Genomic DNA, 57,671 nt, shown 5'->3' on the forward strand with positions numbered 1-57,671 from the left:
CGGCTCCGGCGCGCTCATCCGAAGGGGTGCGCCTCCCGTGCCCCCGGCCCGGTACCCCGCAGGTCACCTCCCCGGGGGCACGGCGCGGTGGACGGCGAACAGCGCGGCGTCGTCCTCCAGCCTCCCCCCGGTGAAGGCCGCCAGGTCCCGCAGCACCCAGTCGACGAGGGTGTCGGGCGAAGGCGCGCCGGACTGCCGTGTGCGCCAGGCGCCGAGCCGGTCCGCAAGCGGGTAGAAGTCCCCCGCGGGCTCCCGCGCCTCGATGACACCGTCGGTGTAGAGCAGCAGCGTGTCACCCTCTGCGAACAGGTGTTCCTGCGGGCTTCCCGCCTCCGGTTGCAGCACGCCGAGGCCGAGTGGCGGGGAGGGGCGTGCCGCCTGGAGCGAGGTGACCGTTCCCGAGCGCAGCAGCAGCGGCGGCGGGTGCCCGCAGGAGAGGAGAGTGAGGCGTCGGCCCTCGTCGGACACGTCGATGAGCAGCGCGGTGGCGAAGTTCTCCGCTGCTTCCGGCATCCCTTGCGCCCCCTCTCCCGGCTCCGCGGCGGCCTTCATGACGGCGTTCCGCCGCAGCGCACCGTCGAGATGGGCGGCGAGGCCGAGGAGGTCGAGCCCGGCGTGCGCGGCGGAGCGGAACGCTCCCAGCATCAGCGCCGAGTCGTCCAGGGCCTCCATCCCCTTGCCCCGGACGTCCCCGATGAGCAGACGGGTGGTGCGACCGAATCGCACGGCGCCGTAGAAGTCGCCGCCCACACGTGACTCGTCCACGGCCGCCCGGTAGGCCGAGGCCAGCCGGAGGGGGCCCAGTCCGGGCGGCGGCGGGCGCAGCAGCACCTGCTGGACCGCGTCGGAGACCGAGCGCACCTGGGAGAGCTCGGCGTTGCGCCGCTCGCGCAGCCGGCAGTACAGCACGAGTACGGCGGAGACGGCGACCAGGGCCGCGATCTGCGCCAGGTGGTTGGAGGTGCCGACGCCGTCCCGCAGAGCCGCGAGAAGGACCTGCGCGCCCACTGCCAGGGCCCCGACCACCGCAGTGAGCCGCGGCCCGGCGAAGGAGGAGGTCACTGCGGGCGCCGCCACCAGGAGGGGGCCCAGGTGGACGGTGTCGGGCGCGAGCAGGTCGACCAGCACGATGCACACGACCAGGAGGACGGGGAGGAGGACGAGGCGCCCCGCAAACGGCAGACGGTTCCCCATCAGCGGAGGCTGGTCCCGGTTGTGCATGCTCCCATCGGTACACCTCTAGCGCCCGCGGTGCATCCGTGGCTCCACCTGGTGGGCGCAGCGGTGGGGCGCGGCCCCGCCGCCGCTGCCTCCGGGGGGCGGTGCGGGAGCCGGCGCTCAGGGCAGTGGCCCGTCCGGTGGGGCGGCCGGCCGCTCCCAGGGCGCCGGCAGCCCGCCCCGTATCCACACGGTGAGCTCACTGCGGTCCACGCAGCGGATCCCGGACTCGGCGGCGTAGTCGAGTGCCGGTTCGGTGAACTCACTGGTCGTCACCAGGAACGCCGCGTCCGCGCCGTGAATGGTCCAGCAGGTGCCGCCGAACCGCTGGAGGTCCTGGGAGCCGACCTTGTGCGGCGGGGCGTAGCGCTTGCACTGGAGGACCAGGCGGCGTCCGTCGGGTGCGGTGGCCAGCACGTCCGCGCCGAGGTCGCCGGCGCCGCCGACCACCTGCACGTCACGGCAGCCGTCCCGGGTGCACAGCTCGGCCACCGTCTCCTCGAACCCGTCCGCGTCCAGCGCCAGGAGGTGGTCGGCGCTGAGGAGGCGGGCCGGACCGCCCTCGTCCGCCGGGGCCGTGGTCGTGGGGGCGGGCGGGGGGCAGCCGGCCGGGGCGGGAGGGGCCGCGGCGGCCTCGGCGTCCGCCCGGGCCATGCCCGCCCGGGCGGCCCGCCACAGGGCCCGGGGCCTGGGCATGGCCCGGACGAGGGCCCAGCCCAGCGCCAGCGCGAGGAGGCCCGCGAGGGCGCCCGGTGCGGGGTGCCGGGCCGCCCACTCCGCTGTGCGCCGCAGGGCCAGGTAGAGCCCGCAGAGCAGGCAGGTGAGGAGGCCGAGCGCGACGAGGGCGGGCCGCAGGGTGCCACCGCGCGGCCCGGCCGGCGGGACGGGTGTCACCACAGGGGCCGGCCCGATGGGCTCGGTGGGGTCGATCGGTCCTGTCGGAGCGGACATGGCTCCTCCCCTCACTGCCGTCCGGGTCCTGGTGATCCACTTCTGCCCCGGCCGGCGGCATTCATGATCATCGTGGCCGGACCGGGAACCACCTCCCGGGGACGTGCCGGGGCAACGGCGGCTTGCGGAAGGGCGGACCCGCGTCAGGCGGGCGGCCGGTGCGTCACCGCTGCCGTCGGGTACCGGGGCCGCGCGGAGCGCCGAACCAGCGGGAGAGGGCGGCCCGCAGGCCCTCGGCGTCCTCGTCCCGGCCGGCCCAGCTGACGTGCCCGTCCGGGCGGACCAGCAGCGCCTCACCCGCCTCGGCCGCTGCCCCGCCCTCGCGACGGTCCACCCGGTCCGTCCAGCCCTCGACCGCGGTGGCGACCGCTGAGGTGCCGGCGGCCAGCAGAGCTCCACGGCCGGACGGCAGCCGCAGGCCGGGCAGCCGTGCTCCCAGCAGCGGGTGGTCCGGGGCGCCGGGCATCGGGTAGCGGATGTCCGTCCCGGCGATCATGGCGGCGACCTGCCGGTTGGCCTCCGGGGCGGTGAGCAGCTCGGCGAGCAGCTCGCGCACCGCCACCGCATCCGGGTCGGGAAGCGTCAGCGCCACCTGGGCCCGGGTGTTGGCCAGCACGCGGGCGCCGACCGGATGGCGCTCGGCGTGATAGGTGGCCAACAACCCCTCCGGCGCCCGTCCGCCGGCCACTGCGGCGAGTTTCCAGCCCAGGTTGAAGGCGTCCTGCATACCGAGGTTGAGCCCCTGCCCGCCGGCGGGCGCGTGGACGTGGGCGGCGTCGCCGGCCAGCAGCACCCGCCCCTCGGCATAGCGTTCGGCCTGCCGGCTGGTGTCGGTGAAGCGGGACGCCCAGCGCACGGCGCGCAGTTCACGCGGCGGGCCCGGGAGCCGGGCCAGTGCCGCGCGCACCTCGTCCCCGGAGACCGGGACGTCCCGGGCGACGCCCTGCTGCTCGGGCCCGCCCAGAATCAGCCGGTGCACGCCGTCGCCGAGCGGGAGCAGGAAGGCCAGGCCCGCCGGGTCGGGGGTGAGGTCCGGCAGCCGCCAGGACTCGGCGGGCACCTCGGCCCCGGCAGCCGGGTCGGCGAGTTCGACGTCGGCGACGGCCATGCCGATCCGCCCGTCCCGCCCCGGGAAGGGCACCCCCAGGACGCGCCGCACGGTGCTGTGACCGCCGTCCGCGCCCACCAGGTAGCCGGCCCGGACGGTGCGCTCGGCACCGTCCGGGCCGAGGAGGGTCGCGGTGACGCCGTCCCGGTCCTGCCGGAACGAGGTGACCTCCCGGCCGCGCAGCACCGGGACGCCGAACCCGGCCAGCCGGTCCTCCAGGAACTCCTCGACGCGGGCCTGCGGTATGCCCACCTGGTGGGGGAACGCGGTGTCCAGGGCCCCGTAGTGGAGGGGCAGTCCGGCGAAGTGGCCGGCGGGAAGGAGGGCCAGGGACCGGCCCGCCACCGGCTCCAGCCAGCCGCGGCAGTCCAGTACCTCGGCGGTGCGCGGTTGCAGGTTGAGGGCCTTGGACTGGCCCGTGCGGTGGGGCAGCCGCTCGACGACGGCCGTCCCCACCCCGGCCAGGCCCAGTTCGTTGGCGAGCAGCAGGCCGGTCGGGCCCGCCCCCGCGATCAGTACCTCGACCTCGGCGGCCACGGCTGCCACTACAGCTTCAGGCCGTGACGGGTGATGTAGGTGTTGTGGAAGGCGAACAGGCCTCCGAGCACCACCAGCCAGAGCACGGCACTGGTCAGCGGGAAGGCGTCCACCGGGATCGTGTACGCCAGTACCACCCGCAGGACCGCGTCCAGCAGGAAGCCCGCCCCCCACACCGCCGTGATGAACCGCAGGTGGTGCCGGAACGCCGGATCGGCGTCCCACTGCGCCTCCCAGGCGACCAGCCCGGCCTCGCCGACCTTCGCGATGACGACGCCCCGCGAGGCGGTCATCATGAACGGACGCCGGGTGAGCAGTGTGCCCAGCACCCAGAGCCCGATCGCCGCGGTCATCCAGCTGTCCCGGACCATCAGCACCCGGGGGCTTCCGCTGACCAGGGACAGCAGGGTGGCGGCCACCACCAGGCTCAGCGTGAAGAGGGCCATCGCCTCCACACGTCGCCGGCGCACGATGCCGTAGCCGATCCACGGCAGCAGCAGCACACCGCCGGCGACCATCGAGAGCCACTGGCCGGCGCCGAGTGCGCGGAGCCCGTAGTAGGACCCGAGGGGCAGGACGAGTTCGAAGAAGAGCTGCGCGAGGAGCCGTCGGCGCAGCGCCTTGGTGCGCCGGAGCCGGTCGGCCGCGGCGACCTCGCCGGAGTCGGTGGTGCCGCCGGGGTCGGTCCCCGGTGCCTGGTGAGTCGACATGCTGCGTTCCCCCGTGTCTGTTGTGGTCATGTCGTGCTTCTGGTGGCGCGGTCGAAGAGGTCCGCCAGCTCCCGGCCGGCGGCGCGGACGTCGAGGCCGGGGTCGTGGGAGGCGCGGCGCACCACGTCGTCGATGGCGGCCCTGATCGCCCGCATCATCACCCACGGGTCGAAGTCGCCGAACTCGCCCGCACGTTGGGCCTTGCGCAGTTGCTCCACCTGGGTGGCGAGGTTCGCCTCCGTCACGTCGAGGAAGGCGACCATGCCGGGGTCACCGCCGCGGAGGTTGCCGAGGACCTCGACGATCGCCGCGAGGTGCTTCGGGTAATCGGCGAACAGGTCCAGGTTGCCCTCGATGGAGGCACGCAGGCGGGCCGCGTAGCTCTGGTGGGCCTCGATGCGGGGACGGACGTACCCGTCAGCGATCCGCAGCACCTCGGTGACGACCTCGCGCATCAGGTCGCCGCGTCCGTCGAAGTGGTAGGAGATCATCCCGGTGCTGCTCAGCCCCGCGTGCTCCGCGATCTTCGCGAAGGAGGCCCGGTGGTACCCGACCTCGGCGATGACCTCGATCGCCGAGGCGACGATCTGGGCGCGACGCCCCTTCTCCGTGAAGGAGGCACTCCGCCCCCTTTGCTTGGCCGAGCTGGATTTTGCTTGCATGAGCAAGAAGGTAGCGGTGTTTGCTCAACCGAGCAAGAGCCGGGAGAAGCCACCTCCCGCACGTGCCCACCCCTGCACACCGCCGGTGGGCGGCAGACGGCAGACGGCGCGTCAGTCCGGGAACGCCGGGTCTCGTGCGCCGGATGGCCCCTCCCCACACGAGCGGCCGGCCTTCCATGTGTTCCCGTCCCATGGGCGCTGCGCGGGCGCGCGGCGACGATGGGCCCTCCGTCCCGACCCTGGAGGCCCTCAGTGCGCAAGCCGAGAACCGGTCCGTTGCTGCTCGGCATCACCGTGGCGCTGGTCGTCGCCGTGCCCCGGACACCCGCGGCGGCGGTCCCCGACGGAGGCTGCGGAGGCCGGGAGAGCGTGCGCGTCCCGGGGGCACGGTTCCAACAGGAGGCGTGCCTGGCCGACCTGACGACGGCCGGGACGGCCGGCACCGGGTACACCGACACCGCCGACCAGGCCGGGCTGACCGCAACGGGCACCCGGAACCCGACCGGCGTTCCCGGTAGCCAGATCGACGGGTACTTCCCCGACGACTCCCGCACGAACACCACCCACGGCTGGGACCACGACGCCCAGTTCGTCATCCGGCTGCCCGACCACTGGAACGGCGGCCTGGTGGTGGCCGCCTCCCCCGGGAACCGCAAGCAGTACTCCCTGGACGCCGCCGTCTCCGACCGTGTCCTCGCCGACGGATACGCCTACGCGGCAACCGACAAGGGCAACACCGGGCCCGACTTCTACCGGGACGGACACCGGCCGGGCGACGCCGTCGCGGAGTGGAACACGCGCACCACCCAGCTCACCCGCGCCGCCAGAGCCGTGGTGGCGCGCCGCTACGGCCGGGCTCCGCGCCGCACCTACATGACGGGTGTCTCCAACTCGGGCTACCTGACGCGCTGGCAGCTGGAGAACCATCCGGAGCTGTACGACGGGGGCGTCGACTGGGAGGGCACCCTGTGGACGGCGAACGGTCCCAACCTGCTCACCTCGCTGCCGACCGCCGTGGCCTACGGCGAGGGGCGGGCCGACGCAACGGACCTCTACGCAGTGGGATTCGCCCGGGGTTCGGAGTTCCTGTGGCCCTATCACGAGAAGGCGTACTGGGGACTCACGCAGAAGGCCTACCGCGCCGAGTTCGACCCGGCCTACGACCCCAAGTGCCCCGGCCGCACGGCGGGTACGACGACCGAGGAGATCCTGGCACCCTGCCCCTCGGACGCCGCGTACGACTACCCCTCCCGCCCGGCCGCCGTCCACCGGGCCGTCTCCCGCGTGGCACTGACCGGCCGGATCGGCAGGCCGCTCCTCACTTTGCAGGGCGACCTCGACGCGCTGTTGCCGATCGCGACCGACGCCGACGTGTACGCCCGCATGGTCGACGCGCAGGGGCGCGGCCGGCTGCACCGCACGTACACCGTCCAGGACGGCACCCACACCGACGGCCTCTACGACAGCCACCCGGACCGACTCCGTCCGATCCTGCCCTGCTACCGGGACGCGTTCACCACTCTCACGCGGTGGGTGGAAGAGGGCTCCTGGCCGCCCGCCGACCACGTCGTCGCCCGCCCCGCCCACGGTGACCTCGTCAACTCCTGCTCCCTCCGGACCTCGCCGGGCCCGAGCGCCCCGCCCTCGGCCTGAACGGCTCCCCCGGGCCGCCCCCGAGGAGCCAACGGCCGGGGGCACGGACAGCACCGCGTGACCGGGCACACACGGTCCGCCGTTTTCGCCAGGCATGAACGACGACGAACTGGGCAGGTCAGCAGGAAAGGCGCGACTCGGCGTCACGGCACGCCGTGGTCGAGCGAGCGGCGCAGGTGCGGCAGCCCGCCCTGCCGGGTTCGCGGCGCCTTGACAACCTGGCAGGGCCCGGCCGATGCGTCGCGCCCCGAAGAGAGGATCTGGTGTGCTGCTGCCCGCAGAGAAGAGACTGAGGACCGCCCTGGCACGGTTCGCCGAGGTCCGCTTCGCCCACGACCTCCACCCGACGGAGCAGACGGCCCACGCTCTCGCGGAAGCCTCCCACGACCTGTGCGTCATGACCGGCACACCCACCGTCGACCGCGCCCTCGCCGTCGCCGACGACCTGCTGCGGACGTACTGCGCCGACCGGCAGGAGAGCACCCGGCCCGGCGAGCCGCTCGCCGCGTAGACACTCCCCGGCCGCGCGGTGGACGGGACCTGTGTCCTGCCGGGCCCCCTGGCTTGTGACACCGCGCCCCACCGCCCACCGGCGCCTGCCACGCAGGCCGTCCGCCGACGACGCCGGACGCCGCTCCTGCCTGTTCCGTCACCTCCGGGGCCCTCACCCGCCCGCCCGCGGCCCGTCCTCGCCGTCCCTCGCAAGGGGCCCGTGAGCCACATGACGGCCGCCGCCGGCCGAGGGAGGACGAGCGGTCGGCCGACGGGTGCCCGGGCGGGATCGGGAGCGCGTGACGGCACGGGCGGCGGCACGGGGCGTAGCCGGCGCAGGGGGTGGCCGCTGCCGGCGGCGGTGGACTCACTGGGCACCGGCAGGTGTCTCCCGCTGTCGATGCCGGACTTCCTCCGGGTCACCGGGCTGGGCCTGTCGGCGATCGGCGTGCTCGTCAGTGTCGCCACCACACCGACCCTGCCGGGTGCCGACGGCCGTCGGCCGGCTGGTCGACCGGGTCGGGCCCCGGCTGGTGGTCACCGGCGGCCAAGGTCCTCGGCAGCGCGGTGGGGTTCCTTGCCGCCGCGCCGGTGGTCGCCCTGGCGGTACCGACCACCTCGCACGCCCCGCCGCCGGACGAGGGGCCGTCCGGCCGTCGGGCGTCACTCCGGGACCGGGCCCCACCCGGCATCGATCGTCATCTGCACGGCCTTCGCCCTGTGCAGCCGGCTCCTCGCCTTGCCGCCGCCCGTCTGCGTGAAGCCGTCGCGGGCAGCGCCCGGTGAACAGGTCGCGAACCGACGACTCCCGGTGAGGGTCCCTGACCCCGCCTCAGGGCAGCCTCCCCACCGCATACTCCGGATTATTTTTTCCGCGGTGTTGACGAAAATCAGCGGGCCTTCGCATGCTGTACGGCATGCCCACCCGGGACGCGGCTCCGGAACGTGCGGCCAGGGCACGGGGAGCTCCTTGATCCCGCCCCGGGCCCGCACCCGGGGCCGGCGTCCACCGACCTGCCCGGGCGGTCGCCGCCGTCGCGCCCACCGGGCCGCCGGCACGACGCGCGTGCGCCGCAGCTTCCCCGCTCCACCACCGCCGGTCCTGGCGCGCAGGGCGCCGGTGTCCTGGTCGACGACGAAGGACGTGAGCAGTGAACCCTTTTGAGCACAGCGCGGAGAACCGCTCGCCACTGGGCCGGCGGTCCTTGCTGGCGGGTGTCGCCGGCTCCCTGGGGGTGGCGGCGGCTCTCCCCGCCACCACCGCGCAGGCCGCGCAGGCGGCGACCGCCCGGCGCGGAAGGTACCCCTCGAACCACCCCGGCCTGGAACCCTACGGCCTTGCGGACGTCCGGGCGGACCTGTGGCCGCGTGCGGACAACTCCTTCGTACTGCCCCTGGAGTTGCGACCGCGTGACCGGGCACGCGGCCGGGTCTGGATGCGGGACACCTACGTCAACTGCTTCGAGGTCGAAGGCCGTCCGCTGTACGTGGCCACCGGGACGACCCGGGTGCCGGAGCTGGAAGCGGCGGCCCCGTGGAACGACGGCATCTTCGTGTGGGTGGCCCGGTCGCTGCGGGGCCCGTGGAAACTGGCCGACACCACCGGCATCCGGCCCGGCGCCGAGCGGGGCAAGGTGTGGTCCCCCGAGTTCGCCGGCGAGAACAGGCCCGGGCGCACCGTCGTCGCCCCCTGGCAGGAGTACTGGCACGACGAGGAGTTCGGCAAGCGCGGCCAGGTCTGGGCTCCGGAAGTGCACTACTTCCGCGGCACCTGGTACATCGTCGCGTGCATGGGCGACCACTCCCGGAAGGTCGGCTCGTTCATGCTGGTCAGCGAGGGCGGGGTGGAGGGCCCGTACCGACTCGTCCGGGGCAGCCTCGACAAACCCTTCGGCGACCCGGTCGCCGGGGGCCCGGACTTCGTCGAGCCCGGTGCCTACCACCACATCGACGGCGGCCTCTACAGCGAGGGGGACGACGCCTGGCTGGTGCTGCACAACGACCTGTACGCGAAGTTCCGGGACGACATGGAGGACCTCACCACCACCACGAACCTGCCGAGGTTCCGGCAGACGCCCTACTCGCCCGAGCCGTACCTCGAAGGCGCCTACGTGTTCCGGTACGGCGGCAGGTACTACCTGGTCCAGGCCGCCTGGGACCGCACGTCGATCGCGTCGGACGGCAGCCCGCGGAACGCCTACGACCCGCCGGGCGAGGGCCGGGTGCAATACCAGTACGACGCGGTCTGCGCCGTCTCGGACTCCTTCGAGGGGCCGTACTCCGAGCGGTGGACCGCGGGGGTCGGTGCCGGCCACAACAACTTCTTCGTGGACCACCTCGGCCGGCTGTGGGCCACGTTCTTCCGCAACCCGAACTTCGGCTACTGGTCCGCCCCGTCGCGTCTCGCGGACTCCGCGGTGCCCGGGGTCGTGCGGCTGGAGTGGACCGGGCCGGAAGGCAACCGCCTCTACGTGCAGCGCCGGGGCCGGGGGGCGCGCACGGAGTGAAGAGGACCTCACACACCTGCTCCGGGAGCGGTTCGGCGTCCCGGTAGCGCTCGACGACAACACCCGGCTGGCCGCTCCCGCCGAGGCGGTGCGCTGGGCGGCATCGCCCTCGTCCTGCGGGAGCCTCCTGCTCTCCCGTCACCACCTCCCCGGACCGACGCCCGCCCCACCCGCCGGGTTGACCAGCACGCCCCCAGGACGCCTTGCTCCCCGCCCGTGGACCGGACATGATCTCCGTGACCCGTCGAACAACGATGCCGGTCCCGAACCCAAGTCCCCGTCACCGCCGACAGGGCCCACCGGCACGGTGTACCGCCCCGCGCGGGCCGTGCAGCCACCCGATCCGCCAGACAGCCCCGGAGAGGCACACCGAAGTCCCGACCAGGAACTGCGCCGGCTCCCCGGCCTGTTCCTCCCGGACGCGGTTCCGCGCGTCACCTCTCCCCCGCCCCCGTCGAAGGAGCCCCCGTGCCCGAGCAGCCCGTACTCGTCCTGGACCCCACCGGCTCCGACCACCACGCCGAGCACGAGGCCCTGCGCGCCCGCGGGCCCGCCACCCTGGTGGACATCCTCGGCGTGACCGCCTGGTCCGTCACCGAGCCCAACCTCCTCAAACAGCTCCTCACCAGCCCGCAGGTCTCCAAGGACGGCAGCGCCCACTGGCCCGCGTACGCCCAGACGGTCACCACCTGGCCGCTCGCCCTGTGGATCGCGGCGAGCAGCATGTTCACCGCCTACGGGGGTGACCACCGCAGGCTGCGCCGCCTGGTCACGCCCGCGTTCAGCGCCCGGCGCATCGAGGCCATGCGCCCCGCCGTCGAAGCGGTCGTCACCGGCATCCTCGACGGCCTCGACGCCCGGCCCGCCGGGGAGAGCGTCGACCTGCGCGAACAGCTCGCCTACCCCCTGCCGATCACGGTCATCGGTCAGCTCATGGGTGTGCCGGAAAGCCGGCGTGAGGGCTTCCGTGCCCAGGTCGACGGCATCTTCGACACGACCCTCACAGCCGAGCAGGCCGCCGCGAACACCACCGCCGTCTACCAGGACCTCGACGAGCTGATCGCCGCCAAGCGCGCCGAGCCGGGGGAGGATCTGACCTCCGCGCTCATCGCCGCCCGCGACGAGGAAGGCGACGGCAGCGGACTCAGCGACGAGGAGCTCCGCGACACGCTGCTGCTGATGATCAGCGCCGGGTACGAGACGACCGTCAACGTGATCGACCAGGCCATCGCCGCCCTGCTGACCGACCCCGAGCAGCTCGCCCACCTCCGTGCCGGCCGTGCCGACTGGAGTGACGTGGTGGAGGAGACGCTGCGGCACGAGCCCGCGGTCAAACACCTGCCGCTGCGCTACGCCCTTGAGGACATCCCCCTGCCCGACGGGCAGACCATCGCCAAGGGCGAGGCGATTCTCGCCTCCTACGCCGCGGCCAACCGCCACCCCGACTGGCACGGCCCGACCACCGACCGCTTCGACCTGACCCGGCCGACCAAGGAGCACCTCGCCTTCGGTCACGGCGTGCACTTCTGCCTCGGCGCCGCACTGGCCCGCCTGGAGGTCGCCACCGCCCTGCGCCTGCTCTTCGAGCGGTTCCCCGAGATGGAACTCGCCGTGCCCGCCGAGGAGTTGGCGCCGTTCGCCTCGCTGATCAGCAACGGACACCAGGCCCTGCCCGTGCACCTGCGACCGGTCGCCCGCTGACTCCACCGGACGGTACGGAGCACGAGGGAGGGGGCCGCTCCTCACCGGCCGCGCCGGGGCCGGTGAGGAGCGGTGGGACCGGGCGGGCATGAGGGCGCCCAGGGCGCCCGGCCCCGCGGACGCGTACGTGCCGGACGCCCGCACGTGCGGCCCGGTCCGCCCCGCTTCGCCCGCGGCCGGGTGCCGCAGCCGTTCCCGAACGGCCGCCGGGCGACCGCTCCTTGTCATCCCGTCGCGATGCCGTCCGAGGCAGCAGCCGTCTCAGGTGCTGAAACAGTGACCGCGCAGAACTTGAGCCGAGGGCGTCGGCTCCCGCACAATGCCATGCATGACCGCTGCCGCCGACTTCCTCGTGGGGCGCCTGCACGTCGACCTGTGTCGCCAGTCCAGCGCGACCTGTCGCCACTGACGCCTGCCGGCCCCTCGGCGCCGTAGGGCCCTGAGCCCCGGCCGCCGCGCCGTCGCACCCCACGCCGCAGCCTTCTTCCCCCCCCCGTGTCCCCGCGTGCCCCGACGCGTACCTGAACGCGCCTGTCGGGCCGCTGCGCCGTGCCCGTACGCCCTCTGCGGACGGGCACGTCCGGCACGCCGCCCTCCGCATCCCCCGGAGCCCTCATGTCTGCCCGTCTCACCTTCCACTGGTTCCTTCCCACGACCGGCGACAGCCGGCACATCGTCGGCGGCGGCCACGGTTCCACGCCCGGCACCGCAGGCGGGGACCGACCGGCCTCCGTCGAGTACCTCGGCCAGATCGCCCGCACCGCGGAACAGCTCGGCTTCGTCGGGGCGCTCACCCCCACGGGCGCCTGGTGCGAGGACGCCTGGCTGACCACGGCGATGCTCACCCAGGTCACCGAACGACTGAAGTTCCTGGTCGCCTTCCGCCCCGGTCAGATCAGCCCGACGCTCTCGGCGCAGATGGCCGCCACCTACCAGCGCCAGTCACACGGACGGTTGCTGCTCAACGTCGTCACGGGCGGCGAGTCCGCCGAGCAGCGGGCGTACGGCGACTTCCTCGACAAGGCCCAGCGGTACGCCCGGACCGGGGAGTTCCTGGACATCGTGCGGCGTCTGTGGGCCGGCGAGACGGTGGACCACGACGGCGACCATCTGCGGGTGGCGGGGGCCAGGTTGAACCGTCTCCCGGAGCCCGCGCCGCGGATCTACTTCGGTGGCTCCTCCCCCGCGGCCGGCGAGGTGGCGGCGCGGTACACCGACGTGTACCTGACGTGGGGCGAGCCACCGCAGCAGGTGAAGCAGAAGATCGACTGGGTGCGTTCACTGGCCGCCGCGCAGGGCCGCGAGGTGCGGTTCGGCATCCGTCTGCACACCATCTCCCGGGACACCTCCGCGCAGGCGTGGGCCGAGGCGGAGCGGCTGCTCGCCGCCATGGACCCGGAACGCATCAAGGCCGTGCAGCAGGGGCTGGCGACCAGCGAGTCCGAGGGGCAACGGCGGATGCGCGAGCTGCACCACAGCGGGAAGACCGACAACCTGGAGATCTATCCGCACCTGTGGGCAGGTGTCGGGCTGGTCCGCGGTGGTGCCGGGACCGCGCTGGTGGGCAGCCACTCGGAGGTCGCCGACCTGATCGAGGAGTACCACCGGCTCGGCATCGAGGAGTTCGTCCTCTCGGGGGTGCCGCACCTGGAGGAGGCGTACTGGTTCGGCGAGGGGGTGCTGCCGGTGCTGGAGAAGCGCGGGCTGTGGCAGCACCCGGCTGCCCCCGCCACCGCCGAGGCCGGCATCGTGCCGTTCGCCGCCCGATGAGCGCGGCGCCCGTGCCCTTGCAGGCACCGCACGAGGCGCCCGAGCCCGTCCCGGGTGCTCCGGACCCGGGACGCCTGAGGACGGTGGTACTCGCCAGTCTGCTCGGCACCACCGTGGAGTGGTACGACTTCTTCCTCTACAGCACGGCCGCCGGGCTGGTCTTCGACAGGCTGTTCTTCCCCACGGCCGACGGCACGGTCGGCACGATGCTGGCGTTCGCGACGTTCGCCGTGGGCTTCCTGGCCCGCCCCGTGGGCGGCCTGCTCTTCGGGCACGTCGGAGACCGGATCGGCCGGAAACGCACCCTGGCCTTCACGATGGGGCTGATGGGCGTCTCCACCGCCCTCATCGGACTGCTGCCCACCTACCAGCAGGTCGGCCTCCTCTCCCCCGCGCTGCTCCTGGTGCTGCGGATCACGCAGGGGGTGGCCCTGGGCGGAGAGTGGGCCGGGGCGGTGCTGCTGGCCGTGGAGTACGGGCCACCGGGCCGCAAGGGCCGGTTCGGCAGCTACCCTCAGATCGGACTGGCCCTCGGACTGGCCCTGGGCACCGGGGTGTTCGCGTTGCTGAACGACGCGCTCGGCGCTGCGGCCTTCCTCGCGTACGGATGGCGGATCGCGTTTCTCGTCAGTCTGCTGCTCGTCGTGGTCGGGCTGGCCGTCCGCCTGAGGATCGAGGAGACCCCGGCCTTCCGAGCCGCACGCCGCCTCCGGGAACTGGCCCGTTCCGCACCGCTGGTGGAACTGGTCAGGGAGCCGGCCACCCGCCGCCACCTCGTCCTCGGAATGCTCGCGCGGTGGGGGGAGGGAGCAGCCTTCAACACCTGGGGGGTGTTCGCCCTCACCTACGCGACCGGGACGTTGCGGCTGGACCGCACTGCGGTACTGCTGGCGGTCACGGCTGCGGCGCTCGTGATGGCCGTACTGATACCGGTGGCCGGGGCCGCGGTCGACCGCAGCGGGGCCGGCAGGGTCTACCGCACGGGCATGGCTGCCTTCACGGTCTCCGTCTTCCCCGCGTTCTGGCTCTTCGGTGCCGGTGGGGCCTGGGTGTTCGCGGCGGCGCTCGTGGTGACCCTGGGGATCGTGCACTCCTGGTTCTACGGCGCTCAGGGCACCCTGTTCGCCGGACTGTTCGCCACACCGGTCCGGTACACCGGCATGTCGTTCGTCTACCAGGTGTCGGGCATCTTCGCCTCCGGCATCACCCCGTTGGTCATGACCGCTCTCCTGGCCCTGGGTTCGGGCAGTCCGTGGTGGGCCTGCGGCTACCTCGCGCTGACCGGTCTGGTGAGCGTCTGGGCGACCGGCCGGCTCCGCGAGGAGGACCAGCACCTGCCCACCGGCCGCAGCTCCCCGCCACCGCCCGCGCCGGGCCCCTCGTCCGACCTGGTGGGAAGCGGCGTCCGGGCCGTCCACGACCAGAGTCGCGTCCGGCCTCGCGGAGGCGCCGCTTCCCCGAGGCCGGCGCCGGTCTCCCGCCGGACCGCGGACCGGCCGTCCTAGGCAGTGCCTAGGCAGTGCTTCACAGTGGCGTCGTTCGTCCGAAGGGCGGGCCCGGCGGTGTCCGGTGCGTGCGGTCGCAAGGCGGAGGGGGGAGAGCGCAGCGGGCTGCGCCGAGGACCGACAACGCGGCGAACGTGCGTGCCAGGCGCCGCCGGACGGGCGGGACTTTGAAGCACTGCCTAGGCTTGGCGTATGGATCTTGCCGAGGAAATTCTCTCCCGCCCGTACGACGTGTACGCGCGCCTGCGCGAGGACGCTCCCGCCCACCGTGTCACCGGCACCGACGGGCAACCGGCGTGGCTCGTCACCCGCTACGAGGACGTCCGGGCCGCGTTGGCCGACCCGCGGCTGTCCCTGGACAAGGCGCACGCGAGGGAGGGCAACTACCGTGGCCTGGGGCTCCCTCCGGCCCTGGACGCGAACCTCCTGAACATGGACCCACCGGACCACACCCGGCTGCGGCGCCTGGTGGGCAAGGCCTTCACGACCCGGCGGGTGGAGGAGTTGCGCGGGCCGATCAGGGCCACCGCAGACCAGCTCCTCCGCGACCTCGGCGAGGCGGGGACGACGGATCTGGTCAGCGCCTACGCCGCGCCGCTGCCCATCTCCGTGATCTGCGAACTGCTGGGCGTCCCGAGCAGCCACCGCCGTGACTTCCGCGCCTGGACGGACACCCTGATCTCCCCCGACCCGAGCCGCCCCGCCGCGGCGAAGGAGGCTGTCGGGTCCCTGCTGGGCTTCCTGGCGGACCTCCTGGCCCACAAACGGCGCCGGCCGGCGCACGACCTGCTCTCCGACCTCATCCAGGTGCGCGACGCCGAGGACGACCGGCTCAGCGAGGACGAGCTGATGTCCCTGGCCTTCCTCATCCTGTTCGCCGGCTACGAGAACACCGTTCAGCTGATCGGGAACGCGGTCTGGGCACTGCTGCACCACCCCGAGCAGCTGGCGGCGCTGCGGCGTGAGCCGGCACGTGTGCCCGCCGCCGTCGAGGAGCTGGCGCGCTACGAGGGCCCGGCGCTGCTGGCGATCCGCAGGTTCCCCCGCCAGGAGGTGGCGATCGGCGGGGTCCGGATTCCGGCCGGAGAGACCGTCCTGCTCTCCCTGTCCGCCGCCAACCGTGACCCGGCACGCTTCCCCGACCCGGAGCGGCTGGACATCGACCGGGACGCCGCCGGTCACCTGGCGCTCGGCCACGGCATCCACTACTGCCTGGGCGCACCACTGGCGAGGGCGGAGACCGAGATCGCCCTGACCGCACTGCTCGAACGGTTCGCCCACCTCGAACTCGCCGACTCCGAGGTGCGGTGGCGTGCTTCGATGCGCGCCCGGGGCCTCGCCGCGCTGGAAGTGCGCTACGGGCGGACTGCCCCTGCCTGCTGACGCGCGCGTCACCGGGGGGAAGCCCCGGCGTGGCCGTCAGCTCTCGCCGCTGGCCCTCCCCGGGCGCCGGCGTTGCCGCAGGCCACCGATCATGGGCAGGGTCAGGCCGGAGAAGAGGAACAGCACCGCCAGCCCGCTCAGCAGCGGGCTGACCACCTCCTCCGTGGAGAGCGGCCAGGGAGAGTGCAGGGCGTAGAGGACGATGTACGAGCCCTTGGAGAAGGCGTAGGCCACGCCCAGGGCCGCGGCGACGGAGGACAGGGTGAACCCGGCTGCGCTCCAGGGGCGGGTACCCCGGTTGCGGCGCGCGGTCCTGCCGCACATGAAGGCGAGCTCACCGCAGGTGACCAGTACGTAGGAGAGGTAGAGGAGCAGGTAGCCGGCGACCCTGGGGTCCTCGGCGTAGGCGGTGGTGAACTCGATGCCGGGGCCGTTCGTCGCGAGGAACAGGGGGATCATGATGGCGAGTTCCACTGCGGCGGCAAGTGCCCGCTGGATCAGCGCGGCGCGCAGGTACTCGGGCCGGTAGGCCAGGTCGACCATGGTGATCTGCAGCGCCGCGCACCAGAGTATGGCGCAGGTGTGGGCCACCAGCTTGCCCGCGTTCGCCACTCCCGTGGCCTGCGCCACCGCCTCGGCGACCACGGGCACCGCACACAGGACGCCCAGGGTGCAGACACCGAAGGCGACGGCGATGGACCAGGTCGACACCCTGGGGTTGCCCACCGCTCTGCGCGTGCACGCAGCGGTGACCAGCAAGCCGGCCACGCTGCACGTTCCGAAGACCATTCCGTCCACGCTCATCTAGAGCCCTTCCAGTGAATCGGCCGCGTACTCCGCGGTCTCGTCCCTGCTCCGCCGCCGTCGCCGCCTGCCGGGGGCCGCGGCGGTCTCACCCTCCGGTGCGGCCGGCAGCCCGAGGGCGGCTCGCCGCCCCTCGAGGGCGGTGATCACCTCGTCCAGCTCGCTGCGGGGCAACCCGGCCAGGAGAACCAGGACGCGTCGCGCCAGAGGGTCCTCGAACGCCTCCAGCGCCGCCAGGTCCTCGTAGCTCTCGTGCGGCAGCAGGTAGGCGGGCGGGACGCCTCCCAACGCCTCGCACAGAGCGACGACGGTGCCCACCGTCGGGTTGTCCTGGGATCCGTTGGCCAGTTTGGCGATGGCGGCGTGCGAGACGGACGCGTGCTCGCCCGCGAGCGCCTCGACCGAGGCGGACAGCGACCGCGAGGTGTGCGCCCTGCCGTTCTCGTCGCGCCGGCCGGCCATGAGGGCCTTGAGCTTCTCCCCCAGCGGTGTGCGGCGGCTGCTCACTCCCGGTGGCCGATCATGGCTCCGCTGCCCCCCGGCCCCCGACCGCACACGACTGCTTCCTGACCTCTCCAGCCCGTCCTGCCTCTCCGTGTGTACTTTAGTTGACACGTTGAGGTGTACCAGGCAGGATCACCCGCGAGGCGCGGAACCGTGTGTGGTGACGTCGGCACGGACCGTGTCTCGCGCGCCCCACCGCACGACGGACCCCTCGGGGCCACCCGACCGCGGTGACGCGCAGCGACAGGAACAGCAACAGGATACTGGGCAGCGGACACCGCACCTCAGGTGTCGCCGCGCAGCCGGCCCGTGCTGTTCGCCGATGTCGCATCAGGGGAGCCGAGTCGGGCGTCAATTCTCGTCGCCGGGCCGACGGCTTCGTGCGCACGCTGTCCGCCGGGGCGGGCGGCCGGCACACGCAGAAGCTCCCCCGCGTCCGCCACGGGGGAGTGGACGCGGGGGCTTGCCCCCTCCCGCACCTCGCGCGCCGGAGGTCCAACACGCCGCAAACCGGCTGATGTCGTACGCCTTCGCGCTGAGCTGATGCGGAAGTGACACCGCTTGTGCAAGACTGGTCCTGGGCCCGTCGCGCATCCCCCGTCGCGACGGGCCCTTTGTCATGCCCGGCCTCCGATTCCCTGCCATGGCGGCCGCTCACGCGTCGGGCGCCGCAGGCCGGCGGCCTTGCCCGCGAGGGGCCCGGCAGGGCGTCAGCCCATGGCGTTCTTGAGGTTGGCGTACCAGCTCGCGGGTCCCCCGCCGTCCACGCCGACGGCGTTGAAGTACTCCCAGCCGGCCACCCCGGCGAAGTCCGGGTGTGCGGAGACCAGTTGCCGCACCGTGCCGGCGAGGGTCCCCGGCTCGACGTATCCGCCGCAGGTGCCGGGGTTGGTCACTGCTCCCGTCACCACCCGGGAGGCGGAGAAGCCGTTGCCGAGGATGGCGTCGTAGCCGGAAGTGCCGCCGAGGTCGCCCCACCCGCAGTAGAACTGCGCGTTGTACCAGCTGACGCTCCCACCGACCTCCTGCTCCAGCTGCCGGTAGCTGAAGCCGCCGGAGAAGGCCGACCCGCCGGAGAGGTCACTGGCCACGGGGGCCATGGTGATGGTGAAGCCCGCTCCGAAGTCGGCACGCAACTGGTTGATGAGGTGTTCGGTGTCGGCGAGGGAGAAGGTCTCCTCGATGTCGAGGTCCACGCCGTCGAAGTGGTGCTCCCTGAGCGTGTCGCGGAGCGGCCCGTAGTACCTGTCGAAGTCGTTGTGGAGGTTGGCGTAGGAGCCCCGCCCCGCGCCTCCCAGCATCGCCTCGACCCGCGTGCCGGAAGACTGGAGCGCGGCAAGGTCGCTCCACATCTGGTCGAACTTCGGGTCGGAGGGCGGGTCGTCGTTGAGATGGACGCTGCCGTCGCCGTTGAGGTGGAGGGCGGCGACGTCGATGTCGGTGGCCGTGCCCGCGAGCGGCTTCGGCGAGACGTAGCCTCCCCCACTGTACTGGGTCTGGTAGTAGGCGACGACGTGGTGTGCCGCGGTCGTCGCGGGCGCGGCGCCGGCCGCCCCCGCCGGTCCGAACAGGCAGGCAAGTGCCGCCGCCGTGGTGGTGGCGAGCAGGGCGAGGGTGCGTCGTGTTCTGAGGTGCATGGGCACTCCGGGTGGGGGGAAGGGCCGTGCCGACCGTGGCCTGCGCAGGGCTGGCGCGGGCACCGGTCTGCCGGCGTACGGGTGCGGGCCCGAAGGCGGGCCCGGGCATCACTGGCGTGCATCCTTGGCGGGACGGCAGGCGACGTCAATACCTCACGCCCCGCAGGTGACAACGATGTCCTGAAGGGGCTCCACCGGCCCGCCCCGGCCTCGTCCAGCGGGCGCCGCCCGGGCTCTTCCCGTAGTCCGCCGCGGTCACGCCCAGCAAGCAGGCGCGGGTGGCACCCGACGCCCTCTTCCGGCCCAACGCCCGTCCACGGCACAGCGGCCGGGACGGACCGGCCCGGGTGGTGAGCGGAGGAGACTTCACGCCCGAGAGGCACCGTCCGCCTCGGAACACCCCCCAACCGGTATGGGTTGGGCCACGGATCTCCCATGGACTGTCCCCGTCGGCAAAGCACTGGTACAGACCAGCCTGGCCATCTTGTTGACGTGAACCCGGCAACTCTAGGTTGTGGCCGCTCCGGCCGCGCACCATGCGGCCCGGGGTGCACCACGATCCCGCACGGTCTCAGTTTCATCCCCTTTCCGGAGGAACACCTTGCGCAGATCCCTCTCCCTGACGGCTGTGGCCGCACTCGCCACCGCCGCATTCGCCGTCTCCGCACCCTCGGGCACGGCGGCGAACGCCCCCACCAAGGGCGCCGGGCACTCGGGTGTGACCTACGCCCGCTCCTGTGCCGAGCCGGTCAAGAAGGACTACATGGCCTGCAACGCCCTGCACGTCACCTCGGGCACCCCGCTCTCGGCGAACGCCGAGCGCGACCTCGGCCTGGCCGCCGCTCCGTCCGGCTACGGGCCGTCCTCGCTTCAGGCGGCCTACAACCTCCCGTCCGGCTCGGCCGGTTCGGGCCGCACGGTCGCCATCGTCGACGCCTACGACGACCCGAAGGCCGAGTCCGACCTGGCGACCTACCGCGCGCAGTACGGCCTGCCGGCGTGCACCACCGCCAACGGATGCTTCAAGAAGGTGGGCCAGTCCGGCACCTCCTCGCTGCCCAGCGCCGACGGCGGGTGGGCCGAGGAGATATCGCTCGACCTCGACATGGTCAGCGCCGCCTGCCCCAACTGCAAGATCCTGCTGGTCGAAGCCAACTCGCCCACCATGGCCAACCTCGGCAAGTCGGTGAACACGGCCGTCTCGCTCGGCGCGAAGTACGTCTCCAACAGCTACGGCGGCGGGGAGTCCTCCTCGGACACCTCCTACGACAGCAGCTACTTCAACCACCCCGGCGTCGCCATCACCGTCAGCTCCGGTGACGCGGGGTACGGCGTCGAGTACCCGGCGGCCTCCAAGTACGTCACCGCCGTCGGCGGCACCTCGCTGAGGACCTCCTCCACCACCCGCGGCTGGACCGACACCGTGTGGAGCGGCGCGGGTTCGGGCTGCTCGGCGTACGACGCCAAGCCCAGCTGGCAGAAGGACACCGGCTGCTCGCGGCGGACCGTCGCGGACGTCTCCTCGGTGGCCGACCCCAACACCGGCGTCGCCGTCTACGACTCCTACAGCCCCGGCACCGGCTGGATGGTCTTCGGCGGCACCAGCGCCTCGGCCCCCTTCATCGCCTCGGTGTACGCACTCGCCGGCACCCCGTCCTCCGGCTCCACCCCGGCGTCCTTCCCGTACGCGCACACCTCCTCGCTCAACGACGTTACCAGCGGCTCCAACGGCAGCTGCTCCCCGTCCTACCTCTGCAAGGCCGCCTCCGGCTACGACGGCCCGACCGGTCTGGGCACCCCGAACGGGACGGCGGCCTTCGCCGGCTGACCTGACCGCTCTTAGGGGTCCTTGCGATATGAGCGTCCGATGAGGTCGCGTGGTCTGGTGCCGTGCATCGCAAGGCGCCGGAGAGTCCTCGTAGCGGAGCTACCAGGGCTTTTCGGCAACGCCGCGAGGTGCGGTGCCAGACCACGCGGCCCGGGCAGGCATATGGCAAGGACCCCTTACGCAGGCCGCCCTGCGGCGGTGTGCACGGACCGGTGGCGGGTGCCTCCCGCCACCGGTCCCTCGCGTTCCTGTCCCACGCACCGGGCGGAAACGGGCCCCAACCCGCGCGTCGGTGCTCGGTTTTGGGCGACCGGTCACCGTCCGGCACCTCCGTGCTGCACGCTGCGGACGACGTGCTCGCCGCGCGGCTGCCGGACCGCACCGTCCGGCAGCGGTGCCGCAGCCGTGGTGGCCCCTCAGTCACTGCCATCCGTGTCCGAGTGCGATGCGGCGGCCGGCGGCAGGAGTTCGCCGAGCACGTCGTCGAGCATCCGGGCGTCCCTCGCGGCACGTCCCAGCGCCACTCCGTCCCACGGGGCCAGACGGCGCAGCGAGGAGTAGGTCCCCGGTACGACGGCCCCGCCGTAGATCATGCGGGTGCCGGGGTGTGCGGATGCCGCCCGGTGCAGGGTGTCCAGCACGGTGGCGGCATGGCCGGGGTCGGCGCCCCGGCCGGCTCCGATGGCCCAAGCGGGCTCGTAGAGAACGACGGCCGGGCTGCCGGTGGGCACGGGGTGCAGCGCGGTCGTGGTCTGCTGGTGGATGTGGGCCGCGGTCTCCTCGGGGCCGAGGTGCCGGTCCTCACCGACGCAGATGACGGGTACCAGGCCGGCGAGGGCGACGGCCCGGGCCTTGCGCCCGACGAGTCGGTCGTCCTCGGCGAACAGACGGCGCCGTTCGGCGTGTCCGACCATGACGTGGGTGCAGCCGCTCTCGGCCAGCAGGTCGGCCGAGACTTCTCCGGTGACCGCCCCCGAGTCGAACCAGGCGTTCTGCGCCCCGACGCTGATCCCGGTCCCCTCCAGCAGACGGCTGCCGAGGTCGAGGAGCGGGTGGGGCAGGCAGACGCAGAAGCGCAGCCGGCCCAGGGCGTCGGCCCGGGGCAGGATCACGTCGTTGATCCACTCCTCGGTCTGCCGCCGGCCCAGGTTCATCTTGGTGCTGGTCAGTGAGACGGGTGTCGTCATGCGCGTTTACCTGCCTGTTCCGGCTACTCGAGGTTGGTGTGGCGGGCGAGCATCTCCTGCGGATCGACCTGGTACTCCAGCTGGTACACGAGGACCACCGAGTCGAGGAACAGCAGGGCGCCCTGCTCGAAGAGCGTGCCGACGAACTGGCGGGAGCCGCCGGGCTCGTGGTCCTGGCTGTACTCGGCCAGGTGGACCACCAGGTCGGCCCTGCGGGACAGCCGGGAGCCGGCGTTCGCCGTCACCGCGACCGTCCTGGCGCCGTGCCGGGCGGCGTTCTCCGCCATCAGGACCGCTGTGGGGGTCTCACCCGATCCGCTGCACACCAGCAGCAGGTCGTCGGAGCCGATGGCGGGAGCGGTGACGTCGCCGGCCACATGGGCGTCCAGCCCGAGGTGCATGAGCCGCATGGCGAACGCCGCCGCGGACAGGCCCGAGCGGCCGGCCCCCGTCACGAAGATCCGCGCGGCCTCGCGGAGTTCCGCGACGAGTCGGGTGCAGGCGTCCTCGTCGATGTGCGCCAGCAGCGCGTCGAGCTCTCGCAGGATGAGGCGCCGGGCGGAGGCGTGGGGCCCGTCGACCCCTATCGTTGTGTCAGGCGGGGAGACCTCGCTCCCCAGTGGCCTGTCCTGCTCGACCATGGTCGTCCTTTCTCTCGCGCGTGCGGTGGTCGGTGCGGTGCGACCGCGGCTGGTCCGGCGTCACCATCGGTCCTGGTGCCAGACCTCCTGCACGGTCCTGCGGGGTGCCGGGCGGAAGGAGTCGCCCCTCGGGTGGGCCACGGCCAGGAGACCGGCCTGGGTGACGTCGTCCGGCAGCTGGAGGACGTCCGCCGCCTGACGGTCGCGGGCCAGGTGCAGGGCCGTGACCGCGCAGGCCAGCCCGCGCAGCCGCAGCGCGAGCATCAGGCTCCACATCGCCGGCCAGATCGAGCCGTAGTAGACCGAGTGCGCCACGTGCTCCAGCGGCCCGGAGAACCCCATCCGCGCGAACCTCTCCTCGAACTGCCCGGGAGTGACGCTCAGGCAGGGCACCACGAGGACGGGGACGCGGTGCAGGTGCTCCGCGAGGTGAACCGACGCCTGCCACACCCCCCTTCGGTCGGGGTCCTCGGCCGCCTGGGCCTTCATCGCCTCCAGATAAGGGCGGGCCGCGGACCTGTAGCAGTCGGCCAGCCGGCGCCTGCGGTCGCGGTCGGTCACCACGACCCACTGCCATGGCTGGTCGTTCGAGCCGTTGGGGGCCTGCAGCGCCGTTGCCAGAGCTTCACGGACCAGGCCGGTGTCGACCGGGCGCTCGAAGTCGAGCCGTCTGCGCACGGACCGGGTCGTGGTCAGCAGTTCCTCACCGGTCAGGGGCCCGGCGGCCGGGGCTGCTCCGGTTTCGCGCCCCGCTGGGTCTGTGGCGTGGTCCGGCACAGGGGACACTCTCCCTTCGTCCGATGCGGACTGCTCGGGGTGCGGGCAGTCCCGGGTGGCCGCCCGGCAGGGCCGCTCTTCGCCATCCGCTCCGGGACGTCGAGGGCCCGCGCTGGCTCCAGCGGCCGCGGCGGCCCCGGTGAGGCGACTACCGCAGGAGCGAACGGTCGACATCCGGCTCCCCCGGACCGGGCGCCGCACGCCTGCCCGCGGCACGGGAGAGCGTGAACGTGTTGAACAGTGCAGGGGACCCGCCACGGCCGGGGCCGCCGAGAACGTCCTCGCCCGCCTGTGGCAGCCGCGCCGCGACCACTCACCCGGACGGCAGCCCACACCGTGCCGGTGACCGCCGCCACCTCGACAGTGACCGTATGAACGATCCCCTGTTCGACCATGTGGCCGCCCTCGCCCGGCGCGCGACCCGGCCCGACGAAGCCCACCACCGGACCGACGGATCCTGCCCGGCCGGCGAAGCCCGCCGGGCCGCCCCCCGTGCGGTCCCGCGCCGGAAGTCCGCGAGCAGGGCGGTCGAGAGCACCCTCGACGCCCAGTCCCCTACCGGACCGCCGCCGCGTACCTGACGAGGGCCGACACCTCGCGCAGCAGGACGGACACCTCCGGAACGCGCCGGAACGGCGTGAGCCGGGCCTGCAGCTCCTTCAGGAGCAGCGTCGAGCGGTGGGACCGCACCTGCGGGTACTCCTCGGCGAAGAGGCGGCCGTGTGCGCAGGCCTCCTCGACGGCGCCCTGACCCAGCAGGATCAGGGCCAGGCGTGCCCGGCTGAGGGCCCTCACCCGGTGTTCGTGCTCGAGCCGGTCGGTGACCGCGTACCGCAGGGCCTCCAGAGCCGGTGGGGTGTCCCCGAGCCGGTGGAGTGTTCGTCCCTTCCGGTAGGCGAACCCCGCGACCGGGTAACCGGCGAAGAGCCCCTCCTCAGCGGAGGGACGCCCCAGGTGCCGTTCGGCCGCCTGCAGATCCTGGCGGGCCCCGCGCCGTTCCGATGCCAGTGCCCTGACGTAGGCACGTTGGGCGAGCACGAACGCCCGCAGGTCGCCGTCGTCCGACCTGCCGATCGCTGAGACCGCCGAGTCGGCGAGGTCGACCGCATGGCCGAGCGAGTGCACCCGGACGGCCTGCAGGCTCATCGCGCGCAGGGTGACCGCAGCCGTCCTGCGGTCCCGGGCCTCGGCGGCCGTCCCGAGCGCCAAACGGTAGTACCGCTGCGCGAGACCGTGGAGGCCCGCGTCTGCGGTCATGTTGCCCAGGAGATGGGCCAGTTGACCGGTGGCCGAGAGGAGGGCTGAGCGTGTGTGGCGCGACGCCGGCAGCGCGAGCAGGCGTCCGATGTCGTCGGCCAGGTAGGAGGCCAGGGACGCACGGGCATGCCCGCCGCCGAACCGGGCCCAGTTGCCGTGGAACTGGTCGACGAAGAACCGGACCCTGTCCACGTCGGCACTGCCGGCCCGGGCGACTGCTCCGGGCCGGCCGATCGGGCCGGGGCGCCCGGCGAAGCGCCCCGGCACCTCAGCCTCCCGGAACACGGCCGCCTGCAACCCGGCTCGCCGGGCGGGTTGGACGTCCAGCCGCGCCAGGGCGACGAGACCGCGCGCGGGGTCCTCCCGCTCGGTGCCCCCGGAGAACTCCGCCCCTCCGTCCTGCGCGAGCCCCGTCTCCCCCACGCTGACCAGCCGACCGGTCCTGCGCGTCAGAACCTCGGCCACCAGCTGGGCGACGAAGGGCCGGGGCCGGGAACCGGCGACCCAGTGGGCGACTGCGGTGCGGTCGTAGGTCAACCGCACTCCGGCTGTGGCCGCCAGACGATTGACGCTTCTGGCCAGTTCCGCGGCGCTCATGTCCGCCTCGGCCAGCAGTCGTCCGAGCAACTCGTTGGGACGGCGACGACGTGCAGGCACGAACCACCCCCGCATCGGCCCGGGCGCCCTCTCCTGTGGAGGGCGGCCAGTATGGCACCGGCCGGTGGTCCACCCATGGTCGGATACCGGCCGAAAATCGGAAAGTTACCGACTTCCACTGCCTTACCTGCCCATGCTGCGCCGGTCAGCGTCCGGCTGGTCGCCCACGGCGCCCCCGTCACCACCGTCCGCGGCCAGGGCCTGCGGACCGGGGCCCAGCCACCGCCGACTGGAGGCAACCCCCGCCCCGACCGTCCGCCTGCACCAGAACCCGCAGACGCGCTCCCCCGCCCCTGCGTCGCCGGAGGCGACTGGCGACGCGGACGCCAGGCAGCCAGGCAGCCAGGCATGACGCCATGGCCGCAAGGCGGAGGGTGTTCCCGTCAACCGCCCCTTGCCAAGTCGTCGCCAGCACTCCCCAGAAGATAATAGTCCATTGAATTTTTTATGGTTCTTGGACATAGTTGCCTGGTTAGACCTGGAGGGCACCGGTGACACATACGCGGGGTCCCCGCGGACAAAGGCGAGCACAGAGCACTGCCACCACGAGTGGAGACGGAGCTGTGGTGGTGCGGAGGAAAACTCGCGGAAGGGCCGGAAAAGCCACCGCGCAGTCGGTGGGAGCGAGGCTACGGCGAGCAGAGCACGCCACACCGCGGACCACTGAGCGTCCGCAGGACGGTCACCGACGCCACCCGATGCATCGCACCGTCCCTGCCGGCGAGCCGACGCCATCACCGCTGCGCGAGTGCCGGGAAGCGTTCGCGGCGGTAGCCAAGGCCTCTGGCTGGAGCAGCGTCGCAGAACCTCCCACCCCGGCCGCAGAAAACGCTCGCGCAGCCTCGCGTCTCGCTGAGCGGCAATCGGACTGTTCCCAACTGCGCACCTCAACCCCCAACGGCACGACACGAGGCGGAAGGACGCCGACGAATGACACTCACTCCCGAGCAGACCTGCCCGTACCGCCTGGACGTCTCCGGAGCGGACATCCACGGCGAAGCCAAGCGGCTACGAGCTGAGGGGCCGGCTGCACAGGTGCTGCTGCACGGCCTGCCCGCCTGGTCAGTGACCGACCCACAGCTCATACGGCGACTCCTCGTACACCCCGACATCTCCAAGGACGCCTACAGACACTGGCCTGCTTACGCCCAGGGGCACGTCCCCGTGAACTGGCCCCTGCGGTCCTGGGTGGACATACGTAACGCCCTGTCCAGCTACGGGACCGAGCACACACGCCTCCGACGACCGCTGGCACGAGCATTCACTCCCCGCCGTGTCCGAGCTCTCATCCCGCACATCCAGGCGGTCACGCGTGACCTGCTCGACGACCTGGCCACTTCGGGGCCGGACGACGTCGTTGATTTCCGCGCACGCTTCGCTTGGCGGTTGCCCCTGCTTGTGGTCAACGCCCTACTCGGCGTACCTCTGAACATGCACGACGCTTTCCGCCTCGCTTTCGAAGACGTCTTCGCCACTGACCTACCGCCAGAGCGCGCAGTGCAAGCCCCTCAGGCCGTGTACGCCCTCATACGACAGCTGATCGAGCACAAGCGCGCTGAGCCCGCAGACGACGTGGCCTCAGCGCTCATCGCCGCCAAGGACAGCGGAACACTGACCGAGCAGGAACTCGCCGACAGTTTCATGCTGCTCATCGGGGCCGGCCACGAAACGACGGTCAACCTCCTGGACCACGCGACCGTGAACTTGCTGACCCACCAGCACCAGCTCGCCCTCGTCCGTCGAGGGACCGTTCCATGGGCTCAGGTCGTCGAGGAGACCTTGCGGCACCAGGCACCCATTGCGACGATCATCCTGCGCTTCGCCGTCCAAGACGTGTACGACGCACCCAGCGGCCTCACCTTCACAGCCGGCGACGCCATCGCCATCAACTACGCCGCCGCCGGACGTGATCCCGGCACCCACGACGCCCCGGACGACTTCGACGTCACACGCCTGCGCACCGACCACCTCGCCTTCGGCCACGGCGCCCACCTGTGCCTCGGGGCGGAGCTGGCGCGACTCGAAGCACGCATCGCTCTGTCAGCGCTCTTTGCAGAATTCCCGCACATGCGACTGGCGGTGGAGAAGCAGCAGCTCCGCCCGTTCCCGTCCTTCATCTCCAACGGACACGCACAGGTGCCTGTCCTCCTCGGGCGGCGCTCATCTCCTCAGTGATCCCCAGCGCTCCCATAGGCGGACACACCACGGCCGAGCCCCAGGGCACCGCGGGGCAGAGGCATTCGCCAACGGCGCCGTGGACGCACGGCGCCACAGCTACCCTGCGGTCACAGCGCACACGACGACAGCCTGGACGCGTCAGCCCGAGGCCCACCTGGGGCAAGCCGGCACGAGACGAGCGTGAGCCAGCAAGAGCCTCGTGCAATCACGCCCTCCAACGCCTACCATGTCCACGTCCTACATAAAAACCACTTTTTTCTCAAGTTGAAGCTCGGGAGATTCATGACTGGCAGGGTCATCAAGCAAGAGCGGGCCATCAGGACTCGCGCCGCACTGATAACTGGGGCGGCACACGAGTTCGCCAAGTCAGGGTTCGCCGGAGCCACCGTCTCCAAGATCGCCAGGAACGCGGAAGTGACGCTCGGAGCGCTCTACTTCCACTTCCCGGACGGCAAGCATGAGCTGGCCCGCGCGATCGTCCGCGGCCAGCCGGACACCGTCACACCACCCCTGCCCGCCACTGGTCTGCAACGTGCCATCGACATCACTCTCACCTGGGCCTGGATGATGCTGGACAATCCCGTCGTGCTGGCAGGTGCACGACTTGTGGCAGACCAAGATCAGTTCCTCGAAATGCGGGACAACTCGCACGCGCAATGGACCGAGGTGATATCTGCCGCTTTCGACGCGGCCAAAGCCCAGAGCGACGTGCGGGAAGAGGTCGATCTTCAGGCCATGGCCCGTTTGATCGTCAACGCCGCCACCGGCGCGCAGCTGCACGCGAACATGGAGTCCCAGATGCGCGACTTGCCCAACCGCATGGAGGAGACCTGGCGATGCTTGCTGCCGGCGCTTGCCAGGCCTGAGGTCATCGCACGGCTGTCCTTTGCGGAGGAGCGAGGCCGACCGGCCTCAGCGCCTGGGGGCAAGTCGCACCACCCGCATCAGTCGTCGCCCGGAGAAAGCGGAGCCACGGACGGTCTCGCTTGACGGTCCCCCACCAGGTCCCCACCCCGTCACCGCACCCGTTCGCCGAGGGCGCGGAGGGCGGTGGCACCGACCAACCACGTCCCAGGTGTCACCCGCCGAGTTGACGCCGACAGACATCCATGTGCTTCACAAAACACCTGAACCCCAGCCAGCCGGCACAAGCTCCCTCGAACCACCCCCTCCCGCCTGCAGACGAAGCATCCCTGGGCCCAAGATCAGTCTCGGGGTAGTCTAAAAATAGCGAACTGATTATTATTTCCGACACAGGTGCTCACGCCCCCTGGGCCGGGGCGACGACATGCCACGTTCCGCGGCAGTCACGGAGCAGGACACGCACCCAAGTAGGGGGAGGACGTGCAAGACCGGGCGCGCGCTACGAGGCGGAAGCTGGTGACTGCGGCAGCGAAGGAGTTCGACCGTCACGGTTTCAACGGCGCATCACTGAACAACATCAGCAACTCCACCGGCGTCTCCATGGGGGCCCTCACCTTCCACTTCCGGGCGAAGGAACTGCTCGTCGACGCCGTCCACGAGAGGGCCGCATCCTTGATGCGGGAAGCGGTCGAGCGCGCCGTGGAGGAAGATGGTGCACCTCTGCACCGCGCACGCAACGTCCTGCTCGCCGTCGCGAACCTGCTCAAGAAGGAAAGCGCTGTGCGCGCTGCGGCGCGCCTCTCCAGGGAGCGCAAGGGCAAAGGGGACGAGTGGATCAAAACCTGGCTGCCCGCGCTGCGAGACCAACTGCAACTAGCCGCTGCGCTGGGGGATCTGGACACAGATGCCGACGTGGAGACCATCGCTGCACTCGTGACCAGCCTGCTGGCCGGTCTGGAGATTTCGCTGCGTACTCCCAAAGGGATGCCTGGCCCCCTCCGCAGCCCCGAGCACCTTTGGGACCTGATACGGCCGGCACTCACTGCGCGACAGGTTCCCGTGCGCGTTACATGATCCAGACGGTGCCCGAGGCCCCGAAGACGGGCACGACGATCCGCCCCGGGTTCAGCGGCCGCTTGCCGGCGTTTGCGCCGTGAGTGACGAAGAGGCCGAGCAGTGCACTGCCTGACCAGCCCGGCCGGCAACGGCCCGCGGACGTGGAGAACACCGTGACGGACGAGCAGCACGAGGAGCCGGACAGTACCGCGGTGCGGGTCGCCCTCTGGCGGGCGCTGCACGTGCAGGTCGACGCGCCACCCCACGTGTTCGAGGACGAGGTCGGGCTGCGGCTGGTGGCGCCCGAGGACGGATGGCGCCGCCGCCCGGACATGGACCCGCTCGCCACCAGGGGCTTCCGCGCCGCCATCGTGTCCCGCGCTCGCTGCGTCGAGGAGATGGTCACCGAACGGGTCGCGCACGGCGTCACCCAGTACGTCCTGCTGGGGGCCGGTCTCGACACCTTCGCCCAGCGCAGACCGGAGTTCGCCTCCCGCCTGCGGGTCTTCGAGATCGACCAGAGGGGCACCCAGGTCTGGAAGCGGCGGCGTCTGATCGAGCTCGGCTACGGGATCCCCGACTGGCTGTGCCTGGTGCCGGTCGACTTCGAGGCGGGCGGGGACTGGTGGGAGGAGCTGTGCCACGCCGGCTTCGATCCCGGCCGGCCGGCGGTCGTCGTCTCCACCGGCGTCTCCTTGTACCTCAGCAAGGAAGCCACCGCGGCGTCCCTGCGTCGACTCGCCCGTCTGGCGCCCGGCTCGACACTCGCCATGACGTTCATGCTGCCGGCCGAACTCGTCGAGGACGCCGACCGCCCTGCGCTGGAGGCGACCAAACCCCGGGCGCAGGCATCCGGGACGCCGTTCGTCAGCTTCTACACCCCGGCGGAGATGCTGGCACTGGCCCGCGCCGCCGGCTTCGCGGACGTCCGGCACGTCTCGGGGACGGCGCTGGCGGAGCAGTACTTCGCCGACCGGACCGACGGCCTTCGCCCCTCCAGCGGAGAGGACCTGCTGGTGGCCACCACCTGACGTTCCCCGCCCGCCCCGCGCACTCCGAGAGCGGAGGCCGTACCCGGACAGTCTGCCGGCGGTGCCGCCCGCGAAGCCCGTGCTTGCGGGCGGGCTGCCGGCGGTGGCACGCCAGGGAGCGGAATGGGGCGCCGTTGCCGGGGCGCCGACACGAGGAGTTGAGGCACGAGGAGTTGACGGCAATTTGGCCGAACTCCTTCTTGCCATATCCGTGGTGCGCTAGGATTTCCGACGATCATGCGACTGGCGGGATGGGGACGAGGTCCGTTCCGGTGATGGGAGAACTGCCGTGAAACAGCCCGAAAAACCTTCCGCAGCCGCGGAACTGGTACCCACCGAACGGACTCGACTTCGCCGGGCCCGGGAAAAGGCGCGTACGTCCCGTGCCGACCTGGACTCGGTCCTTGCCGCCGGTTTCGTATGCCATGTGGGCGTGGTCGTGGACGACGCTCCCATGGTCCTTCCCACGGCTTACGGCGTACTCGGGGACACCCTTTATCTGCACGGGTCGGTCGCTTCCCGCAGTCTTGTGCAAGCACCTGCCTCCACGGTGTGCGTAACCGTCACCCACGTCGACGGCGTCGTGCTCGCCCGCTCCATGTTCGAGCAGAGCATCAACTACCGCAGCGCCATGATCTACGGCATCCCCCGCGTGGTGGAGGACCCCGAGGAGAAGCTCACGGGGCTGCGCACGCTGACGGAGCAGTGCGCCCCCGGACAATGGGAATACGCGCGCCAACCGAATCGCAAGGAACTGGCCGCGACCACTGTGCTGGCGCTCGGCCTGGACGAGGCCTCGGTGAAGGTGCGCACCGGTCCCCCGGACGACGCCGACACACCGGATGCCGCACTGGGGCTGTGGGCCGGGGTGGTGCCGATGTCCGTCGTGCGGGGCGCGCCGGTACCGGACCCTGCCCTGCCCTCCGATGTGCGAGTGCCCTCCCACATCGCGCAGATGTCCCGGTGACCGGCGCGGCCCGGCGGTCGGCGACCTACCGGAACTGCGGGCCGGCGAGGCAGGCCTCTTCCACCACGAAGCCTGATTTGTAGGCGAACACCACGGCCTGCACCCGGTCCTGTAGTTCGAGTTTGTGCAGGATGTGGGAGATATGAGATTTCACGGTGGCCGCGCTGACGGTAAGTTTTCCGGAGATGTCCGCCGTCGTCATACCGTTGGCCAGCAACGTCAGTACGCGGCGCTCCTGTTCGGTCAGCGTGGATATCTTGGCGATCTTCTCCACGTCCGGTAACGCCATTCTGTAGAGCATGGGCTGTATCAGTCGCTCCGCCACGCTGGGGGCGAGATACGTCCCGCCGGCCGCAACGGTGTGAATCGCTGCGATGATGGTGTCCTTGCTCTGCGACTTCACTCCCAGGCCCCGCACTCCAAGACGCAGGGCGCCCACTGCGTCTTCCCGGCTCCAGGCGTCGGCGAAAGCGACAATGGGAGCCGGAACAGCGATGGGCACCACTCGTTCAACCCTTTCCATCACACGGTCGTCACCGACGATGATGACGAGGTCCGGATCCGCCTGACGAACAAGGGCTTCCACTCCCATACGGGAGAAATCCGCCGTGTCCGCCCGGATGCCCAACTCTCCGGAAATCAGGGATGCGAAACCCGCCCTGGTGAGTTCGCTCTGATCCAGAATGACGATGCGATTGACATCGCGCTTTCCTACGCGTGAGACATGGCCGGTTCCCCGAATCGACATGCGCGGCTCCCCAGTCGCGATGAATCAGTCTTGCCCATGAAAGGTTGGCGCCAATCCTTGCGAACCCACAGCAGCGATCAACGTCGCCTTGGATGCAGCTTGATGCGACATTTGCCCGGATCGCTCCACCGGCAGGCACAGGAGTCGTCCGCCCTGCACGAGCCGGGCAGGCCCCGATCACTCACGTCACCATCTCCTGTGTGTCCGTACGAACACCCCGGAAGGCAGGGGCCTGTGGCCTGTGGGCTTCCTTCGAGCACCGACCGGCGCATTATCGCGCCGGACACTCGAGTGACCCATGATGGTAATGAACGCTAGCAAGATCCGGCTGGCAGGCGATTGCGATCTCTTGCCCTGCTCGTGCTCGGCGAGCAGGATGTTGCGGCATGGACCAGATCGACCGCAGAATCCTGCACGAGCTCCAACAGGACGCCCGTGTGACCAATGCAGAGCTGGCCACCCGGGTGGGCCTGACGGCGTCCCCGTGTCTGCGGCGCGTGCGGCAGTTGGAGGCGACGGGGGTGATCCGCGGGTACCGGGCGCTTCTGGACCACCGTACGCTGGGATGCGAGTTACAGGCGTTCGTCACACTGGTGATGCAACGCGAGGACCGGGCCCACGCCGAGCGCTTCGAGCGGGAGGTGGCCCGGATTCCCCAGGTGATCGAGGCGAACCGGCTCTTCGGGGACCCGGACTACCTGCTCCGGGTGGCGGTCCGCGACGTACCGGCCTACGAGCGGTTCTACAGCGAAGTGCTCTGCCACCTTCCCGGTGTCGCGCAGTTCAGCTCCCACCTGATCATGAAAGAGGTCAAGCAGGACCGCGGGATCCCGACGGGCGCCAACCCTTAGGGGTCCTTGCAATATGCCCGCCCGGGCAGGCCGTTGGTGGCGGAACCGGCGCACTCGGAGTCCGGCGCGGGGGGAGCCCCGGGCCGGCCCCGGGGGGGCCCCAGGCGTTAGGGCCGCGCCGGGCCGACAAAGGGAGGGAGGGGTGGGGGCGCCCCCCCGCACACCAGGTGGGGCCCCGCCGGGGGCTCCCCGGCCGGCGTCTCCCGCAGTCCCTCCTCGCCCTCGCTTCTGCCACGGCTCCTGGTCCACCTGCGGTAGAGCAGAGCGAGCACGGCGATCAGTACGGGGATGACGACCACCACGCCGCTGAACGGGATGAGCACCAGGCACAGGACGGTACCGATGGCCGCCAGGACCCGCGCCCGGCCGTGCAACAGCCGCACCCCGGCCGCCATGGCGGCGAGGAACGTCATGATGACCAGGGAGTTCGGGACGACCAGCAGCGTCTCCGGCCCCCACTGCGCGAAGTAGCCGACGACGACGCCCAGCGTGGCGTAGCCGCCGACGACCAGGACGGACACGGCCGGGACGCCGCGCGTGCTCAGGCGGGCCAGCGGTGCGGGAAAGGCCTTGTCGCGGGCGAGCGCATAGCCCAGCCGTGAGGTGGCGGCGACGAACGCGTTCGCCGTGCCCAGCGAGATGAGCAGGGCGATGACGGCGGTCAGGGTGCCGGCCGGACCACCGAACCCGTTCGCCAGCAGGCGGGCGATGACGGTGCGGTTGACCGCGTCGCTGCCGTAGGTCCTGGTGCTGATCGTCGCGACGACGACGCCGACGTAGAGCAGGGTGATGACGCCCACGCTGATCATGGTGGAGCGCGGCACGTCCCGTGCCGGGTCGCGGAACTCCTCGGCGAGATGGGTGATCGCCTCCCAGCCGAAGAAGGCGAAGAAGATCACCACGGCCACGCTGCCCACTTCGCCCATGCCGTGCGGTGCGAAGGGCGTCCAGTTCGCCGCGCTGAAGCGGGGGACGGAGACCAGCAGCGCCAGGAACAGCAGCACCGCCACGGTCCCGGCGAAGGCGAGCTGAAGACGGCCGCTGACCTTGATTCCCCGCAGGTTGGCCACCGTGGCGACGACGAGGATCAGCCCCGCGAGCAGGAAGGTGGCGGCCCTGGACAGACCGAGGTAGGAGGAGGCGTAGTAGGCGCCGGTGAGTGCGACCAGGGTCTGGGCTGTGGCCGCGGCGATGAAGTAGAACCACCCGATCACGGTCCCGGCCGCGGAGCCGAACGCCTGGGTCACGAAGGTGGCCACGCCCCCGGCGTTGGGGTAGCGGCTGGCGAGTGCGGCGAGCGTGAGCGCCAGGGGGATGCCGAGCACCGCGTCGAAGATCCAGGCCGTGATGGCGGCGGGGCCCGCTCTGGTGGCGCTGAGCGCCGGCAGCAGAAGCACACCCGCGCCCACGATGGCGCCCACGTAGAGCGCTACGCCCTGCGTGACCGTGATGCTGCGACGTAACGTCTGCTCTGACATCGGGCTTACCTCCGGCGTTCCGTACCAGCAGACCGTAGGGGGCCGACAACCCGGCGTCAACACCTATTATGGGCTTTGACAGGTGTCGCCGGCGATCAACCGCCTGAGGGGAGCACATGGATGCCCTTGCCCTCCGAGATCGAGCCGCTGCACGCCTTCCTCAACAGCATCGACCTGCGCTCTTTCACCGACCACGGCACCGTGCACCAGGGTGGCGAACACCTGCCCACGGCGCGGGCGCTGACGGGCTGGCTGCGGGAGCGGGAACTGCTGGCGGCCGGCACCGACGCGACGGAGGCCGACCTGCGCCATGCCCACCGGTTGCGGGGCCAGTTGCGTGGCGCCCTCGCGCAACGATCGCTGACGGCCCAGGCGGCGGAGGCAGGCCCCGCTCCGGAGCAGGGGCCGCTCGTCCCCGGCGAGGAGGTACCGATGACGCTCCGGCTCACTACGTACCCCGGCCGGGCCCCGGCTCTTCTCCCCGTGGCGGCGGGCGCGCAGGGAGCGCTGGACCGCATCGCACTGATGGTCTGCGAGGCGGTCGCGGCGGGCACGTGGAACCGCCTGAAGATGTGCGAGGCGGCCGACTGCCGGTGGGTCTTCTACGACCGGTCCAGGCCCGGCAGGGGCCGCTGGTGCGCTGCCGATCTGTGCGGGAACCGCATGAAGACCAGGGCGTACCGCGAGCGGCACCGCTGAGGGCGGTCGCGCACCCCGGTCCGGGCCGGGAGCACGACCGCCCTGCCGGCCGCGTCGTGGTCTGCGCTTCGGTCAGCCGCAGTCGCGGACGGCACGGGCCAGGATGCGCAGGCCGTCGTCGAGTTCGTCCGGGGCGATCGTCAGGGCGGGCATCAGCTTGACGACCTCGTCCCGGGCCCCCGAGGTCTCGACCAGCAGGCCCAGCTCGAAGGCGCGTTTGGCGACCCGGCCGGCGAGACCCGGGTCGGCGAACTGCAGGCCCCAGACCAGGCCCCTGCCGCGGTACGCGGTCGCCTCGGGGCGTGGGTGCTTCGCCGTGACGGCCTCCAGATGCGAGCGGACCACTTCGCCGCGTTCGACCGTCTGCTTCTCCAGCTGCCCGTCGGCCCAGTAGGAGTTGAGGGCCGCTGTGGCGGTGACGAAGGCGGGGTTGTTGCCGCGGAAGGTGCCGTTGTGCTCGCCGGGCTCCCAGAGGTCCAGCTCCGGCTTGAAGAGGGTCAGGGCCATGGGAAGGCCGTAGCCGCTGATGGACTTGGAGACGGTGACGATGTCCGGGACGATGCCCGCTTCCTCGAAGGAGAAGAAGGCGCCGGTGCGGCCGCAGCCCATCTGGATGTCGTCGACGATCAGCAGCATGTCCCGGCGCTCGCACAGGTCGGCCAGGCCACGCAGCCACTCGGCACGGGCGACGTTGACGCCGCCCTCCCCCTGGACGGTCTCCACGATGACCGCGGCGGGCCGGTTCAGCCCCGACCCCTGGTCCTCCAGGAGGCGCTCGAACCAGAAGAAGTCGGGGGTGTGCCCGTCCAGGTAGTGGTCGAAGGGCATCGGGGTGCCGTGCACCAGCGGGATGCCGGCGCCCGCCCGCTTGAAGGCGTTGCCGGACACCGCCAGCGAACCCAGGGACATGCCGTGGAAGGCGTTGGTGAAGGAGACGATCGACTCGCGCCCCTTGACCTTGCGGGCCAGCTTCAGCGCCGCCTCCACGGCGTTGGTGCCGGTCGGTCCCGGGAACATCACCTTGTACGGCAGGTCACGCGGGCGCAGCACGAGGGAGTGGAACGTCTCCAGGAAGGCCCGCTTGGCGGTGGTGGACATGTCCAGGCCGTGCGTGACCCCGTCCCGTTCCAGGTAGTTCAGCAACGCCCGCTTGAGAACCGGGTTGTTGTGGCCGTAGTTCAGCGACCCCGCCCCGGAGAAGAAGTCGAGGTAGGCGTGGCCCTCCTCGTCGAACATCCGGCTGCCCTGCGCCCGGTCGAAGACGACCGGCCAGCCGCGGCAGTAGCTGCGCACCTCCGACTCAAGGGTCTCGAAGACGCTCAAATTCGGCTGGATGATGGTCACAGCAAGCTCCTGAGGGGTGAGAGGAGTAAGAAGTGAAGCGCTGTGGAGGAGGCGGCGCCGAGGGTTCGCCAGGTCATGACGGGCTGCCCGTCGGACGGCTCTCCGGGGGTGAGAAGACCACCGCGACCTGCAGGTCCTCGGTGATGTCGGTGAATCGGTGCGGCATCTCAGCCGGTACGTACACGATCGATCCCGGCCCGACCGGGCGGCTCTCCCCACCCACCCGGACAGTCGCGCGTCCCGCGATGACGATGTACAACTCGTCCTCGGCGTGCGGCTGTTGCGGGTCGGTGCCGTCGGCAGGCAGTGCGTAGACCCCGGCGCTCATCGTCGGCACCCGGAGGAACTCCACATAGCGTCTGCCGGTCGCCTCCCCCTCCTTCCTGATGGTCTCGAACTCGTGGAACGCAGGCTGCTCGGGCAACTCGGGCAAGGGGACCGGTCTCCTCGTATACGTAGTGGTCACATCCGCAGGGACAGCTCGCTGTGGAAGCCCGCGAAGCGGTCCGCGCGGACGGCGTCGTCGACGACGGGGTAGAAGCCTTCGAAGAAGTCGACGTAGTCGGTGCACAGGGCGCGGAGCACGGGCGCGATCTCCCGGCCCAGCTCGCCTGCCGCCTCCCGGACTCCGACGGCCGTCATCATGGTTCCCCGGGCGTCCGGGGAGAGCGTCGCCAGCGTGCTGGCGAGCCGGCTGTGCCGCAGTGCCTCCCGTACGTCGTCGGTGACGGCGGCAGGGTCCGCGCCGCGGTCGGACTGCCACAGGATGACACGTACCGACTGGCAGCCGACGACCCGGCGGGGCGGCACGAGTTGCAGGGGTGCCTTGTCCAGGCGGCGTTCCTCGCCGCTCAGCGGGACCTGCCAGCGCGTCAGGTCGTCCTCCGGCGCGGGATGCACCAGTGGCGGCTCACCGCTGAGGTCCCAGGACCAGCACAGGACGTGCAGCGGGGTCGAGGCGTCGGCCACCCGGCGCAGCATGACGCGGCTGCCCCCGGTCAGGACGAGCCTGGTGAGCTCGATACCCCGCTGCTCGGCGGAGACGGCGAAGGTCAGGGGCACCGGCTGCAGCCCGCGGGTGACCTCGCGCAGCACGGTGAAGGGCTGCTTGCCCGTCAGCCCGTACTCGTCGGCTGCCGGGCCGCTCGGTGTGGCCTCGAAGTGCTCGAACGCGCCGCGGGAGAGCAATGGCATGATGTTCCCTTCGTCAACGGCTCAGCTTCTCGGTGTCGGGGGACGTGGTGGTCGGGCGCGGTCGGCGGAGGGTCACGGCGGGACGCGCCCGCTGCTCCGTGGGCGGACCGGACCCAGCAGGGCGGCTGCCGCCAGTACCGCCACGGGCAGGAGCACCGCCGGGCCGAGGAACGGCAGGAGCGGCAGGTAGAGGACCACGGCCGCCGCGCCCAGGTAGCGACCCCGTCCTTCCCCGGCGACGACGGCCGCGAGCGCGGCCGTGAGGAAGACGGCCCAGGCCATGGCGTTGGGCACCGAGAGCGCGTCGGTGGCCGTCAGCAGCCCCCCTTGCACCAGTGCCACTCCGGCCAGGGCCGCGCCGCCCACGGCCAGGGCCGCGGTGGCGACCGCCCGTGGGGCGGACGCGCCGCGGCCGGACAGGTCGGCCGCCAGCCGCGCGGCGGTTCGGACGTTGCGCATGCAGAAGTACGCGGTGACGACGCCCATACCTGCGGCGACGACGCGGCCCGCCGCGCTCGTGGACAGGTTCGGCAGGGCGAGGCCGGCGACCGCCGGGACCGTGGCCGAGGAGGCGGCGGCCCACAGGGCCGCGCCGTAGAGGATGCCGACCGCGGCCACCCCGCCCAGCGGTCCCCGCCACCGGTGACCGCCCCTGGTCGGCGCGAGGCGGCAGGTCGCCTCCCAGCCGACGACCACGAAGAACTGGAGGGCCGTCGCCCCGGCGATACCGGTCGGCGTCACCGCGGGGCCGGCCGTCGGGCCCGGCACCGCTCGCATCCCCGTCAGCAGCGCCAGGGCGAGGAGCACGAGGACGGCGGCGAACACCCGGCCTTCGGCCACCTTGCGGTCCGCCCGGGCCAGCACCACGGCCGGCACCAGCACTCCGGCCGCCACCGCGCCGAGGACTCCGTTCGCGCCGGGCGACCCGTGCGCCGCCGCACGGATCAGGGCCGGTGCCAGTGCCTGGCCGAGGAATCCGGCCGCCACCAGGGCGACCACGACCTGCCCGGCCGTGATGCCCAGGACGTAGAAGCCGCGGACCGCCCGGCCCGGCACCCGGCCGAGCACGCCGTCTGTCAGCGAGACGGCTCCCGCCGTGGCGCCGGGGGCCCGGGAGGTGGCGGACAGGGCTGCGACCAGCAGGGCCCCCGCCACGAGGTGGTAGCCCCAGCCCCACAACGCCGCCCTGCCCTGGACGGCCTGCGCCGTCCAGGGCAGGAACAGCGCTCCGACGCCCAGGACGTTCACCGCCAGGCGCAGGCCGGACCGTGCGGGCTCGCCGTCCATCAGCGGGGCTGGAACATGCGCCGGTACTCGGGGACGATCTGCGTCCCGGCCGGGACCACCGCCTGGTCCTGGTGCGGCCAGGGGACACCGTCGAAGCCGGGCACCCGGCCCAGTTGCTGCCAGGTGCGGCGGGACCAGGTGGGCATGATGGGCCCCGACACCGCCGCGAGGACGCCGAGCAGCTCGACGTGGGCCGCGAGGACGGCTGACGCCTCGGCCCGGTCGGCGGGCGACTCCTGCCACCGCCGGAGGTCCTCGGCCGCGGTCCGCACCGCCTCGCGCAGCCGGGCCGCGGCGCCGCGCAGCGAGAAGGTCGCCGGTTCCAGGTGGCCGGCCAGGTCACCGGGGAGCTGTTCCGCGAGGGCGCGGACGGCGGCCGGCCAGGTCGCGCGGTCGGTCTCCGGAACGACCGAACCGTGCTCCTTCGCCAGGAGTCCGACGACGGAGGCGGCCCACCCCTCCCACTCCTCGACCAGCAGGGTGTTCACCGTCCGGTCGAAGTCGGACATCCGGAAGTCCGACTTGGTCTCCTCCGGCGCGGTCAGGCACAGGTGGAACCGGACCGCGTCCGCGGGGGCCTCGCGCAGGAAGTCGGAACCCCAGATCGCGTGGCCTCGGCTAGTGGAGAACTTGTCGCCCTCCAGCGTGTAGAACTCGTTGCTGATCACGTACCTGGGTGTGATGTACTCCCCCAGTCCGAGCAGCAGCGACGGCCAGAGCACCGCGTGCGAGAAGCTGCAGTCAAAGCCGATGAAGTGCACCAGTTCGGTCTCGGGGTCACGCCACGTCTCGCGCCACCGGTCGGGGTGGCCGAGGGCCGCGTCGTGTGCCGCGGTCGCGGCCATGTAGCCGAAGATGCCGCTGAACCAGGTGTCGAGGATGTGCCCCTTCCACTCGTCCAGCGGCACCGGGATCCCGTAGTCGGCGACCCGGCTGACCGGTACCACGGGGAGTTCCCGCGCGAGCAGCCCCGTGCAGAAGTCGAGCACCCGCTGCCGCCAGGGGCTCTTCTCGAAGAGCTCGGTCAGCCGCTCGGTGAAGGGAGCGAGCGGCACCACCAGCCGCACCGCGGTGCGGGTCTCCGGCTGTCCGCCGCAGGTGAAGCAGCGGCCCTCGACCACGCCTCCGGGTTCCTGCGCCAGGCCGCACTCCTCGCAGTAGGTCCCGTCGCTCGGGGCCGCGCAGAAGCGGCAGTTGCCGCGGATGTACGCCTCGTAGACGAACTCGTCACAGGTGGGGCAGTAGGGGGTGGGCATCTCCTGCTCGGTGATGACCCCGCTCTCCCAGAGGCGCAGGAAGTGCTCCTGCACCAGCGCGTCGTGCCGGGGCTCGCGGTGGGGGTGCTCGTAGTAGTCGGGGAGCATGTCGGCCAGGGACAGGCTGTGCTCGATGCGCCGGGTGTAGCGGAAGGCCGTCGTGTGGGCGTCCCAGCCCAACTCGCTTCCGCGGCGCGGGATGTAGCAGGAGTGGTCGTCGGTGTAGGCCACGTAGCTCACGGGGACGTCGCGTGCCACCAGGTACTTGCGCAGTACGTCGGCTCCCATGAAGGGGCCGGAGAGGTGACCCAGGTGGAGGTCACCGTTGGGGTTCGGCGGAGCGCAGGTGATCAGAACCCTTTTGGGCATGGGTACGCGGTCCTTTCCGGTGGAAGAGTGCGGACGCGGTGCGGAGCTACTCGGCGCTGCGCTGGTCGGCCACGCGAAGGGGACGGGGGGTTGCTGTGGGCACCGGCCTGTCCTGGCCGTCGCCTTTGGACGGCCGGTTGACGATCTGGCCCGGGCGGACGCGGGACTTGTGGGGCAACGAGGCCATCACCACCGACTTGGCTCCGATCACGCTGTCGGCGCCGATGTCGACCGGCCCCAGCACGCACGCCCCGGTACCCACCACCACGCCGTCGCCGAGCGTCGGGTGGCGTTTGGCGCCCGGTGCCCGGGTCGCGTCGTACCACCAGCCGACCGAGCCGAGGGTCACCAGGTGGTAGAGCATGACGTCGTCGCCGATGCACACGGTCTCGCCGATGACGACCCCGCAACCGTGGTCGATGAACAGCCGCCGGCCGATCCGGGCTCCGGGGTGGATGTCGATGCCGCCCGAGATGAAGCGTCCTGCCATGGTGATGGCGCGGGCGGCGATGCGGTGGTCGCGGATGTAGAGGGAGTGTGCGGCGCGGTACAGCCACAGGGCGTGCACATGGGGGTAGAGCAGGACTTCGAGCGGGTTCGTGACGGCCGGGTCCTTGTCGCAGACGACCTGGATGTCCTCCCGGGCGCGGTGCAGTGCTGAGCGCACGGCGCGGCGCACGGGCTGCCCCCCTTTCCCCTCCTCCCCGGACTTCGCCCTCTTCGCGGGCCGGCGGAACAGTCGAGTCATGTCGGTTGCCTTACATATTCCGGTAGCGCCGGACGGTCGGAGCGGGCTGCCCGGCGGTGAACCTGTCCGGTCGGTACGGTTCGAGCTCGGGCCGTACGGCTTCGGAGAGCAGTTCCGCGGCGACGGCGAGGCCCACGGCCGGGGCGGCCTTGAACCCGCCGCCGTTGAATCCCGTGGCGAAGTAGAGGCCCGGGTGCCGGGTCGACGGGCCGATGAGCGCACGGCCGTCCGCGGTGTAGGCCTCGGCGGCGCGGGCGGCCGTGGTGACCTCCGCGGTGGCCAGGCCCCGCAGGCGGGGCGCGGCCAGTGCCCGTCCTGCGGCGACCTCGGACGAGTCGGGCGAGATTTCGGTGTTACCCGACGGCGGGCCGCTGCCGAGAGGTATGCGGAAGAGCACCCGGTCGGGGCCGTCGGGGCGGAAGTAGGTCCCGGCCAGGTCGTCGATGACCATGCAGAGGGACGCGGCGCCGGGGATCGCCGAGGTCCTCGCCAGCGCCCAGCCGACCTCCTGGGAGTGCACCGGGGGCGTGCCGTCCTCGCCGGGGCCGCCGAGAGCGACGCCCGCCTCCGTGCAGAGCGGGGCCGAGCCGGCGCCGGCCGCGATCACGACGTGCCCGGCGCTGACCACGTCCCCGCCGACGGCGGCGCCGGTGTACCTCTCGCCGTTCTTCAGCAGCCGGGCGCCGCCGGGACCGGTGAGCACCTCGGTGCCCAGTGCACGTGCCCGTTCGGTCAGGGCCCGCACCGTACGGACCGGGTCCGCGTGTCCGCTGTACGGCTCGTAGGCCACTGCGGCCACGCCGTCGAGGTCCAGCGCCGGCTGCTCGTCGGCGAGCTCCTCAGGGGTCAGGACGGTGGTCTCGACACCGAGTCCCTTCAGTTCCGCGACGGTGCGGCTGAGTTCGCCGACGTGCTCCTCCCCGACGAGGAAGGCGAAGCCGGTCTGCCGGAAGCCGCAGTCGCCGCCGACGATCTCCGGCCAGTTCCGGAAGGTCTCCAGGCCGAGCGCGGCCAGTCGCGCGTCGTGGGGGTCGCTGTGGTGCATGCGCACCTGGCCGGCTGACCGGTGGGTGGCGCTGTCCCGGAGGCCGCCCTCGCGGCCGAGCAGTGCTACCCGCGCGCCCGCCGCTGCCAGGTGGTAGGCGATGCTCGCGCCGACCACTCCGTCCCCGATGACGGCTACGTCCGCGGTGCGGGGCATCACGCGCCCTTTCGCGGGCCGGGGGTGAACTCCAGCGGCAGGGTCTGCAGCCCGCGGAAGGAGAGGTTGGGCTGCCACTTGAGTTCCCCGGCGCCCAGCCGCAGGTCGCCCATGCGGTTCAGGATGGTGGCGAAGGAGAGCTCGCCCATGATGCGGGAGATCTCGGCGCCGGGGCAGTAGTGGATGCCGTGGCTGAAGGACATGTGCCGGTTGTCGGCCCGGGTGATGTCCAGCTTGTGCGGGTTCTCGAAGGCGGCGGCGTCGCGGTTGGCCGCGCCGAGCATCACCAGCACCTTGTCGCCCTTGCTGATCTCGTAGCCCCGGATCGTCATGTCCTCGGTGGCCATCCGGCCCACCAGGTGCAGGGGGCCGTCGAACCGCAGGATCTCCTCGACGGCCGAGGGCATCAGCTCGGGCTGCGCGCGCAGCAGGGCCATCTGGTCGGGGTTGCGCAGCAGGGCCAGCAGACCGTTCCCGACGAGGTTGAGGGCGGTCTCCAGGCCGGCGAACATCACCACGATGCAGGTGGCGACGAGGTCGTCGCCCTCCAGGGGGTTCTCGTCCCGCTGGACCAGGGAGGAGAGCAGGTCCTCCTGGGGGTCGGCCAGCTTGGCGGCGGCGAGGTCGGTGAAGTACTCCCGCATGGCGAGGATGGCGTTCTGTCCGCACTCCAGGTCCTCGACCGGGACGTTGGCGCCGCCCGCGTTGATCGCCTTGACGAAGTCCGCGGTCCAGAGCTTGACCTTGTTCCGGTCTGCGGGCGGGATACCGATGAGTTCGGAGTTCAGGATGACCGGCAGGTGGTAACCGAGGTCCTGGATACCGTCGCACTCGCCGCGCTCGATGACGCCGTCGACCAGGTCGTCCACGACCCGTTGGATCTTGGGGCGCATCTGCTGGGAGAGCTTGAAGCTCATTCCCCGCTGGACGGGGCGGCGCAGCCGGGTGTGACGGGGCGGGTCGTTGTAGAGCATCATCCTGCGGCGCATGTCGGCCCATTCCTTGAAACGGGCCTCCTCGCTCTCGCTGAGGTGTCCGAGAAAGGCCGAGGTGCGGTCGGAGGAGAGCTTCTCCGGGTGGTTCAGGGCCTCCAGCACGTCGTCATGGGCGAGCAGCAGCCAGGACCCGAGGTGCTCGTTCCACCAGACCGGTTCGCGTTCGCGGACCGTGTCGTACACGGGGTAGGGGTCCGAGATGATGTCCGGCCGGAGAAGGTCGTGGAACGAGCTGAGATCTCCGTCGTACGCCGGCTGTGGCATGGGATTCTCCTTGTTCTCTGTGACGTGCGGGGCACGTCGGCTTCCACCGGGGAGACTGCGACTTTTCTCAGAAGGCTTGGTGCGCCGCGCAGCTCAGGGCTTCCCGCCCCACCACAGCGAGAGGAAGACGAACGGCTCGTCCGCGTCGTTGACCAGCAGGTGCTTGTCGTGGGGCGGAATGAAGATGGTGTCGCCGAACTTCACCCGCTTCCGCTCCCCCGCCACCTCCATCTCCCCGGAACCGGAGATGACGTAGAACAGTTCGGACTCCCCGTCGGGATTGACGTGCTCGCTCATCGTGGTGTGCGGCGGGACGACGACCCAGGCACCGCCCTCGTACGGCTCCCCCGCTCCGTCGAAGCGCGGCAGGCGCTGCGCCTGCACGTTGTAGGCCGGCTCGAACTTCAGGTCCTGTGCTGCCCAGCTGTGGATGTGCATGCTTTTCCCTTCCTCTCGACGAGGGATGTCGCGGGCGCGGGAGTACGCCTCAGGATGCGAGTGCCTTGCTCAGGCTGTCCGCGATGGCGGCGGCGCGCAGGGACACCAGGCTGAAGGAGCCGGCGTCGCCCAGCCCGTGGGTGGTCTCGCACAGCCCGTTGAGGTAGATGGGCGGCAGTTCCTGGCCGGCACCGGCCTGGATGCGGTAGTCGCGGCCGATGCTCGCGTGCCGCAACGGCGTGCGCTCGACGAGGTGCTGCACGGGTGAGAGCACGCGGGGAAGGAAGTTCTCCCCGTGCTCGTCCGTCAGGTCGACGAATCCGGTGGCGACTATGACGAAGTCGGCCTCCAGCGAGCCCCTGTCCCCCACGTGCTGCTCGAACAGCTCCAGTGAGATGCTGCTCTTCGAGCTCTCGGCGCTCACGATGTCCGTGTTGCGGATCAGCTGGATCTGGTACTCGCCGTCCAGCCGCTGCTCGTACAGCTTGGTGTGGTAGGCCGTGAGGACGTCGATGTCCGCCGCCGAGTAGTTCGTGTACCGGAGCTGGCGGTCCAGCGCCGACTTCGAGTTCTGCGGGGCCTGGTAGTAGTAGTCGACGAAGTCGGGGAAGAAGACCTCCCCGTTGAACGGGCTCAGGTCCTTCTGCCGGTACCCGAAACCCCGGACGATGTTCTTGATGGGGCTCTGCGGGAAACGCTGTGCCGCGTCCAGGCAGATTTCCGCGGCTCCCTGGCTGCCGCCCACGACGGCGATCCGGGCACCGGGCACGGCCGCTATCTCGTCCACCCGCTCCAGGTACTGCGTGTAGTGGAACACCCGGCTGTCGTCGAGTGCTTTGAGGGCCGGCGGGAAGTAGGCGGGGCGCCCGGTGGCGACCACCAGCGAACGGGCCCGGTAACGTTGCCCGTCGACGCAGGTCACCTCGACGCCGCCGCCCGGCAGGAGCGCGACGTCTGCCGCCCTGCTCGCGTACTTCACCTGGTCGTCGAACTGCCGGGCCGCCCATTTCACGTACCGCGCGTAGTCCTTGCGCAACGGGAAGGGGACGTTCAGGTTGAGGAACTCGAACAGCCGCTCTTCCTCGTGCAGGTGGTTGATGAAGCTGTAGTGGCTTCGCGGATTGCGCGGGGAGACCAGGTCGCGCACCGGGTGGTGCTGGATGTCCGAGCCGCTCAACAACATTCCGGGCTGCCAGGCCGCCGTACCCTGGCCCTCCAGGAAGAGGGCCTTCATGTCCGGGTAGATCTCCTCCAGGGCGATGGCGAGCGCGATGTTGGAAGGACCGAAACCTATACCGAGCACATCTGCATCGAGAGTTGTCATGCTGCGGACCCCAATCCGGTCGAAGACGCCAGGGGGATTGCCAGTGGCATCCCAGCGGCAACCGGAACACTATGTGCCGGAAAATACGCCGGTCATCCGCCGCCCGTAGCGAGAGCAGTCAACTCTTCGGAGCTTCTCCGGGCCCGGCGTTCCACCACCGGCCACGGCCCGGTGCGCGGAACCTGGTCGAAAGTGGAGCCGGCCGGCCCACCGGTGGACGACGGTCCGGCGGGCCCGGGTGGCCGGTGACGTGCACGCACCCGTCATCGCGTGGCGGTCAACCGACCGCACTGCAGCGGGGGTTCCGACCGCCCTGGTGGCGGGACCGCCCTCGGACCGGCTCGCCAGACGCGGCGCCCGCGGCGGCACGGACCCGCTTCCACCGGCCCTCGGCGGCACGGTCGCGCCCCCGGGTGGTGCTTCAGGAGCCGTACCGCTCCCGCAGTTCGACCTTGCGCACCTTGCCGGACACGGTCATCGGGAAGGAGTCGAGGACCTGGAGCCTGCTGGGCACCTTGTAGTGCGCCAGCCGCTGGGCGCACCAGGCACGCAGTTCCGTGAGGGTGGGCGGGTCGGCCGGGTCCACCGGGACGACGCAGGCCAGGACCTCCTCGCCGTACCGTTCGTGCCGCGCGCCGACGACCTGTACGTCCGCGATCCTCGGGTGCCCGTGCAGGAACTCCTCGACCTCTCGCGGGTAGACGTTCTCCCCGCCCCGGATGATCACGTCCTTGATGCGGCCGACGATCTCGACGTACCCGTCCTCACGCATCACCGCGAGGTCCCCGGTGTGCATCCAGCGGCCCGCGTCGATCACCTCGGCGGTCCGCTCCGGCTGGTCCCAGTAGCCGAGCATCACGCTGTAGCCGCGGGTGCGCAGTTCACCGGCGGTGCCGCGGGGCAGGGTGACGCCGGTCGCCGGGTCGACGACCTTCACCTCGACGTGCGGCAGGACCCGGCCGACCGTGGCGGTTCGGTGTTCCAGGTCGTCGTCCATCCGGGTCTGCAGGGAGACCGGGGACGTCTCGGTCATGCCGTAGCAGATGGAGACCTGATCCATGTGCATCTCGGCGACCACCCGCTTCATCACCTCCACGGGGCAGGGGGAGCCGGCCATGATGCCGGTGCGGAGGGAGGAGAGGTCGAACGCGGCGAAGTCGGGGAGGTTCAGCTCCGCGATGAACATGGTCGGGACGCCGTAGAGCGAGGTGCACCGCTCCTGGCGCACGGCCTCCAGCGTGGCTCTGGGGTCGAAGGACGGCGCCGGGAGGACGATGCAGGCACCGTGGGAGACGGCTGCCAGGCTGCCCATCACCATGCCGAAGCAGTGGTAGAGGGGCACCGGCAGGCAGATCCGGTCCCGTTCCGTGTAGCCGACGGTCCGGCCCACCCAGTGACCGTTGTTGAGGATGTTGTGGTGGGAGAGGGTGGCGCCCTTCGGGAAGCCGGTGGTGCCCGAGGTGTACTGGATGTTCACCGGGTCGTCGCAGTCCAGGCCTGCCTGGAGCGCGGCCGGTCGGTCGGCGGGCACCGATTCCGCACCGGCCACCAGCGCGTCCCAGGAAGGGTCACCGATGTACACGGTTCGGCCCAGGTCGGGGCATCGGTCGCGGACCTGGTCCACCAGTGCCCGGTAGTCGCTGCCCTTGTGGGACAGCGAGGCGACGAGCAGCGAGACGCCCGCCTGCTGCAGGACGAACTCCAGCTCGTGCGCGCGGTAGGCGGGGTTGACGTTCACCAGGATGGCGCCGATGCGGGCCGTCGCGAACTGCACGAGCACCCATTCGGGGCAGTTCACCGCCCAGATGCCCACCCGGTCGCCCCTGCCGATGCCCTCGGCGAGGAGCCCACGGGCCACCACGTCGACCGTGGCCCCGAACTCGGCGTAGGTCCACCGGCGTCCGGAGCCCATGTCCACCAGCGCCTCGCGGTCGGGGTGGGCGGCGACCGTCCGGTCGAGGGCGGCACCGATGGTGTCGCCGAGGAGGGGCAGGGTGCTCGTGCCGTGTGCGTACGACGGTTCCGAGGTCATCGAACTCCTCCTCGCGGTACTCCGCGCCGGAGCCCGCAGTGGTGGCCCCGCGCGGCTCGACGCGGCAGGTAGGGCGGGCGGCGGATGAGGCGAGGCACTGGGACCAGGGCGGGAGTACGGCGAGTTCGCAGGGCACCCGGAAGTGCCCGCACCGGCGTGTTCGCGGTGCCCTTCGGGCTCCCGGGCCCACGGGGGGAACAACGTACGCCTTGGACGGGACGAGCCGCAATGGGCGCGAGGCGGGGGGGCAGCCGCAGCAGCGCCGCGGCGCCACGGAGTCCGGGCCCCGGCCCGACGGGCCCCCGGCACCCCGGTCAGCCGGCGGCCTCGGGGCGCTGCTGCCGGCGGCAGCCTTCCCGGGTCCTCTCACGCCGGCGGCCCGGCCCGCACCAGGTCGGTGGGGGCCGGGCCGTCGGTCTGCCGGGTGGCTGATCAGGCGATGTCGAAGCGGTCCAGCTCCATCACCTTGGTCCATGCGGCGACGAAGTCGCGCACGAACTTCTCCTTCGCGTCATCGCTCGCGTAGACCTCGGCGAGCGCACGCAGCTCGGAGTTGGAGCCGAAGACCAGGTCGGCCCGGGTGCCGGTCCAGACGACCTCGCCGGAGGCGTCGACCGCCTCGTAGGAGCCCGCCTCACCGGCAGTGGGACGCCACGTCGTGTCCAGGTCGAGCAGGTTGACGAAGAAGTCGTTGGTCAGCACGCCGGGGGTGGCGGTGAGCACACCGGCCGTCGACTGCCCCGTGGTGGCGCCGAGCACCCGCAGGCCGCCGACCAGGACGGTCATCTCGGGGGCGCTGAGAGTCAGCAGGTTGGCCCGGTCGATGAGCAGGTACTCCGCCGGGAGGCGGTTGCCCTTGCCCACGTAGTTGCGGAAGCCGTCGGAGGAAGGCTCCAGCGCGGCGAAGGACTCCGCGTCCGTGTGCTCCTCGGTCGCGTCGACACGGCCCGGGGTGAAGGGTGCCTCCACGGTGTGGCCGGCGTCCCGGGCGGCCTTCTCGACCGCGGCGGTGCCACCGAGGACGATCAGGTCGGCGAGGGACACCTTGCGGGTGCCGGCGTTGAACCGCCGCTGCACGGACTCCAGCACCTCCAGGACCGAGGCGAGGCGCTCCGGGTCGTTGGCCTCCCAGCCGCGCTGCGGCTCCAGGCGCACCCGGGCGCCGTTGGCACCGCCCCGCTTGTCGCTGCCGCGGTACGTCGAGGCCGACGCCCAGGCGGTGAAGACGAGGTCGGAGACGCTCAGACCCGAGTTGAGGATCTCGTCCTTGAGGGCGGTGACGTCCTCAGCGGTGATCGCCTCGCCCTCGGCCTCCGGCAGCGGGTCCTGCCACAGCAGCGTCTCGGCCGGCACCTCCGGGCCGAGGTAGAGGGACTTGGGCCCCATGTCGCGGTGGGTCAGCTTGTACCAGGCGCGGGCGAAGGCGTCGGCGAACTCCGCGGGGTTCTCGTGGAAGCGGCGGGCGATCGGCTCGTAGACCGGGTCGAAGCGCAGCGCCAGGTCGGCCGTCAGCATCGTCGGGGCGATCTTCTTCGTGGCGTCGTGGGCGTGCGGCACGGTGCCCTCGCCCGCACCGTCCTTCGGCTTCCACTGGTGGGCTCCGGCCGGGCTCTTCGTCAGCTCCCACTCGTAGCCGAAGAGGTTGTCGAAGAAGCCGTTGTCCCAGCGGGTGGGGTTGCTGGTCCAGGTCACCTCGAGGCCGGAGGTGATGGCGTCGGCCCCCTTGCCGGTTCCGAAGGTGTTGCGCCAGCCCAGGCCCATCTCCTCCAGGCCGGCGGCCTCGGGGTCGTCACCGACGTGGTCGGCCGGGCCCGCGCCGTGGGTCTTGCCGAAGGTGTGGCCGCCGGCGATGAGGGCGACGGTCTCCTCGTCGTTCATCGCCATGCGCCGGAAGGTCTCCCGGATGTCGCGGGCGGAGGCCAGCGGGTCGGGGTTGCCGTTGGGGCCTTCGGGGTTGACGTAGATGAGCCCCATCTGGACGGCGCCGAGCGGCTCCTCCAGGTCGCGGTCGCCGGTGTAGCGCTCGTCGCCGAGCCAGGTGGTCTCGGGGCCCCAGTAGACGTCGTCCTCGGGCTCCCAGACGTCCTCACGGCCACCGGCGAAGCCGAAGGTCTCCAGGCCCATGGACTCCAGGGCCACGTTCCCCGAGAGGATCAGCAGGTCGGCCCAGGACAGGCTCTGGCCGTACTTCTTCTTGACCGGCCACAGCAGGCGGCGCGCCTTGTCGAGGTTGACGTTGTCCGGCCAGCTGTTGAGCGGGGCGAACCGCTGCTGCCCGGCGCCCGCGCCACCGCGGCCGTCGCTGATGCGGTAGGTGCCGGCGCTGTGCCAGGCCATGCGGATGATCAGCGGGCCGTAGTGGCCGAAGTCCGCGGGCCACCACTCCTGCGAGGTGGTCAGGACCTCGGCGATGTCGCGCTTGACGGCGGGCAGGTCGAGCCTCTTGAACGCCTCGGCGTAGTCGAAGTCCTCGCCCAGCGGGTTGGCCACCGGCTGGTTCTTGGCGAGGATCTTCAGGTTGAGCCGCTCCGGCCACCACTGGCGGTTGCCGCCGCCCTGCGTCGGGTGCGGGGCCCGGGCGGTGTGCGTGACGGGGCAACCTCCCGGCGTTTCCTCGGCCTTGGGGTCGGCGATGATGGCGTCGTGGTTCTCAGTCATGGAATTCCTTCCGGACCAGGGCGGATCACGGTTCTGAGGCGGGGGGAGGGCGATGAGGTCAGCCGGCCCCGGGGCCGGGCGAACCCCGCCCCGGGCCAGGTGTGAGCCGGAGGCGGCTCGGGCGGACGTGTGGCGAACTCAGCGGTTGCGGTGCGGGGTGGAGGTCCGGGTGGTCGGTACGCGGACGGCTGGCAGGGGACTTGCGGGCTTCACATGGCGGGTGCGTCACCGGACGTCACGCCCCTTGAGGCCCCTGGTGGGCAGGACGGTGGCGGTCGACCCGGAGGTGCTGGTCCCGTCACTCGTCCACTCCTGCCGCCGGGAGCGTCCTGTCCCTTGGCTCACGCCGGACTCGATCCTACGATGGACACAGTCCAAGTCAAGAAGAAAACCAGATCGATGGCCGACCGGCGCCCCGCCTCGGTCGACGTCCCCGTGCGCGACCCGAAGAGGTGACCTACGTGAGCGATCTGCTGGGACGGCTGCGTGGCCAGGGCTGGCGGTTGACGGCGCAACGACGGGTCGTCGCGGAGGTGCTCGACGGGGACCACGTGCACCTCACCGCCGACGAGGTGCACGCCCGGGCCGCGCAGCTGCTGCCGGAGATCTCCCGGGCGACCGTCTACAACACTCTCGGGGAGATGGTCTCGCTCGGTGAGGTCCTGGAGGTCTCCACGGACGGCCGCGCCAAGCGGTACGACCCCAATGCCAGACGTCCCCACCAGCACCTGGTCTGTTCGGTCTGCGGCACGATCCGCGACGTCCACCCGACCGGCAGCCCGCTGGCGGACCTGCCGCCGGCCGAGCGCTACGGCTTCACCGTGACCGATGCCGAGATCATCTACCGCGGCCTGTGTCCGGCGTGTTCGGGCCGCGCCCGGGGGTGAGTGGCTGCTGCCCGGCACGGGACGGTTCGCCCCGTGCCGGGCAGCGGACGCAGCCCCCGGGTGGCGCCACCGGACGCACCCGGCGGCGCCGGTCGACGGGTGCGCCGGCTTCGGCTCAGACGGTGGCCGGTGCGTGGAGTGCGCGCAGGGCGCCCTGGTGGGTCAGCCAGCCGGCGAGCCGGTCCTTGCCGGGGTCCAGGACGGGCAGGCCGGTTCCGGGCGCGGCCACCAGGACGTGCAGCGCGGTGGCCAGTGCCATGTCGGTGGTGACCGGTGGGGGTGATGCGGTGAGGTCGCCGACGGTGGCCGGGGCGGCGGGTCCGCCGTCGGGCCGTTCGGCGAGTGCCTCGGCGACCGCGCGGGCCGTCAGGGTGCCCAGGTAGCGCCCCTCCCCGTCGACGACGGGCAGCGCTCCGTGCTCGGACAGGCTCAACCGGTCTCCTGCCGCCTCGAGTTCGGTGGTGGCGGTCAACGGGGTGGGAAGCACCTCCATGACTGTCTCCACCGCCTGCGCTCCCAGCTTGGCTCCGGTTGCCGGAGCGTCCAGATCGATGCCCCGGCGCCGCAGCTTGAGGGTGTAGACGGTGTCGCGGGACAGGAGGCGGCTGGTGAGGGTGGCCAGCACGATGGCGAGCATCAGCGGCAGGATGATGGAGTACTGGCCGGTGAGTTCGAAGAGGATCACGACGGCGGTGATGGGGGCCCGCGCGGCGCCGGCGAAGACGGCCCCCATGCCGACCAGGGCGTAGGCGCCCGCCGCTCCCGCGGAGTGCGGCATCAGCTGGTGGACCCCCGCCCCGTAGGCGGAGCCGAGCATGGCGCCGATGAACAGGCTGGGGGCGAAGACGCCACCGGAACCGCCGATGCCGATGGTCAGACTGGTGGCGAGGGCCTTCCCGACGAGCAGGAGAAGCAGGAAGGCCGCGGCGTACCCGCCGTGGGCCGCCTTCTCCAACACGGGATAGCCGACCCCGTACATCTCGGGCAGCACCAGGAGGACGAGGCCGAGCAGCAGACCTCCGAGAGCGGGACGCAGCCACTCGGGGCCGCGCCAGGCCCAGTCGCAGGCGTCCTCGATCCAGTACAGGACCCGGGTGAAGCCGACGCCGACGCCCCCTGCGACCACCCCGAGCAGCGCGAACAGGGCGTACTGAGCCAGGTGTCCGACGTGGAACGGCGGCAGAGTGAGGAACGCCGTGTCGCCGAACGCGGCCCGGCCGATGACACTCGCGGTGACGCTGGAGAGCACCGTGGCGCCGAACGCCTCGACGCTGAAGGCGCCCAGTATCAGTTCCATCGCGAAGAAGACGCCCGCCAGCGGGGCGTTGAAGGTGGCGGCGATACCACCGGCCGCGCCACAGGCGACCAGCAGCCGCATCCGGTCCTCGGAGACCTTCACCACCCGGCCCAGAGTGGAACCGAGCGCGGACCCGATCTGGACGATGGGCCCCTCCCGCCCCACCGAGCCGCCCGAGCCGATGCACAGGGCGGAGGCCAGCGCCTTGACGACGGCGACCTGGGGGTTGATCCGGCCGCCGCGCTGAGCGACGGCGAGCATCACCTCCGGCACGCCGTGGCCGCGGGCCTCCTTGGCGAAGCGGTCGACCAGCGGTCCGTACAGCAGCCCGCCGAGCACCGGAGCCAGCACCACGAAGGCAGGGCCAAGCCAGGGCACGTGCGGGTTCGGGCTCCGTCCCGCCCCGGCGTAGTCGCCGTGGCCGGAGAAGAGGCCGGTGAACGTCACGATCAGCCAGCGGAAGGCGATCGATCCCAGCCCGGCTCCGGCCCCGACCGTCACGGCGAGCGCGAGCAAGCCCCACGGGGCGTCGCGCACCCACGCCGCGAGTGACGGCGGTCGGGTCCCCACGACGGCCTCCTCCACGCCGGCGGGCACGGGACCCGCCTCGTCCGCAACAGTCATGTCTTCCTCTCCTCGTCCTTTTTGCATTATGCAAACGTTGTCAAGTCGACCTTCGGACGAGGTAGAAATGAGCGTGGTCGAGCGCGAGGTAAGGACAGCGGACATGGGTGACGTCGATGCGGTGACCCGGGCGGTGCTCACCGCTTCCCGGGTGCTGGTCGGTGTGTCCGCCCGCTCGCTGACGGCGGTCGAGGACAAGATCACCCTGCCCCAGTTCCGGCTGCTGGTCGTACTCTCCGCGCACGGCGCGAGCAACCTGTCCACGGTGGCCGAGCTCCTCGGAGTCAACCCCTCCACCGCCATGCGCATGATCGACAGGCTGATCGGCGTGGGCTTCGCGGACCGACGCGCCAACCCGGACAACCGGCGCGAAACGATGATCCAGCTGACGGAGGACGGACGACGCACCGTCGAGGAGGTCACCGCGCGGCGCCGCCAGGAGGTCTCCGCCATCGTCGGCCGGATGGCGCCGGCCCAGGGCGCGGCACTGGTCGAGGCGCTCACCGCCTTCACCGAGGCAGCAGGCGAGCCCACCGTCCCGCCGGCCGGCCAGGGCGCCTACCCCCTGGGCTGGGCCGACACCTCACCTCTCTGACCGGCCCGGGAGCACCCGCGCCCCGCCCCCGCTCCGCCCGGAGTCCCGGACCGCGCGCCGGCCGGCTCCGGTGTCCTCGCCTCCCCCGCCCGCGGGGACGACCAGAGGCGGACCCGTCGGCGGCGGCTCGGGATCAGGCCGGTCCGTCCGCGCGCGGCTCCATGCTGTCCGCCAGCACCTCGGCGGCCCGGGTCCGGTGGGCGCGGAAGCGGCGGAGGTAGGAGCGGGCCATGGGGCCCGGCGGGACGCCGCGGGCGAACGCGCGCATGTTGCGTTCACCGGCGTTGTAGCCCAGGGCGAGGAGTTCCTCGCGGGTGTAGCGGCGCACGTGCCGCTCCGGAAGACGCCGGTCGAGGTCGCTCAGGTACAGGGCCGCCGTGTGCACGGCGAAGGGGGGACGGTCACGCAGGTCCTGCCACTGCCCCGACAGGCCGTGCGTGCGGCGGACCTGCTCGAAGGTCGCACGGTGCATGTTGGCCACCCCGAAGGCCGCCCCGGGTTTCCACCACTGCCACAGGCGCTCGAGCAGCGGGTGGTGCGGCTTGTACGCCTCGTTGTGGAGCACCGTCATCAGGAGCAGGGGGGACACTCCGGCCTCTCCTGCGCTGCGCACCACCGATGCGGCGTAGTCGGCCGGGTCGTAGGCGCCGGGCCGCAGTGGTGGTGTCCGCACACCCTCACCGCACACCGGCCGGTGCTCTCGCTTCGTCGCCACCGTCGATCCCTCGGCCATCTCTTCCGCCACCTCTCCCCCACCACCTGCCCTGCCGGGACGGCAGGGCGCCCACCGTCCGGGGTTTCATCTGCCCGCTGGTTCCGGCCCCATGCCGACGGGCCGTGCCCCGGGCCGGGGCGGGCACGGTGGTGGGTGGTCCCTCACCGATCGCCGGACGCCGCCGAGCCCGCTCGCACGCTGCGCGAACGGGCTCGGCGGAAGTCCCGCGCCGGCTGTCCGTCCCCGTCGGGGAGCGGGCGGACGGGCAGAGGCGGCCTAGCGGTAGGTGACGGTGACGGGCTCGTGCACGGAGAGGCGGGGCAGCTCGACGGTGAGCACGCCGGTGGCACTGTCCCAGTGGTACGCGTGCGGGGACAGCCGCACTCCGCGCGCCGTGACCTCGGTGGGTGCGTGGGTGCCCAGGAGCGAGAGCGTCCACTTGCGCTTGAGCACCTGGCCGGGGAAGGACCCTCGGGCGGGGCCGATCGACACGGTGTGGCGCGCACCCTTGTGTGCGTACCGGATGGTCGTCGTGGCCCCGCGGTCCTTCCGCGTCGTGGTGCCGTCGTCCTCGTAGAGGCTGTACGACCCCGGGGCGCCGGTGGCGATGGAGAGCGTGACGTCTGTCAGGGGGTTGCGGTCGTGGTCGGTGACGTCGTGGGTGCGGGTGGGCAGGATGCCGCCGGCCTTGACGAACACCGGCATCGTGTCGAGCCCGGTAGTGATCTCGTGGGTGGTTCCGCCGGCGTAGGTCCGGCCGGTGAAGTAGTCGGTCCACTGGCCGGGCGGGAACCACACCGAGGTGGTGGCGGAGTCACCGGGGGTGGTCACCGGGGCCACCAGCACGTCCGGGCCGTAGAAGTACTCGCTGTTCGCGGCCGCGTACGCCTGCGGTTCCCCGGGATACTCGAGGTAGGTGGGCCGGACGATCGGCACCCCGGTCCGGTGCGCCTCCTCGGCGAGCGTGTAGGTGTAGGGCAACAGGTTCTCCCGGAGGTTGAGGAACCTGTCCGCCGACTTCCGTGCCGCGCTGCCGTACTGCCAGGGCAGCCGGTCGCTGTGGTTGCTGTGCAGGCGGTCGATCGGCTGGAAGGCCCCGAACTGCACCCAGCGTGCGTACAGGTCGTCGGGCAGCTTGTGCGTGGTGCGCTGCTGCCCGCCGTCGGTGTACGTCTCCGAACCGGTCAGCCCCGTCGTGTCGTTGTGGCCGCCGATGTCGTGGGTGACGGCCGCCATTCCGGTCGCGGCGGACTCCCCCGGTGTGTAGCCGACCTCCAGCTTCAGGGTGCCCCAGGTGGAGGCAGTGTCGCCGGTGAAGTGGACGGTCGTGCGCTTGTCCGCCCACGGCCCGGTCGGCAGCGCCTGCTGCCCGCTGTACCCGCCGGCCTGGAGTGAGCCGTAGGCCCGGGAGAGGACGAAGCCCCGCCCGAGCTTTCCGGCGGTGGCGGTGGCGTACTGCTGGTTGATCCACGCGTCCGGGCTCACCCCGGGCAGCGAGGACCGGGACGCGTCACAGCACCAGTCCAGCCACCAGAAGTCGTTGCCCTGCCGGTCCATGGTCCGGTGCAGGTCCAGGTAGGCCTTGAGCTGGTCCGGGTCGCCGAAGTCGAAGGTGTAGCAGTTGTCCTCGACCTCGGCCCCCGAGGCACAGCCGCCCTTGGACAGTTTGCCCTTGGCGATGGCCTGCGCCTGGGCGAACTGGGGGTCGGAGGCCAGGATGCTCGGGTGCACGTTGAGCGTGTTGTGCAGGCCCTGGGAGGCGGACCAGTCGAAGAAGCCCTCGGGGTCGGGGAACTTGGTGCGGTCCATCTCCCAGCCGCTCCAGTCGTTCACCGCCTTGTAGTCGGTGTCGGTCACCAGGACGTCGAGGGGGACGCCCTCCGCCCGGAACGCCGGCAGGATCGTGTCGCGGTAGTCGGCGGCCGTCCGGTCGATGTACTCCGAGTACCAGACGCCGTACGCCCACGGGGGCAGCAGCGCCGGCGGCCCGGTCAGCGTGGCCAGGTCGGCCAGCCCCTGCTTGTAGTCGTGTCCGTAGCCGAAGACGTAGCCGTCCTGGTAGGGCGCACCACCGTGGCCGGGGCGGGGCCGGACCTTCTGCGCCCCCGTGTCGTACAGCGCCGAGGGGGTGTCGTCGAGCAGGTACCAGCCGTCCTGGTTGAGCAGGCCCGGGGTGGTGGTGAGGGTGCTGCTGCCGCCGTCGACGCCGTCCAGTCCCCGGCGGTAACCGCCCAGCGCGATGTGCGGCGGGGGCGCGGCCCGGCCCGGGGTGGCCACCGAGAGGGTGTCGGCGTTGACGTGGCAGCTGGCCTGGTCGGGGCAGCCGAGGGTGATGTCGTCGGCGCCTGCCTTGAGGGGGACGGACACGGCGGCCGTCTGCCAGTCGTCCCAGTCCTTCGTCGCGGGAAGCTCCAGGGTGGTGGAGGTGCCGCCGGTGGTGACGGTGGCCTGGCGTGTGCGGTGGAGGCCGTCACCGCCCGTCCCGTTGGCGTAGCGCACCCGGAGGGTGTAGACGCCGTCGGCGGGGACGCCGACCAGGTGGGTCGTCAGACCGGCCCCCTGGTCGAGTTCGGCGGCGAAGCCGTTGCCGGCGTACCCCTTGTGGTCCGTGGCGGTGATCGCGCCGCCACCGAGCCGGGCGGCCTCCGCCTCGCACGCCACGCCGAACATGCAGTCCCTGATCGCCGTGGTGGACACGGGCGGGTACGGGTCGCCGGGCCGGACCAGCGCGAGGCTGTCGATGTTCACGTCCCCGGAGTCCGAAGCGGTCCGGGTCAGTGCGAGCGTGTGGTGTCCCGCGCCGAGTTGGAGACGGGCGGTGGCCAGGCCCCAGGTGTCCCAGTCCGCCGTGGTCGGCAGGCTCACCTGCTGCTGCTCCCCGCCGTCGACGGAGAGGGAGAGGCTGCGGGTGCGCGTCTGGCCGTCGCCGCCGCGGGAGTTGGCGTACCGCAGAGCGAACTGGTAGGCGCCCGCGTCCTTGACATCGATGTCGGTGGACAGTGAGCTGCCGGTGCTCTCGAAGCCCGCCGCGAATCCGGAGCCGGTGTGGCCCTTGTGGTCGGAGGCGGTGGACGCCCCGTTG

Annotated in this window: 48 protein-coding genes (1 of these 48 cut by a window edge); 19 read left to right on the plus strand and 29 right to left on the minus strand. The window is 71.7% G+C overall.

Annotation, left to right across the window (positions count from 1 at the left end):
• Nucleotides 1-63 precede the first annotated feature (63 nt).
• The 5 genes from ACFV3R_RS09310 to ACFV3R_RS09330 all read right to left on the minus strand — a co-directional run bounded on the left by ACFV3R_RS09310 (nt 64) and on the right by ACFV3R_RS09330 (nt 5,186).
• The gene (locus ACFV3R_RS09310; protein WP_385578081.1) at nt 64-1,194 is read right to left on the minus strand and encodes a PP2C family protein-serine/threonine phosphatase; all 1,131 of its coding nucleotides are present in this window, start codon (nt 1,192-1,194) and stop codon (nt 64-66) included.
• Between the two features lie 144 nt (nt 1,195-1,338).
• Complete coding sequence (locus ACFV3R_RS09315; protein ID WP_385578083.1) at nt 1,339-2,169, minus strand: restriction endonuclease; 831 nt, start codon at nt 2,167-2,169, stop codon at nt 1,339-1,341.
• Between the two features lie 163 nt (nt 2,170-2,332).
• Nucleotides 2,333-3,823, minus strand: a complete 1,491-nt coding sequence (locus tag ACFV3R_RS09320; RefSeq protein ID WP_385578086.1) for an FAD-dependent monooxygenase — start codon at nt 3,821-3,823, stop codon at nt 2,333-2,335.
• On the minus strand, nt 3,823-4,524 hold the full coding sequence (locus ACFV3R_RS09325; protein WP_385578089.1) for a VC0807 family protein: 702 nt from the start codon (nt 4,522-4,524) through the stop codon (nt 3,823-3,825). Before ACFV3R_RS09325 ends, ACFV3R_RS09320 begins: the two co-directional genes overlap by 1 nt.
• A 26-nt stretch (nt 4,525-4,550) precedes the next feature.
• Nucleotides 4,551-5,186, minus strand: a complete 636-nt coding sequence (locus ACFV3R_RS09330; protein WP_385578092.1) for a TetR/AcrR family transcriptional regulator — start codon at nt 5,184-5,186, stop codon at nt 4,551-4,553.
• 252 nt (nt 5,187-5,438) lie between these two features.
• Here ACFV3R_RS09330 and ACFV3R_RS09335 point away from each other — a divergent pair, with 252 nt between their 5' ends.
• From ACFV3R_RS09335 to ACFV3R_RS09370, 8 genes are all read left to right on the plus strand, one after another.
• On the plus strand, nt 5,439-6,839 hold the full coding sequence (locus ACFV3R_RS09335) for a tannase/feruloyl esterase family alpha/beta hydrolase (RefSeq protein WP_385578095.1): 1,401 nt from the start codon (nt 5,439-5,441) through the stop codon (nt 6,837-6,839).
• Nucleotides 6,840-7,104: 265 nt separating this feature from the next.
• Nucleotides 7,105-7,350: a DUF5133 domain-containing protein gene (locus ACFV3R_RS09340; protein WP_385578098.1), complete on the plus strand. Its 246-nt coding sequence runs from the start codon at nt 7,105-7,107 to the stop codon at nt 7,348-7,350.
• A 1,132-nt stretch (nt 7,351-8,482) separates the two neighbouring features.
• The gene (locus ACFV3R_RS09345) at nt 8,483-9,838 is read left to right on the plus strand and encodes a family 43 glycosylhydrolase (protein ID WP_385578101.1); all 1,356 of its coding nucleotides are present in this window, start codon (nt 8,483-8,485) and stop codon (nt 9,836-9,838) included.
• 468 nt (nt 9,839-10,306) lie between these two features.
• The gene (locus tag ACFV3R_RS09350) at nt 10,307-11,539 is read left to right on the plus strand and encodes a cytochrome P450 (RefSeq protein ID WP_385578104.1); all 1,233 of its coding nucleotides are present in this window, start codon (nt 10,307-10,309) and stop codon (nt 11,537-11,539) included.
• 328 nt (nt 11,540-11,867) lie between these two features.
• A complete protein-coding gene (locus ACFV3R_RS09355) occupies nt 11,868-11,948 on the plus strand; it encodes a putative leader peptide (protein ID WP_385578284.1) in 81 nt (26 codons plus the stop codon).
• Between the two features lie 206 nt (nt 11,949-12,154).
• Nucleotides 12,155-13,309 carry an LLM class flavin-dependent oxidoreductase gene (locus tag ACFV3R_RS09360; protein WP_385578107.1) on the plus strand — a complete coding sequence of 385 codons (1,155 nt, stop codon included), beginning with the start codon at nt 12,155-12,157 and terminating at the stop codon, nt 13,307-13,309.
• Nucleotides 13,310-13,320: 11 nt separating this feature from the next.
• A complete protein-coding gene (locus ACFV3R_RS09365; RefSeq protein ID WP_385578110.1) occupies nt 13,321-14,814 on the plus strand; it encodes an MFS transporter in 1,494 nt (497 codons plus the stop codon).
• Between the two features lie 192 nt (nt 14,815-15,006).
• On the plus strand, nt 15,007-16,197 hold the full coding sequence (locus ACFV3R_RS09370) for a cytochrome P450 (protein WP_385578113.1): 1,191 nt from the start codon (nt 15,007-15,009) through the stop codon (nt 16,195-16,197).
• Between the two features lie 36 nt (nt 16,198-16,233).
• Here the strand turns inward: ACFV3R_RS09370 and ACFV3R_RS09375 are convergent, their stop codons facing one another.
• The 3 genes from ACFV3R_RS09375 to ACFV3R_RS09385 form a co-directional block, all read right to left on the minus strand.
• Nucleotides 16,234-17,001, minus strand: a complete 768-nt coding sequence (locus ACFV3R_RS09375) for a hypothetical protein (RefSeq protein WP_385578116.1) — start codon at nt 16,999-17,001, stop codon at nt 16,234-16,236.
• A complete protein-coding gene (locus ACFV3R_RS09380; protein WP_385578119.1) occupies nt 17,002-17,508 on the minus strand; it encodes a helix-turn-helix domain-containing protein in 507 nt (168 codons plus the stop codon). It lies immediately after the preceding gene.
• 707 nt (nt 17,509-18,215) lie between these two features.
• Entirely contained in the window at nt 18,216-19,142 is a 927-nt protein-coding gene (locus ACFV3R_RS09385) for a glycosyl hydrolase family 18 protein (RefSeq protein ID WP_385578121.1), read from the minus strand.
• Nucleotides 19,143-19,743: 601 nt separating this feature from the next.
• On the opposite strand from ACFV3R_RS09385, the gene ACFV3R_RS09390 reads away from it, so the two are divergent.
• Nucleotides 19,744-20,970, plus strand: a complete 1,227-nt coding sequence (locus ACFV3R_RS09390; protein WP_385578124.1) for a peptidase S8 — start codon at nt 19,744-19,746, stop codon at nt 20,968-20,970.
• 416 nt (nt 20,971-21,386) lie between these two features.
• Here the strand turns inward: ACFV3R_RS09390 and ACFV3R_RS09395 are convergent, their stop codons facing one another.
• From ACFV3R_RS09395 to ACFV3R_RS09405, 3 genes are read right to left on the minus strand one after another with little or no spacing between them, the layout of a single operon-like run.
• A complete protein-coding gene (locus tag ACFV3R_RS09395) occupies nt 21,387-22,157 on the minus strand; it encodes a triose-phosphate isomerase family protein (RefSeq protein ID WP_385578127.1) in 771 nt (256 codons plus the stop codon).
• Nucleotides 22,158-22,180: 23 nt separating this feature from the next.
• Nucleotides 22,181-22,798 (minus strand): 6-phospho-3-hexuloisomerase, encoded by a 618-nt coding sequence (hxlB, locus tag ACFV3R_RS09400; protein ID WP_385578130.1) that lies wholly within the window; start codon nt 22,796-22,798, stop codon nt 22,181-22,183.
• A 60-nt stretch (nt 22,799-22,858) separates the two neighbouring features.
• Nucleotides 22,859-23,476: a nitroreductase family protein gene (locus ACFV3R_RS09405; protein WP_385578133.1), complete on the minus strand. Its 618-nt coding sequence runs from the start codon at nt 23,474-23,476 to the stop codon at nt 22,859-22,861.
• A gap of 470 nt (nt 23,477-23,946) precedes the next feature.
• On the opposite strand from ACFV3R_RS09405, the gene ACFV3R_RS09410 reads away from it, so the two are divergent.
• Complete coding sequence (locus ACFV3R_RS09410) at nt 23,947-24,156, plus strand: hypothetical protein (protein WP_385578136.1); 210 nt, start codon at nt 23,947-23,949, stop codon at nt 24,154-24,156.
• Here ACFV3R_RS09410 and ACFV3R_RS09415 read toward each other — a convergent pair.
• On the minus strand, nt 24,131-25,489 hold the full coding sequence (locus ACFV3R_RS09415; RefSeq protein ID WP_385578139.1) for a hypothetical protein: 1,359 nt from the start codon (nt 25,487-25,489) through the stop codon (nt 24,131-24,133). The genes ACFV3R_RS09410 and ACFV3R_RS09415 overlap by 26 nt on opposite strands.
• Before the next feature lie 930 nt (nt 25,490-26,419).
• On the opposite strand from ACFV3R_RS09415, the gene ACFV3R_RS09420 reads away from it, so the two are divergent.
• The 5 genes from ACFV3R_RS09420 (at nt 26,420) to ACFV3R_RS09440 (ending at nt 31,585) form a co-directional block, all read left to right on the plus strand.
• Complete coding sequence (locus ACFV3R_RS09420; RefSeq protein WP_385578141.1) at nt 26,420-27,664, plus strand: cytochrome P450; 1,245 nt, start codon at nt 26,420-26,422, stop codon at nt 27,662-27,664.
• Nucleotides 27,665-27,847: 183 nt separating this feature from the next.
• A complete protein-coding gene (locus ACFV3R_RS09425) occupies nt 27,848-28,657 on the plus strand; it encodes a ScbR family autoregulator-binding transcription factor (RefSeq protein WP_385578144.1) in 810 nt (269 codons plus the stop codon).
• Nucleotides 28,658-29,047: 390 nt separating this feature from the next.
• Complete coding sequence (locus ACFV3R_RS09430; protein ID WP_385578146.1) at nt 29,048-29,605, plus strand: TetR family transcriptional regulator; 558 nt, start codon at nt 29,048-29,050, stop codon at nt 29,603-29,605.
• Nucleotides 29,606-29,760: 155 nt separating this feature from the next.
• On the plus strand, nt 29,761-30,618 hold the full coding sequence (locus ACFV3R_RS09435; protein ID WP_385578149.1) for a class I SAM-dependent methyltransferase: 858 nt from the start codon (nt 29,761-29,763) through the stop codon (nt 30,616-30,618).
• Nucleotides 30,619-30,943: 325 nt separating this feature from the next.
• A complete protein-coding gene (locus ACFV3R_RS09440) occupies nt 30,944-31,585 on the plus strand; it encodes a pyridoxamine 5'-phosphate oxidase family protein (protein ID WP_385578287.1) in 642 nt (213 codons plus the stop codon).
• Nucleotides 31,586-31,610: 25 nt separating this feature from the next.
• On the opposite strand, the gene ACFV3R_RS09445 is transcribed toward ACFV3R_RS09440, so the two are convergent.
• On the minus strand, nt 31,611-32,333 hold the full coding sequence (locus tag ACFV3R_RS09445; RefSeq protein ID WP_385578152.1) for a LuxR C-terminal-related transcriptional regulator: 723 nt from the start codon (nt 32,331-32,333) through the stop codon (nt 31,611-31,613).
• Nucleotides 32,334-32,719: 386 nt separating this feature from the next.
• Between ACFV3R_RS09445 and ACFV3R_RS09450 the strand changes: the two genes are divergently transcribed.
• Nucleotides 32,720-33,184 (plus strand): Lrp/AsnC family transcriptional regulator, encoded by a 465-nt coding sequence (locus ACFV3R_RS09450; RefSeq protein ID WP_385578155.1) that lies wholly within the window; start codon nt 32,720-32,722, stop codon nt 33,182-33,184.
• A 107-nt stretch (nt 33,185-33,291) separates the two neighbouring features.
• Here the strand turns inward: ACFV3R_RS09450 and ACFV3R_RS09455 are convergent, their stop codons facing one another.
• Nucleotides 33,292-34,662 (minus strand): APC family permease, encoded by a 1,371-nt coding sequence (locus tag ACFV3R_RS09455; protein WP_385578158.1) that lies wholly within the window; start codon nt 34,660-34,662, stop codon nt 33,292-33,294.
• Between the two features lie 120 nt (nt 34,663-34,782).
• On the opposite strand from ACFV3R_RS09455, the gene ACFV3R_RS09460 reads away from it, so the two are divergent.
• Nucleotides 34,783-35,361: a CGNR zinc finger domain-containing protein gene (locus tag ACFV3R_RS09460; protein ID WP_385578161.1), complete on the plus strand. Its 579-nt coding sequence runs from the start codon at nt 34,783-34,785 to the stop codon at nt 35,359-35,361.
• A gap of 72 nt (nt 35,362-35,433) precedes the next feature.
• On the opposite strand, the gene ectB is transcribed toward ACFV3R_RS09460, so the two are convergent.
• The 12 genes from ectB to katG form a co-directional block, all read right to left on the minus strand.
• Nucleotides 35,434-36,705 carry a diaminobutyrate--2-oxoglutarate transaminase gene (ectB, locus tag ACFV3R_RS09465; protein ID WP_385578164.1) on the minus strand — a complete coding sequence of 424 codons (1,272 nt, stop codon included), beginning with the start codon at nt 36,703-36,705 and terminating at the stop codon, nt 35,434-35,436.
• Nucleotides 36,706-36,778: 73 nt separating this feature from the next.
• On the minus strand, nt 36,779-37,093 hold the full coding sequence (locus ACFV3R_RS09470; protein WP_385578290.1) for a cupin domain-containing protein: 315 nt from the start codon (nt 37,091-37,093) through the stop codon (nt 36,779-36,781).
• 74 nt (nt 37,094-37,167) lie between these two features.
• Nucleotides 37,168-37,899 carry a hypothetical protein gene (locus tag ACFV3R_RS09475; protein ID WP_385578167.1) on the minus strand — a complete coding sequence of 244 codons (732 nt, stop codon included), beginning with the start codon at nt 37,897-37,899 and terminating at the stop codon, nt 37,168-37,170.
• A gap of 72 nt (nt 37,900-37,971) precedes the next feature.
• Nucleotides 37,972-39,186 (minus strand): hypothetical protein, encoded by a 1,215-nt coding sequence (locus ACFV3R_RS09480; RefSeq protein WP_385578169.1) that lies wholly within the window; start codon nt 39,184-39,186, stop codon nt 37,972-37,974.
• Complete coding sequence (locus tag ACFV3R_RS09485) at nt 39,186-40,811, minus strand: class I tRNA ligase family protein (protein WP_385578172.1); 1,626 nt, start codon at nt 40,809-40,811, stop codon at nt 39,186-39,188. Before ACFV3R_RS09485 ends, ACFV3R_RS09480 begins: the two co-directional genes overlap by 1 nt.
• Before the next feature lie 46 nt (nt 40,812-40,857).
• Nucleotides 40,858-41,559 (minus strand): serine O-acetyltransferase EpsC, encoded by a 702-nt coding sequence (gene epsC, locus ACFV3R_RS09490; RefSeq protein ID WP_385578175.1) that lies wholly within the window; start codon nt 41,557-41,559, stop codon nt 40,858-40,860.
• 10 nt (nt 41,560-41,569) lie between these two features.
• Nucleotides 41,570-42,760 carry an NAD(P)/FAD-dependent oxidoreductase gene (locus tag ACFV3R_RS09495; protein ID WP_385578177.1) on the minus strand — a complete coding sequence of 397 codons (1,191 nt, stop codon included), beginning with the start codon at nt 42,758-42,760 and terminating at the stop codon, nt 41,570-41,572.
• Entirely contained in the window at nt 42,760-44,019 is a 1,260-nt protein-coding gene (locus tag ACFV3R_RS09500) for a cytochrome P450 (protein WP_385578180.1), read from the minus strand. The genes ACFV3R_RS09495 and ACFV3R_RS09500 overlap by 1 nt, the downstream gene beginning before the upstream one ends.
• A 93-nt stretch (nt 44,020-44,112) precedes the next feature.
• Nucleotides 44,113-44,457, minus strand: a complete 345-nt coding sequence (locus ACFV3R_RS09505; RefSeq protein WP_385578182.1) for a cupin domain-containing protein — start codon at nt 44,455-44,457, stop codon at nt 44,113-44,115.
• A 49-nt stretch (nt 44,458-44,506) separates the two neighbouring features.
• Complete coding sequence (locus ACFV3R_RS09510) at nt 44,507-45,781, minus strand: SidA/IucD/PvdA family monooxygenase (protein ID WP_385578185.1); 1,275 nt, start codon at nt 45,779-45,781, stop codon at nt 44,507-44,509.
• A gap of 421 nt (nt 45,782-46,202) precedes the next feature.
• Complete coding sequence (locus ACFV3R_RS09515) at nt 46,203-47,813, minus strand: AMP-binding protein (protein WP_385578188.1); 1,611 nt, start codon at nt 47,811-47,813, stop codon at nt 46,203-46,205.
• Nucleotides 47,814-48,245: 432 nt separating this feature from the next.
• Nucleotides 48,246-50,471: a catalase/peroxidase HPI gene (gene katG, locus ACFV3R_RS09520; protein WP_385578191.1), complete on the minus strand. Its 2,226-nt coding sequence runs from the start codon at nt 50,469-50,471 to the stop codon at nt 48,246-48,248.
• Between the two features lie 461 nt (nt 50,472-50,932).
• Between katG and ACFV3R_RS09525 the strand changes: the two genes are divergently transcribed.
• The gene (locus ACFV3R_RS09525; RefSeq protein WP_385578193.1) at nt 50,933-51,358 is read left to right on the plus strand and encodes a Fur family transcriptional regulator; all 426 of its coding nucleotides are present in this window, start codon (nt 50,933-50,935) and stop codon (nt 51,356-51,358) included.
• Nucleotides 51,359-51,473: 115 nt separating this feature from the next.
• On the opposite strand, the gene ACFV3R_RS09530 is transcribed toward ACFV3R_RS09525, so the two are convergent.
• Complete coding sequence (locus tag ACFV3R_RS09530) at nt 51,474-53,279, minus strand: chloride channel protein (RefSeq protein ID WP_385578196.1); 1,806 nt, start codon at nt 53,277-53,279, stop codon at nt 51,474-51,476.
• A 103-nt stretch (nt 53,280-53,382) separates the two neighbouring features.
• Between ACFV3R_RS09530 and ACFV3R_RS09535 the strand changes: the two genes are divergently transcribed.
• Nucleotides 53,383-53,874, plus strand: a complete 492-nt coding sequence (locus ACFV3R_RS09535) for a MarR family winged helix-turn-helix transcriptional regulator (protein ID WP_385578198.1) — start codon at nt 53,383-53,385, stop codon at nt 53,872-53,874.
• A gap of 133 nt (nt 53,875-54,007) precedes the next feature.
• On the opposite strand, the gene ACFV3R_RS09540 is transcribed toward ACFV3R_RS09535, so the two are convergent.
• Nucleotides 54,008-54,607, minus strand: a complete 600-nt coding sequence (locus ACFV3R_RS09540; RefSeq protein WP_385578201.1) for a lytic transglycosylase domain-containing protein — start codon at nt 54,605-54,607, stop codon at nt 54,008-54,010.
• A gap of 258 nt (nt 54,608-54,865) precedes the next feature.
• Nucleotides 54,866-57,671, minus strand: the 3' portion of a protein-coding gene (locus tag ACFV3R_RS09545) for a TIM-barrel domain-containing protein (protein ID WP_385578293.1). It continues 392 nt past the right edge of the window; 2,806 of the gene's 3,198 nt are visible here — the last part of the coding sequence; its start codon lies off the right edge, out of view — the gene reads right to left on this strand; the stop codon is at nt 54,866-54,868.

The sequence above is a fragment of the Streptomyces sp. NPDC059740 genome (assembly GCF_042733155.1).
In the GTDB taxonomy this organism is placed as follows: Bacteria; Actinomycetota; Actinomycetes; order Streptomycetales; family Streptomycetaceae; genus Streptomyces.

Coding starts and splice junctions, on each gene's coding strand:
- ACFV3R_RS09310 (WP_385578081.1), bottom strand. CDS start 1,194: ATGGGGAACCGTCTGCCGTTTGCGGGGCGCCTCGTCCTCCTCCCCGTC.
- ACFV3R_RS09315 (WP_385578083.1), bottom strand. CDS start 2,169: ATGTCCGCTCCGACAGGACCGATCGACCCCACCGAGCCCATCGGGCCG.
- ACFV3R_RS09325 (WP_385578089.1), bottom strand. CDS start 4,524: ATGTCGACTCACCAGGCACCGGGGACCGACCCCGGCGGCACCACCGAC.
- ACFV3R_RS09330 (WP_385578092.1), bottom strand. CDS start 5,186: ATGCAAGCAAAATCCAGCTCGGCCAAGCAAAGGGGGCGGAGTGCCTCC.
- ACFV3R_RS09355 (WP_385578284.1), top strand. CDS start 11,868: ATGACCGCTGCCGCCGACTTCCTCGTGGGGCGCCTGCACGTCGACCTG.
- ACFV3R_RS09360 (WP_385578107.1), top strand. CDS start 12,155: ATGTCTGCCCGTCTCACCTTCCACTGGTTCCTTCCCACGACCGGCGAC.
- ACFV3R_RS09370 (WP_385578113.1), top strand. CDS start 15,007: ATGGATCTTGCCGAGGAAATTCTCTCCCGCCCGTACGACGTGTACGCG.
- ACFV3R_RS09375 (WP_385578116.1), bottom strand. CDS start 17,001: ATGAGCGTGGACGGAATGGTCTTCGGAACGTGCAGCGTGGCCGGCTTG.
- ACFV3R_RS09385 (WP_385578121.1), bottom strand. CDS start 19,142: ATGCACCTCAGAACACGACGCACCCTCGCCCTGCTCGCCACCACCACG.
- ACFV3R_RS09395 (WP_385578127.1), bottom strand. CDS start 22,157: ATGACGACACCCGTCTCACTGACCAGCACCAAGATGAACCTGGGCCGG.
- hxlB (WP_385578130.1), bottom strand. CDS start 22,798: ATGGTCGAGCAGGACAGGCCACTGGGGAGCGAGGTCTCCCCGCCTGAC.
- ACFV3R_RS09410 (WP_385578136.1), top strand. CDS start 23,947: ATGAACGATCCCCTGTTCGACCATGTGGCCGCCCTCGCCCGGCGCGCG.
- ACFV3R_RS09420 (WP_385578141.1), top strand. CDS start 26,420: ATGACACTCACTCCCGAGCAGACCTGCCCGTACCGCCTGGACGTCTCC.
- ACFV3R_RS09445 (WP_385578152.1), bottom strand. CDS start 32,333: ATGTCGATTCGGGGAACCGGCCATGTCTCACGCGTAGGAAAGCGCGAT.
- ACFV3R_RS09450 (WP_385578155.1), top strand. CDS start 32,720: ATGGACCAGATCGACCGCAGAATCCTGCACGAGCTCCAACAGGACGCC.
- ACFV3R_RS09455 (WP_385578158.1), bottom strand. CDS start 34,662: ATGTCAGAGCAGACGTTACGTCGCAGCATCACGGTCACGCAGGGCGTA.
- ACFV3R_RS09460 (WP_385578161.1), top strand. CDS start 34,783: ATGCCCTTGCCCTCCGAGATCGAGCCGCTGCACGCCTTCCTCAACAGC.
- ACFV3R_RS09475 (WP_385578167.1), bottom strand. CDS start 37,899: ATGCCATTGCTCTCCCGCGGCGCGTTCGAGCACTTCGAGGCCACACCG.
- ACFV3R_RS09480 (WP_385578169.1), bottom strand. CDS start 39,186: ATGGACGGCGAGCCCGCACGGTCCGGCCTGCGCCTGGCGGTGAACGTC.
- ACFV3R_RS09485 (WP_385578172.1), bottom strand. CDS start 40,811: ATGCCCAAAAGGGTTCTGATCACCTGCGCTCCGCCGAACCCCAACGGT.
- epsC (WP_385578175.1), bottom strand. CDS start 41,559: ATGACTCGACTGTTCCGCCGGCCCGCGAAGAGGGCGAAGTCCGGGGAG.
- ACFV3R_RS09495 (WP_385578177.1), bottom strand. CDS start 42,760: ATGCCCCGCACCGCGGACGTAGCCGTCATCGGGGACGGAGTGGTCGGC.
- ACFV3R_RS09500 (WP_385578180.1), bottom strand. CDS start 44,019: ATGCCACAGCCGGCGTACGACGGAGATCTCAGCTCGTTCCACGACCTT.
- ACFV3R_RS09505 (WP_385578182.1), bottom strand. CDS start 44,457: ATGCACATCCACAGCTGGGCAGCACAGGACCTGAAGTTCGAGCCGGCC.
- ACFV3R_RS09510 (WP_385578185.1), bottom strand. CDS start 45,781: ATGACAACTCTCGATGCAGATGTGCTCGGTATAGGTTTCGGTCCTTCC.
- ACFV3R_RS09515 (WP_385578188.1), bottom strand. CDS start 47,813: ATGACCTCGGAACCGTCGTACGCACACGGCACGAGCACCCTGCCCCTC.
- katG (WP_385578191.1), bottom strand. CDS start 50,471: ATGACTGAGAACCACGACGCCATCATCGCCGACCCCAAGGCCGAGGAA.
- ACFV3R_RS09530 (WP_385578196.1), bottom strand. CDS start 53,279: ATGACTGTTGCGGACGAGGCGGGTCCCGTGCCCGCCGGCGTGGAGGAG.
- ACFV3R_RS09535 (WP_385578198.1), top strand. CDS start 53,383: ATGGGTGACGTCGATGCGGTGACCCGGGCGGTGCTCACCGCTTCCCGG.
- ACFV3R_RS09540 (WP_385578201.1), bottom strand. CDS start 54,607: ATGGCCGAGGGATCGACGGTGGCGACGAAGCGAGAGCACCGGCCGGTG.